General features: G+C 61.3%; 59 protein-coding genes and 1 tRNA gene (2 of these 60 running past the window's edge). 38 read left to right on the top strand and 22 right to left on the bottom strand.

Annotation, left to right across the window (positions count from 1 at the left end; genetic code table 11):
* Both IEY38_RS11160 and mptA read left to right on the top strand, forming a co-directional pair.
* A protein-coding gene (locus IEY38_RS11160; RefSeq protein ID WP_188977809.1) for a response regulator crosses the window boundary here: on the top strand, positions 1–275 show its final stretch. The gene continues 325 nt to the left of window position 1, outside the view; 275 of the gene's 600 nt are visible here — the last part of the coding sequence; the start codon falls outside the window, past its left edge; the stop codon is at positions 273–275.
* 96 nt (positions 276–371) lie between these two features.
* Positions 372–1301, top strand: coding sequence for a GTP cyclohydrolase MptA (mptA, locus tag IEY38_RS11165; protein WP_188977811.1), 930 nt, complete (start codon positions 372–374; stop codon positions 1299–1301).
* 176 nt (positions 1302–1477) lie between these two features.
* Here the strand turns inward: mptA and IEY38_RS11170 are convergent, their stop codons facing one another.
* Together IEY38_RS11170 and IEY38_RS11175 are read right to left on the bottom strand one after the other, a co-directional pair.
* Positions 1478–2284 carry a TrmB family transcriptional regulator gene (locus IEY38_RS11170; protein WP_005536018.1) on the bottom strand — a complete coding sequence of 269 codons (807 nt, stop codon included), beginning with the start codon at positions 2282–2284 and terminating at the stop codon, positions 1478–1480.
* 76 nt (positions 2285–2360) lie between these two features.
* Entirely contained in the window at positions 2361–3974 is a 1614-nt protein-coding gene (locus IEY38_RS11175; RefSeq protein ID WP_188977813.1) for a DUF255 domain-containing protein, read from the bottom strand.
* An 81-nt stretch (positions 3975–4055) separates the two neighbouring features.
* Between IEY38_RS11175 and IEY38_RS11180 the strand changes: the two genes are divergently transcribed.
* From IEY38_RS11180 to IEY38_RS11210, 7 genes are all read left to right on the top strand, one after another.
* The gene (locus tag IEY38_RS11180; protein WP_188977815.1) at positions 4056–5432 is read left to right on the top strand and encodes a cytochrome P450; all 1377 of its coding nucleotides are present in this window, start codon (positions 4056–4058) and stop codon (positions 5430–5432) included.
* A 73-nt stretch (positions 5433–5505) separates the two neighbouring features.
* Positions 5506–6063, top strand: a complete 558-nt coding sequence (locus IEY38_RS11185; protein WP_188977817.1) for an FxsA family protein — start codon at positions 5506–5508, stop codon at positions 6061–6063.
* An 81-nt stretch (positions 6064–6144) separates the two neighbouring features.
* A tRNA-Ile gene (locus tag IEY38_RS11190) sits at positions 6145–6218 on the top strand.
* 464 nt (positions 6219–6682) lie between these two features.
* On the top strand, positions 6683–7837 hold the full coding sequence (locus IEY38_RS11195; RefSeq protein ID WP_188977818.1) for a glycosyltransferase family 39 protein: 1155 nt from the start codon (positions 6683–6685) through the stop codon (positions 7835–7837).
* Positions 7838–7962: 125 nt separating this feature from the next.
* Positions 7963–8100, top strand: a complete 138-nt coding sequence (locus IEY38_RS11200; protein ID WP_188977820.1) for a hypothetical protein — start codon at positions 7963–7965, stop codon at positions 8098–8100.
* Between the two features lie 278 nt (positions 8101–8378).
* Positions 8379–9059: an IS6 family transposase gene (locus IEY38_RS11205; RefSeq protein WP_188977822.1), complete on the top strand. Its 681-nt coding sequence runs from the start codon at positions 8379–8381 to the stop codon at positions 9057–9059.
* Between the two features lie 404 nt (positions 9060–9463).
* Positions 9464–10321: a hypothetical protein gene (locus IEY38_RS11210; protein WP_188977824.1), complete on the top strand. Its 858-nt coding sequence runs from the start codon at positions 9464–9466 to the stop codon at positions 10319–10321.
* A 145-nt stretch (positions 10322–10466) separates the two neighbouring features.
* Here IEY38_RS11210 and IEY38_RS11215 read toward each other — a convergent pair whose 3' ends face one another.
* On the bottom strand, positions 10467–10895 hold the full coding sequence (locus IEY38_RS11215) for an arsenate-mycothiol transferase ArsC (RefSeq protein ID WP_188977826.1): 429 nt from the start codon (positions 10893–10895) through the stop codon (positions 10467–10469).
* A gap of 191 nt (positions 10896–11086) precedes the next feature.
* On the opposite strand from IEY38_RS11215, the gene IEY38_RS11220 reads away from it, so the two are divergent.
* Together IEY38_RS11220 and IEY38_RS11225 are read left to right on the top strand one after the other, a co-directional pair.
* Entirely contained in the window at positions 11087–11248 is a 162-nt protein-coding gene (locus IEY38_RS11220) for a DUF7560 family zinc ribbon protein (protein WP_188977828.1), read from the top strand.
* Positions 11249–11350: 102 nt separating this feature from the next.
* The gene (locus tag IEY38_RS11225) at positions 11351–12217 is read left to right on the top strand and encodes a DUF4013 domain-containing protein (RefSeq protein WP_188977830.1); all 867 of its coding nucleotides are present in this window, start codon (positions 11351–11353) and stop codon (positions 12215–12217) included.
* A gap of 42 nt (positions 12218–12259) precedes the next feature.
* On the opposite strand, the gene nreA is transcribed toward IEY38_RS11225, so the two are convergent.
* The gene (nreA, locus tag IEY38_RS11230; RefSeq protein ID WP_188977832.1) at positions 12260–13549 is read right to left on the bottom strand and encodes a DNA repair protein NreA; all 1290 of its coding nucleotides are present in this window, start codon (positions 13547–13549) and stop codon (positions 12260–12262) included.
* A gap of 100 nt (positions 13550–13649) precedes the next feature.
* Between nreA and IEY38_RS11235 the strand changes: the two genes are divergently transcribed.
* Genes IEY38_RS11235 through IEY38_RS11245 form a run of 3 tightly spaced genes read left to right on the top strand, consistent with a single transcriptional unit; the run spans position 13650 to position 15236 of the window.
* Entirely contained in the window at positions 13650–14045 is a 396-nt protein-coding gene (locus tag IEY38_RS11235; protein WP_188977834.1) for a hypothetical protein, read from the top strand.
* Between the two features lie 47 nt (positions 14046–14092).
* Positions 14093–14689 carry a ribonuclease HI gene (rnhA, locus tag IEY38_RS11240; RefSeq protein WP_188977836.1) on the top strand — a complete coding sequence of 199 codons (597 nt, stop codon included), beginning with the start codon at positions 14093–14095 and terminating at the stop codon, positions 14687–14689.
* Entirely contained in the window at positions 14682–15236 is a 555-nt protein-coding gene (locus IEY38_RS11245) for a DUF7108 family protein (RefSeq protein WP_188977838.1), read from the top strand. The genes rnhA and IEY38_RS11245 overlap by 8 nt, the downstream gene beginning before the upstream one ends.
* An 84-nt stretch (positions 15237–15320) precedes the next feature.
* Here the strand turns inward: IEY38_RS11245 and IEY38_RS11250 are convergent, their stop codons facing one another.
* Positions 15321–15680: a PadR family transcriptional regulator gene (locus tag IEY38_RS11250; RefSeq protein WP_188977840.1), complete on the bottom strand. Its 360-nt coding sequence runs from the start codon at positions 15678–15680 to the stop codon at positions 15321–15323.
* A gap of 297 nt (positions 15681–15977) precedes the next feature.
* Here IEY38_RS11250 and IEY38_RS11255 point away from each other — a divergent pair, with 297 nt between their 5' ends.
* The 3 genes from IEY38_RS11255 to IEY38_RS11260 all read left to right on the top strand — a co-directional run bounded on the left by IEY38_RS11255 (position 15978) and on the right by IEY38_RS11260 (position 18197).
* Entirely contained in the window at positions 15978–16511 is a 534-nt protein-coding gene (locus IEY38_RS11255) for an inorganic diphosphatase (RefSeq protein ID WP_007189117.1), read from the top strand.
* A gap of 130 nt (positions 16512–16641) precedes the next feature.
* Positions 16642–16767, top strand: a complete 126-nt coding sequence (locus IEY38_RS21655; RefSeq protein WP_268238767.1) for a hypothetical protein — start codon at positions 16642–16644, stop codon at positions 16765–16767.
* Positions 16768–16853: 86 nt separating this feature from the next.
* Positions 16854–18197 (top strand): alkaline phosphatase family protein, encoded by a 1344-nt coding sequence (locus IEY38_RS11260; protein WP_170098466.1) that lies wholly within the window; start codon positions 16854–16856, stop codon positions 18195–18197.
* A 47-nt stretch (positions 18198–18244) separates the two neighbouring features.
* Here the strand turns inward: IEY38_RS11260 and IEY38_RS11265 are convergent, their stop codons facing one another.
* Both IEY38_RS11265 and IEY38_RS11270 read right to left on the bottom strand, forming a co-directional pair.
* Entirely contained in the window at positions 18245–19318 is a 1074-nt protein-coding gene (locus tag IEY38_RS11265) for a tubulin/FtsZ family protein (RefSeq protein WP_188977842.1), read from the bottom strand.
* A gap of 127 nt (positions 19319–19445) precedes the next feature.
* Positions 19446–19715 (bottom strand): MarR family transcriptional regulator, encoded by a 270-nt coding sequence (locus IEY38_RS11270; RefSeq protein WP_188977844.1) that lies wholly within the window; start codon positions 19713–19715, stop codon positions 19446–19448.
* 141 nt (positions 19716–19856) lie between these two features.
* Between IEY38_RS11270 and IEY38_RS11275 the strand changes: the two genes are divergently transcribed.
* Complete coding sequence (locus IEY38_RS11275; protein WP_188977846.1) at positions 19857–20387, top strand: SRPBCC family protein; 531 nt, start codon at positions 19857–19859, stop codon at positions 20385–20387.
* Between the two features lie 15 nt (positions 20388–20402).
* Here IEY38_RS11275 and IEY38_RS11280 read toward each other — a convergent pair whose 3' ends face one another.
* Entirely contained in the window at positions 20403–21068 is a 666-nt protein-coding gene (locus IEY38_RS11280; RefSeq protein WP_188977848.1) for a halocyanin domain-containing protein, read from the bottom strand.
* Between the two features lie 127 nt (positions 21069–21195).
* On the opposite strand from IEY38_RS11280, the gene IEY38_RS11285 reads away from it, so the two are divergent.
* Entirely contained in the window at positions 21196–21945 is a 750-nt protein-coding gene (locus IEY38_RS11285) for a hypothetical protein (protein WP_188977850.1), read from the top strand.
* 213 nt (positions 21946–22158) lie between these two features.
* On the opposite strand, the gene IEY38_RS11290 is transcribed toward IEY38_RS11285, so the two are convergent.
* Positions 22159–22350 carry a DUF7333 family protein gene (locus IEY38_RS11290; protein WP_004593831.1) on the bottom strand — a complete coding sequence of 64 codons (192 nt, stop codon included), beginning with the start codon at positions 22348–22350 and terminating at the stop codon, positions 22159–22161.
* Positions 22351–22499: 149 nt separating this feature from the next.
* Positions 22500–23249 (bottom strand): hypothetical protein, encoded by a 750-nt coding sequence (locus tag IEY38_RS11295; protein ID WP_188978233.1) that lies wholly within the window; start codon positions 23247–23249, stop codon positions 22500–22502.
* Positions 23250–23327: 78 nt separating this feature from the next.
* Here IEY38_RS11295 and IEY38_RS11300 point away from each other — a divergent pair, with 78 nt between their 5' ends.
* Positions 23328–23633, top strand: coding sequence for a MazG-like family protein (locus IEY38_RS11300; RefSeq protein ID WP_188977852.1), 306 nt, complete (start codon positions 23328–23330; stop codon positions 23631–23633).
* Here IEY38_RS11300 and dnaJ read toward each other — a convergent pair whose 3' ends face one another.
* On the bottom strand, positions 23634–24788 hold the full coding sequence (dnaJ, locus tag IEY38_RS11305) for a molecular chaperone DnaJ (RefSeq protein ID WP_188977854.1): 1155 nt from the start codon (positions 24786–24788) through the stop codon (positions 23634–23636).
* 111 nt (positions 24789–24899) lie between these two features.
* Between dnaJ and IEY38_RS11310 the strand changes: the two genes are divergently transcribed.
* Positions 24900–25415, top strand: coding sequence for a hypothetical protein (locus tag IEY38_RS11310; protein WP_188977856.1), 516 nt, complete (start codon positions 24900–24902; stop codon positions 25413–25415).
* 84 nt (positions 25416–25499) lie between these two features.
* Here the strand turns inward: IEY38_RS11310 and IEY38_RS11315 are convergent, their stop codons facing one another.
* The gene (locus tag IEY38_RS11315) at positions 25500–25808 is read right to left on the bottom strand and encodes a HalOD1 output domain-containing protein (RefSeq protein WP_188977858.1); all 309 of its coding nucleotides are present in this window, start codon (positions 25806–25808) and stop codon (positions 25500–25502) included.
* Positions 25809–26423: 615 nt separating this feature from the next.
* Here IEY38_RS11315 and IEY38_RS11320 point away from each other — a divergent pair.
* Positions 26424–27233, top strand: coding sequence for a TrmB family transcriptional regulator (locus IEY38_RS11320; protein ID WP_188977860.1), 810 nt, complete (start codon positions 26424–26426; stop codon positions 27231–27233).
* Between the two features lie 285 nt (positions 27234–27518).
* Here IEY38_RS11320 and dnaK read toward each other — a convergent pair whose 3' ends face one another.
* The 7 genes from dnaK to IEY38_RS11355 all read right to left on the bottom strand — a co-directional run bounded on the left by dnaK (position 27519) and on the right by IEY38_RS11355 (position 34492).
* Positions 27519–29429 (bottom strand): molecular chaperone DnaK, encoded by a 1911-nt coding sequence (gene dnaK, locus IEY38_RS11325; RefSeq protein ID WP_188977862.1) that lies wholly within the window; start codon positions 29427–29429, stop codon positions 27519–27521.
* Between the two features lie 165 nt (positions 29430–29594).
* The gene (locus tag IEY38_RS11330; RefSeq protein WP_188977864.1) at positions 29595–30275 is read right to left on the bottom strand and encodes a nucleotide exchange factor GrpE; all 681 of its coding nucleotides are present in this window, start codon (positions 30273–30275) and stop codon (positions 29595–29597) included.
* A gap of 388 nt (positions 30276–30663) precedes the next feature.
* Positions 30664–31284, bottom strand: a complete 621-nt coding sequence (locus tag IEY38_RS11335; RefSeq protein ID WP_188977866.1) for a hypothetical protein — start codon at positions 31282–31284, stop codon at positions 30664–30666.
* A 60-nt stretch (positions 31285–31344) separates the two neighbouring features.
* Positions 31345–32235, bottom strand: coding sequence for an RNA-guided pseudouridylation complex pseudouridine synthase subunit Cbf5 (locus IEY38_RS11340; protein WP_188977867.1), 891 nt, complete (start codon positions 32233–32235; stop codon positions 31345–31347).
* A 4-nt stretch (positions 32236–32239) separates the two neighbouring features.
* Positions 32240–32818, bottom strand: a complete 579-nt coding sequence (gene cmk, locus IEY38_RS11345) for a (d)CMP kinase (RefSeq protein ID WP_004593818.1) — start codon at positions 32816–32818, stop codon at positions 32240–32242.
* Between the two features lie 45 nt (positions 32819–32863).
* Positions 32864–33754, bottom strand: a complete 891-nt coding sequence (locus tag IEY38_RS11350) for a DUF106 domain-containing protein (protein ID WP_188977868.1) — start codon at positions 33752–33754, stop codon at positions 32864–32866.
* A gap of 87 nt (positions 33755–33841) precedes the next feature.
* On the bottom strand, positions 33842–34492 hold the full coding sequence (locus tag IEY38_RS11355; protein ID WP_188977869.1) for an adenylate kinase: 651 nt from the start codon (positions 34490–34492) through the stop codon (positions 33842–33844).
* Between the two features lie 104 nt (positions 34493–34596).
* Between IEY38_RS11355 and IEY38_RS11360 the strand changes: the two genes are divergently transcribed.
* A complete protein-coding gene (locus tag IEY38_RS11360; protein ID WP_188977870.1) occupies positions 34597–35049 on the top strand; it encodes a peroxiredoxin in 453 nt (150 codons plus the stop codon).
* A 37-nt stretch (positions 35050–35086) separates the two neighbouring features.
* On the opposite strand, the gene IEY38_RS11365 is transcribed toward IEY38_RS11360, so the two are convergent.
* On the bottom strand, positions 35087–35962 hold the full coding sequence (locus IEY38_RS11365) for a homoserine kinase (protein WP_188977871.1): 876 nt from the start codon (positions 35960–35962) through the stop codon (positions 35087–35089).
* Between the two features lie 123 nt (positions 35963–36085).
* Between IEY38_RS11365 and IEY38_RS11370 the strand changes: the two genes are divergently transcribed.
* Positions 36086–38314 carry a sensor histidine kinase gene (locus IEY38_RS11370; protein WP_188977873.1) on the top strand — a complete coding sequence of 743 codons (2229 nt, stop codon included), beginning with the start codon at positions 36086–36088 and terminating at the stop codon, positions 38312–38314.
* Between the two features lie 11 nt (positions 38315–38325).
* Complete coding sequence (locus IEY38_RS11375; RefSeq protein ID WP_188977875.1) at positions 38326–39687, top strand: NAD(P)/FAD-dependent oxidoreductase; 1362 nt, start codon at positions 38326–38328, stop codon at positions 39685–39687.
* A gap of 63 nt (positions 39688–39750) precedes the next feature.
* On the opposite strand, the gene IEY38_RS11380 is transcribed toward IEY38_RS11375, so the two are convergent.
* On the bottom strand, positions 39751–40359 hold the full coding sequence (locus tag IEY38_RS11380) for a DUF6149 family protein (RefSeq protein WP_188977877.1): 609 nt from the start codon (positions 40357–40359) through the stop codon (positions 39751–39753).
* Positions 40360–40490: 131 nt separating this feature from the next.
* Here IEY38_RS11380 and IEY38_RS11385 point away from each other — a divergent pair, with 131 nt between their 5' ends.
* The 11 genes from IEY38_RS11385 (at position 40491) to IEY38_RS11435 (ending at position 53284) form a co-directional block, all read left to right on the top strand.
* Entirely contained in the window at positions 40491–41741 is a 1251-nt protein-coding gene (locus IEY38_RS11385; protein WP_188977879.1) for an NAD(P)/FAD-dependent oxidoreductase, read from the top strand.
* A 238-nt stretch (positions 41742–41979) separates the two neighbouring features.
* A complete protein-coding gene (locus IEY38_RS11390) occupies positions 41980–42396 on the top strand; it encodes a DUF7124 domain-containing protein (RefSeq protein ID WP_188977881.1) in 417 nt (138 codons plus the stop codon).
* Positions 42397–42472: 76 nt separating this feature from the next.
* Positions 42473–43321, top strand: coding sequence for a hypothetical protein (locus IEY38_RS11395; protein ID WP_170098438.1), 849 nt, complete (start codon positions 42473–42475; stop codon positions 43319–43321).
* An 89-nt stretch (positions 43322–43410) separates the two neighbouring features.
* A complete protein-coding gene (locus IEY38_RS11400) occupies positions 43411–44178 on the top strand; it encodes a DUF7847 domain-containing protein (RefSeq protein WP_188977883.1) in 768 nt (255 codons plus the stop codon).
* Between the two features lie 54 nt (positions 44179–44232).
* Complete coding sequence (locus tag IEY38_RS21245) at positions 44233–44766, top strand: DUF5815 family protein (protein ID WP_229775278.1); 534 nt, start codon at positions 44233–44235, stop codon at positions 44764–44766.
* 49 nt (positions 44767–44815) lie between these two features.
* Positions 44816–45325: a hypothetical protein gene (locus IEY38_RS11415; RefSeq protein WP_229775279.1), complete on the top strand. Its 510-nt coding sequence runs from the start codon at positions 44816–44818 to the stop codon at positions 45323–45325.
* The gene (locus IEY38_RS21250; RefSeq protein WP_229775280.1) at positions 45322–45594 is read left to right on the top strand and encodes a hypothetical protein; all 273 of its coding nucleotides are present in this window, start codon (positions 45322–45324) and stop codon (positions 45592–45594) included. The genes IEY38_RS11415 and IEY38_RS21250 overlap by 4 nt, the downstream gene beginning before the upstream one ends.
* 69 nt (positions 45595–45663) lie before the next feature.
* Positions 45664–45894, top strand: a complete 231-nt coding sequence (locus IEY38_RS11420) for a hypothetical protein (RefSeq protein WP_188977889.1) — start codon at positions 45664–45666, stop codon at positions 45892–45894.
* A 156-nt stretch (positions 45895–46050) separates the two neighbouring features.
* Positions 46051–49302, top strand: a complete 3252-nt coding sequence (carB, locus tag IEY38_RS11425; RefSeq protein WP_188977891.1) for a carbamoyl-phosphate synthase large subunit — start codon at positions 46051–46053, stop codon at positions 49300–49302.
* A 110-nt stretch (positions 49303–49412) separates the two neighbouring features.
* Positions 49413–52433, top strand: a complete 3021-nt coding sequence (locus IEY38_RS11430; RefSeq protein WP_188977893.1) for a PAS domain S-box protein — start codon at positions 49413–49415, stop codon at positions 52431–52433.
* A 224-nt stretch (positions 52434–52657) separates the two neighbouring features.
* Positions 52658–53284 (top strand): hypothetical protein, encoded by a 627-nt coding sequence (locus IEY38_RS11435; RefSeq protein ID WP_188977895.1) that lies wholly within the window; start codon positions 52658–52660, stop codon positions 53282–53284.
* Positions 53285–53636: 352 nt separating this feature from the next.
* Here IEY38_RS11435 and carA read toward each other — a convergent pair whose 3' ends face one another.
* Positions 53637–54683: a glutamine-hydrolyzing carbamoyl-phosphate synthase small subunit gene (gene carA, locus IEY38_RS11440; RefSeq protein ID WP_188977897.1), complete on the bottom strand. Its 1047-nt coding sequence runs from the start codon at positions 54681–54683 to the stop codon at positions 53637–53639.
* A 102-nt stretch (positions 54684–54785) separates the two neighbouring features.
* Between carA and IEY38_RS11445 the strand changes: the two genes are divergently transcribed.
* Both IEY38_RS11445 and IEY38_RS11450 read left to right on the top strand, forming a co-directional pair.
* Complete coding sequence (locus IEY38_RS11445; RefSeq protein WP_188977899.1) at positions 54786–55199, top strand: Lrp/AsnC family transcriptional regulator; 414 nt, start codon at positions 54786–54788, stop codon at positions 55197–55199.
* A 160-nt stretch (positions 55200–55359) separates the two neighbouring features.
* Positions 55360–55387, top strand: the beginning of a protein-coding gene (locus IEY38_RS11450) for a mechanosensitive ion channel family protein (RefSeq protein WP_188977901.1). The gene runs 848 nt beyond the window's last position; only the first 28 of its 876 coding nucleotides appear in the window; the start codon lies at positions 55360–55362; its stop codon lies off the right edge, out of view.

Raw genomic sequence — 55387 nt, forward strand, 5'->3', positions numbered from 1 at the left:
TCTTTCAGACGATCGAACAGTTGCTCCTGTACGCCGATTACGAGGAACGCCTGCGTGAGTGCTACTCGCTCACGGCGAAATACGCTGCACTGGAATCGTCGAAACCACAGACGGTTCTCGATGAGAGTGAGGAGTTTACTGCACTGGAGGCTGAACTCGCGGAGGTCCGGGCGGAGCTTGACGAACTCACGGATTCGTTCGACGCCGCGGACTTCGAGTTACTGTTCCGGAATTTCGAGACGGACAAATCAATGCCGGACAACACGCAGCTCTGACCCGGTTCGGAGCGGGTCGTCTCTGCGGTGGCGATGCTCACGGCGACTTCCCACCCTTTCGAAAGCACTAACCGATTCTCTTCCATAGGAAGGGCAATGAGTCAGCAACTCCCGGACGTGCAGGCGTCGAGTCCGGACGTAACGGTCGGTCTCAATCGCGTCGGTGTGACGGGCGTCGAGAAACTCGTCAAGCTGGGGCGGCGCGACCGCGACCCCATCGTACTCATGGCGGAGTTCGAAGTGTTCGTGGATCTGCCGTCCTGGCGAAAGGGGGCCGACATGTCCCGCAATATGGAGGTCATCGACGAGACGCTGGAAACCGCCGTGTCCGAGGAAGCCTATCGGGTCGAGGATGTCTGTGGCGATGCCGCCGAACTCCTGCTTGAGAAGCACGATTACACGACGAAGGCGGAAGTTCGGATGGAAGCAGAGTACGTCACCCATGAGTCCACGCCGGCGTCCGAAATGGCGACACAGTCGACCGCCGACATCATCGCCTCGGCGACGGCGACCGAAGACGGGACGAGCGAGGAAATCGGCGCTCGCGTCACTGGGATGACTGTCTGCCCGTGCTCACAGGGGATGTCAGCCTCCCGCGCCCGCGAGACGCTCCAGCAGCTCAACGTCGACGACGACGTCATCGAGGAGTTCCTCGAAACCAACCCACAGGCCGGCCACTCACAGCGGGGCCACGCCACGCTCACCGTCCAGAGCGATGGCGCGCCCGAGGTTGACTTGAACGAACTCATCGAGGTCGCCCGGGATTCGATGAGCGCCCGCATCTACAACCTCGCGAAGCGGCCCGACGAGGACCACATGACCTACGAGGCCCACAAGGACGCCAAGTTCGTCGAGGACTGCGTTCGCGGGCTCGCCGAGGGCGTCGTCGACACGTTCCCGGATCTGCCCGACGATGCCGTCGTGACGATGAAACAGTCCAACGACGAGTCCATCCACCAGCACAACGCCCACGCCGAACGCGTAGCGCAGTTGGGAGATTTGCGGCAGGAAGTCAGCGAGGACTGAGCGCAGCGAAATCCTCAGAACGTCGAAGGGGCGCGAAACGCTATGTGTCCCGGTTGGAAACGCCGAAGCCGTGAGCGTAGCGACCCGTGAAACCGCTGGTAGTTTTTGTGCGTAACGATTCACTGGAAGACGGACACCGTTTGCGGCCCGATTTCTCCCCGCCTCCAGCGTTCCAACTACGGCGGCCCGACCGGTTTCGCTTCGGCCCACTGCTCTTCGAACGCCTGGCTGATATCGGCAGTGAAATCGGAGTCTTTCATGTCGATGACGCCGAAGGTTTCCTCGCGGCCAAGCGGGTGCGGGACCTCGATACAGACTTCGACCCCATCGAGTAGCTCGAACGTAGTCCTGATGTTCGGACTGGCGCGGGCGCTGTAGTTATCGTAGTGGAAGAGGCGCTCGTAGTACTCGCGGTTGGCCTCCTCCGGGAGACTTTCGAACAGGTCCGGTCGGACAAGCAGGGACACCTCGACGCCCCGTTCCAGCGCCGCTTCGAGTTCATCCACGATTCGCTCGGTGCCGGAGAGAATGTCCACCTGACGAGCGGGTGCCGAGCCGACCATGATGATCTCGTCGTCGGCGGCAGCCAGCCGTTCGAGCAGCAGGTCAAGCGAGTTGTCGGGGCCGACGGCGGCCGTCCAGAACGGTTCCTCGACGGGATCTGCCGACTCTAGCTGTGAGGAGAGGTCGTCAACGATCTCCTCGTACTGGCCGACCTTCTCCTGAAGTTCGCGCTTCTTGTCTTCGAGTAACCGATCGAGGGCCGTGTCCGGCTCGACCGCGACGTATTTCTTTGGCCGGCTGGCGGTCTGGCTGCGGACCAGATTGTACGTTTCGAGGCTGTTTAGCACATCGTAGATGCGGCCCATCGGCACGTCGCTGGCCCGCGACAGCTCCTTTGCCGTTGTCGGTCCTGTTTCCAGGAGTGACCGGTATGCTCTGGCTTCATATTCGGAGAGTCCGAGATCTCTGAGACTGGACATACCCATACATCAGGGTACGTGTGCAAAAACTTGTCGGGGGTTTACCGTTTGTCCACGTTTGCGGCCGTTGTTCGTGTCAGCGCTCGCCAGTTAGCGAGGCTTCGAGGTCGCCCGGCGTCGTCCCCTCGGCGACGATCGCGTCCCCGTCGAGGAGCCGTGCTGTGCCGTCGCCGTCCGGCTCCGGAACAACGGTGGTCTCGTGGTCGGCCAGCCGTAGCGCCGCACGGTGGAGGTCCGTTCCGGCTTCGGTGCCAACCGTGAGCGTCTGTGGCTGCTGAAGACGGGCTGCGACGCCGGCGTAGCCGGCGACCTCGACGCCCATCCGTTCAGCTGCGCCAGCGAAGGACTCGACGGCCGAAAGTGCTGCGTTACGGTATCGATCCTCGCCAGTGAGTGCTGCGAGGTCGACCAGCGCGTCGGCCAGTTCCACCGTCGCGTCGAGCGGGTGGAGCGAGTGGTCACAGAGCCCAGCGCCGCTGGTGGGACCATCGCGGAACGCACCGCCGTCCTGCTGGCGGTTTTCGATTGTCCAGTCTGCGATAGCTTCGGCTGGCCCCGGCTCACCGAGGACCTGCCAGCTCGTCGTCAGGCCCTGGAGGAGCTGGGCCTGGTCCAACAGCAGCCCGGTGTCGCTGTCCGCGCCGTCGTAGTGGGCGACCTCGCCGCCGTCGACAAGCGATTCACAGACGGCGTCCCGCGCGCGACTGGCGTACTGCTGTGCGCGCTCGTCGTCGGTGTAGGCAGCGACCCACAGCAGGGCATCGATTGCGAGCCCGTTACGGTCGGCGAACACCGTCTCGTCGACGTTCGGAGACACTGTGCCTTCGCGCTCGGTCGGCTCTAGGCGGTAGTACTCGTCCGACCCGGCCTGGCTCGCGGCGAACGCGTCGCCGGCCCACAGCGTCGTTGTGAGGTAATCGACGGTCCGCTGTGCGGCGTCCCGGTACGCTTCAGTCCCGGTGTACCGGTAGCCGTGAGCGAACGCCCGGACCAGAGCGGCGTTCTCGTCCAGTAGCTTCTCTCTGCGGGGATTCCCCCAGCTACGCTCCGTCGAGTACCGGAAGAAGCCGCCATCGTAGGTGTCGAGCAGGTGTGTCCGGATCGCTTCCAGCGTCCGGGTGGCCTGGTCTCGCGCACGGACGAGAGCGAACTCCACGGTCCGCGGAAGCGGAAACTTCACGTCGGTTCCCCAGCCGCCGAACTCGTCGTCGAACGCGCCGAGCAGTTGCTCGATCATATGCTCCTCGATGCGTGATCGGAGGTCGCCAGCCGGCGGGGATTCGTCCTGTAGCTGCCGGGGAATCGAGCCCGCCGCTGCGCCCTGTGCGTCCCACGACTCCCGAACGGAGTCCAGAATACCGCGGAACCCGTCCGGCCCGAGGAACGTCGCGCCGGTGATGACCTCACCCTCAGGGGTGAGAAACACCGTCGACGGGAACCCGCCCATCGTGTACCGCTCTCGGACGCGTGGATTGCGATCAGCGTCGACGCGGACTGGGACGAACCCGTCGTTGATGTTCGCCGCGATGCGCGGTTCACCGAACGTGCCCCGGTCCATCGCCCGACATTCCGCGCTCCACGGAACCGTCAGCGCCAGCAGTACTGGCTTCCCCGACTCGGCGGCGTCGTCGAAGGGGGCTGTGCCCCACTCGCGCCACTCGACCTTCGTGTCGCGTGCGTATTCGTCCATACCGGGTGTGGGCGGTGGGCGTACAAAGGCCCTCTCACTCTCGGCGAAAGACCGATTGGGGGCGCGGTCCAAGCGTGGGCGATGGATACCCAGCAGGCGATTCGCGAAACCCGGGAACCGGTCACGCCGGGCGACCGGCCGCCCCGTCTCGGCCGCGTCCCGTTCATCGACAACACCGCCGCGATGTTGCGTGACCCGCTCGGGTTCTATGACCGCGCCGGTGCTCACGAGGCCGACGTGGTAGGGTACAGCGTCGCCGGGACGACGGGCTGTTTCGTCTGCCATCCCGATCTGGTCGAGCAGGTGCTGGTAACCGATGCCGACGCCTACGAGAAGGGACAACTTCTTCAGGACACCCTCGGTCAGTTCATCGGCGAGGGGCTGTTCCTGCTGGAGGGCGAGGAATGGCAGCGCCAGCGGACGGCGCTCCAGCCAGCGTTCTACCGGGAGCGAATCACTGCCTACGGCGACACGATGACCGAGTTCGCCGATCGGACGGCGGCGGGCTGGAGCGACGGCCAGCGTCTCGACGTACTCCCACATATGCAGTCGCTGACGCTGAACATTCTCGGCAAGACACTGTTAGACGTGGATATCGAGACCACTGCGGACGCGCTGGAACCGCTACTCGACGCGTTACGCAAGCGACTGGACCCGCGGTCGCTGTCGGCGTACCTCCCGCTGTGGGTCCCGACGGCGACGAACCGCGCTGTCAACAGCTCGCTGGCCGAGTTCCAGTCCACGCTCGACGACGTTATCGCTGCCCGCCAGCGTGAAGACGAGAACGCTCGCGAGGCGCGCGACGACGTACTTTCCCTGCTGCTCTCGCTCGATGACGAGACGATGGACCGCGAGCGACTGGGTCACCAGCTCCTTACTTTTCTCGTCGCCGGCCACGACACGACGGCGCTGACCCTCACGTATGCCTGGTTCCTGCTGGCGAACAACCCCGAGTGCCAGCAGCGCCTGCACGAGGAACTCGACGCGACGCTGGGGAACAGCCAGCCGACGCCTGAGGACCTGTTCGACCTGCCGTATCTCGATGCGGTGCTGAACGAAGTCCTGCGGCTGTATCCGCCCGCGTTCACGGTGTTTCGACAACCGACGGAGCCGGTGACTCTCGGCGGATACGAGCTCTCGACGGACGCCCAGCTCACCCTCCCGCAGTGGCTCGTCCACCGGGACAAACGCTGGTATGATGCGCCCGACGCGTTCCGCCCTGAACGGTGGGATGACGACCTCGAAGCGTCCCTCCCGGACTACGCCTACTACCCCTTTGGTGGCGGCCCGCGCCACTGCATCGGAATGCGTTTTGCCCGGATGGAGGCCAAACTCGCCCTGGCAACCATCGCCCAACAGTACGCCGTCGAAGCGGTCACCGAACCGCCGCTCTCGCTGGCGATGCAGATTACGCTGAGTCCCACAGAACCGATCGAAGTCCGACTGCGGGAGCGCTGACCCGCGCCCTCGGCGGTCGACAGCCCGGTCCCGCTCTCGAAAGGCGTTTGGGGGCGGGCCTGCAAGCAGTCGTATGCTCCGGGTCATCGGGCTATTGCTGCTCATCCCGCTGTTCGACATCGTGTTGCTGGTGACGGTCGCGATACCGTTCCTCGGCCCTTACGTGACGGTCGCCCTCGTCGTCCTGACGGCACTGATCGGCATGCTGCTGGTCCGTGCCGAAGGCCGTGCGACGCTTCGGAAGATCCAACAGCGGCTCGCCGTTGGTGAACTCCCGACCGACGAACTCATCGACGGTGGCCTCCTCATCGCCGCCGGCGCGTTCTTCCTCACTCCCGGCCTGGTGACGGACTTCGTCGGCCTCCTGCTCGCGGTGCCGTTCACCCGGTACCCCGTCCGCGCCGCCACGCGTCGCTGGGTCGTCCAGCCGTACGTCGACGCCAAGACCGGTGGCTTCGCCAGCGGTCAAGTGTATGTTGGCGGCTTCCCTGACGACGAAAACGGCCCAGCTGGCCCCGGTCCGACTGGCTCAGAGGGTGGCCCTAGTTCGGGCTCTGGTTCCGGTCCCGGCACCTCCTTCGACCCAGACGAAGCCACTGACGTCGACTTCGACGACAGCGACGAAAACTGAAGCCCTGACGCGGTTTCACATCCCCAACCGGCCGCGAAACGTTACCCTTTTCAATACCCCTCGGGTACAAACGAATGCGTTGGGCCAATAGCTCAATCAGGTTGAGCGCTCGGCTGATAACCGGGAGGTTCGCGGTTCAAATCCGCGTTGGCCCACTCCCTTTCCGGGCTGTCTCCAGCCCACTCGAATCTGTATTTACAGGCATGAGATACTTTTTCGCCAGTCTCAAAAAAGGGCTAATAAGGGTCGTTCTGAGTAATTTGTAAGGATCCTTGCGGACCCCGACGCAGTCCAGCGTTCAATATGACTCAAGCCCGCAAGCGACGGCCAGACCTCCTACCCTGCCCACCTCACCCACCAACTCCAGCAAGGACCGGCCTACTCCAATCGTGGGTCGCTTTGTAGCCACCCGTCATTGAGGCGTCAATCTCGCGAGCTGCCTCAACTCAACACTGTACGTTCCATGTGGCGACCGAATGACCGTCTTTTCTCTTTCTAATGGTTAGAAAAAGATAGTGATACTCGTAGGGCCCAGTCAATGAAACCGTGGCTGACTATTGAAAATAGCTTTAGTAGCATCTCGGCACTTTTTAAACCCGGGCTGAGAGAGTGGATGTTAATGAATATTGAGTCGCTTGAACGTTCTCTGTTGAACCGACGATCGTTACACAGAGATTGGTTGGTCATATTTATACTGGCTCTGACTGCAAGGCTTGCCGACTGGTTTCTTCGGGGGACACGGGTCGTGGGCGATGCGACTACAGCGCGCAGAATTTGTAACGAACTGTCAGTATCGACACTTATAACTACCAACCACAGGATTATATACTCCGGATTCCAGTTACCATACTGTGCTTTTTTGAGGATCCCTGGGACAAGTGTGGATCTGTGGATATTCCTGCAGATTCTACTGTCGGCGGCAAGCTGTATCTTAATATATGAAACGGGGAGGCTACTAGTCAGTAGAAATGCAGGTTTGATTGGTGGGCTGTTGTTCGCTGTTATATGGCAAGTGTTTAAATGGAACGTCAGGCCGCAATCCGAACCGCTCTTTGCGATTATTGGTGCTGTTGTGTTGTGGCGGCTAGCAGTATATGACCAGTATCCGACCCACCGAAATCAGGTATTGGCGCTGATACCGCTTCTCTGGCTAGCCATAACGCGCCCGAACGGGTTAGCGATAATTCTCGGATATTTGTTACTCGATACGATATTTGTATCCGACCGATGGAGGATTAACGTGTTTCCGTACCGGTACCTAAATCTATTCATTATTTTGTGTGTGGGTATTTTAGCGGTATTCCGACTGTTCGCCTTTGATGGTGTGTCGATGATGGAGCGGCTTGCAAAAGGACTGATCGTTACAGGTCATATCTATTACGAATACACGCCCACAGCAGCGAGTCGTCTGCCGGAGTTTCTGCTGCTCAATTCCCATCATATTGCTATAATAATAATATTGAGAGTTCTCTGGTTCTTTTCCCCAATTCTCCCAGCGTGGTCGGTACCACATATCATCATTGGACTGGCCACAGTGTTACCGGTGAACGTCGGAGGGATAATCGGTGGCTACAGAGCACTTATGCACGATAGTAACGTATTTAAATATTGGGGCGTGCCGGTTCTGATGGCGCTCCTGTTACGAACGATTGCATGGGTTCCCGGAGGACGCAACTGGTTCAGTATAAGCGCGGTGTGTTTATCACTGCTCACTGGGTACTTGCTTCACTCCAAGCTACCAAGCATATACTGTGCTGTGATGAACGGGGAGTAGAGCGCCCACGCGGCATACTGTTTTACTGAGTGTGTTCTGATTATAACACGACCTGAAAATTGATTGCGTTTTTGTCCACTAAAGTCATAATTTATTTACTAATGCCCGTGAATTTCTCCGATATCATGACAGAAGCAGACTTCGATACCAGACTGATGGCGAGGGCTGGAGACTATCTGCTTGACCGAAACGAGCCGGTGGTCCCAAAAGACAGCTTCGACCACCATCTCATCGGCTCCGTCAGTTCCCTCTCCGATAGCTGACTCCCTGCACTCTTTAGACTACACTCGCCGTAGCACCACTCCGTCCGTAGTAGGTCGCATACGCTCGCACAAGGTCGTCGGTCCGAAGCGCTTGTCACAGCGATCGCAGATATGACCCGATCGAACTCCGTTAAGCGCCTTAGCAGGATTCGACTGGCTCTCATCTCTCATCTCAGCGGCGGGATTCGGTTCCTCGAAGCCGCACGATAACACAGCCAGCAAAGCACTGTCTAGTTGAGCGAGTTTGAGAAGCGAGGAGGTCGTAGCGAGAAGTGCTCATGCAACTCGCAGACCTCCTCAGAGAAACGTTAGATGAGGACAATCAATACGTTTGGGAGAACGAGCGCACTCCGACACCCGTCCGGCGGTTTGGGGTGCGTCTCCATACTGCGGGGCTGTCGATCAGGGAGACGGTCGCTATCTCAGATCTGCTGGGTGTCGATCTCTCTCACGGGGCGGTCTGGAACTGGGTGCATACACTGTCTGAAGCACAGAGCGACCCGCCGACGCCCCAGCCGTCGCGGGTCGCGGTCGACGAGAAACAAATCACGGTTGACGGCGAAAAGAAGTGGTTGTACGCCGCTGTCGACACCGACTCAAAGCTACTACTTGAAGTCGACGTGTTCAGCCGCCGCGGGACTGACCCCGCGGCGGCGTCCCTGCACCGGCTCACTCAGAAACACGATGTCGCCGAAACAGAGTTTCTCGTCGATGCTGGCGGCTATCTGACTGCCCTTGCCCGCCGTGAATTGAGTGGTCGACTCGACTATCGGACTCGGAACCACATCGAAAAATGGTTCCTGACTATGACCATGCGAATTGACCGCTTTCGCTCCTCCTGGAGGGGCAGTCAATCAAGCGCGAAACAGTGGTTACGGCGCTTTAGGAACCATTATAATCACGAACGCCCGAGCCAAGCTCTTGACGGAAAAACGCCAGCTGAGGATATCCAGAACTAGACAGTGCCACTCTTTAGAAAGCTGAGGACCAGGCTCACTGGGCCGCTAAACACCATCTTCGGAACACCTCTTGACAGGAGATATCTGACTCTCCGTGTTGGACAGCGTGAAATGTGGCACTCAATACACACTTATTTGTCTTGTTTCAGTGTACCGCCCTACACAACCTGATTTCTATATCATATAGGCAATCACTTGTATTTTCAGAGAATCGAAACATTCGGTCGATGCTATAGGTAGATTTCGCCGGCCGTCTGGTTCGATTTGAGGACAGCAGGTCACGTCCGCGACCGTTGCTAGCTTCCTCACAGCTATACTTTGTTTATGCCATCGACGCTCGGACGCGAAGCAGTCAGGGAAACCGACCCGGAAAGCTTTCCTTCTGGTTGTCTGTCAGTAGTTGTATGCGACGACGCCAGTTCCTTGCAAGTGGAACAGCCCTCCTCTCGGTCGCTGTCGCCGGCTGTGGTCATCCCTCCGTCGTGCTGGACATGGACAACGCGACAGCGGCCGATATCGCCGACGAAGTTTCGATGTCGCCCGGCCCCGAGTCGACGGAGTACACGGTCGCTTCGGAGGCCATCGAAAACGGCTCTACGACGCGCCGAGGGCGACACGAGCTGTTCGACCAGATTGATACCGTCCGGATCGACGATGCCTTCTACGACGTTTCGGAGACGGCACTCGAGAGTAGCGACGTGACGGTGTACGAGGTACGGATCGATTTCGATCCGGATGATTCGACGGCTGAGATCGGCGAAATCGCCTACGAGGAGCTACCGGCGGTAGACCGCCAGCGCCTTGACCCGATCATTTCGGACGACGACCCGCCCAGCGGGGACGGGTACGACGTGGGTGTCGGGTACGGCACTGCCGAGGAAGTGGGGAACGGCTCGGTGTTCGTTCCCGAGCAGCAGTACGATATTATCGTCCACGACGGCGACCGCTACCGGGTGACGGTCAGCACACGAACGACGACGGAGACCGAATACCGATACGAGGCGACGGAAGTCGCGTCGGGTGTCAACTCGTTTGCTGACCAGATTCGAGACCAGTACTTGTTCACCCTCTCAGGCCTCTCCGAAGCCGAACGTGAAGTGGTTGAAGAAGCAATTGATGGCGGGTACTTTGAGGATAACGAAGCCTTCCAGTCCGTTACCGACCGCATCCGGGAGCACGAGGGAATCGAGGTCACGGACAGCTATGGGACGTGGCTTCTGGCCTACGAACAGGTCGAGTATCTCACGTACGTTGAGTGGTAGTCTGCTGTCAAGGGCTGAGGCTATTCGGCCGATGCGTCGGACCGCTCTAACTTCAGCGTCTGCAGCAGGTATCGGTTATAGTAGCTACTGAAATTCAATCTACACCAGATCGCACGAGAGCAGTGCGCTCAGTGCGTAAATCGTTTCAATTGGTACTGCTGTCGGTGAACTCGTCGAACAGGTCGGCGACACGCTTCTCGATCTCATCTCGGGTTTCCCGGACCTGTTCGATTGGCTGTCCGTGCGGGTCCTCTAGCGCCCAGTCGCGCACTGCGACATCGGCGTCGAGTTCGAGCGTCGAACACCCCATTGTCGCAACGACAGTACACTCGTTGAGTTCGTCGTCCGAAACCGCTTGTGGGGCCCGGTCAGAGAGGTCGATGCCGAGTTCATCCATCGCATCGACGACCCCCGGATGCACTTCGTCCGCGGGGTCTGTGCCGCCCGTCAGGATTTCGACCGCATCTTCAAGTCCGCGACGGGTACGCTCCCGCTCGGCAAACGCTGTGGACATCTGGCTTCGGCCCGCGTTCTGGACGCAGACGAACCCGAACTTCAGCGGCGTATCAGTCATCGTGTAAGCGTACCGAGCGAGTGGAATAATCCTTCCTAAGACAGCTATTGTGGGCTATATATCTGATATCCTCCATCGTACGGCAGTAGCGGTTGGCGAGCTGACCCGCGAGCGGGACGTTCCTACGTACGTATAGCCCCTCCACATTGAGGGGGCAGTTCCTTCGTCTATCCAAGTCCGTGCCTGAATACATGCCGGAGTACCGCTTCACATGCCCGAACTGTGGTGCGTGTGCAACGGTCGACGATGGCGTCCGGAAGCGCCTGTTGGTCGTTGGATGCCCGGTTTGTGCCGAAGAAGTCGACGACCCGGCGTTTGTCGAGGTTCCGCCACACAGCACCGATCGAACCTGAGCCACGCCGTTGCCTGTACTGAACTGGTCCAAGAACTGGGATGTCTGGCTCGTTTTCAATTATTACACAACTTATTTGAACCTATCTTAAGACTGACTGAACATGATAGAGGACGCACTTCGCTATCAGACCCAGGGCGATGACTGGGCCAAACGCGTCGCACTCGGTGGGGTTGTACTGTTTTTCGGCTTTTTGCTCGTTCCATTGTTCACGTTCCAGGGATATATGCTCGAAGTAATGCGCCGTGTCCTCAGGGGTGAGACTGACACGCCGCCAGCCTGGGACGAACTGGATCTGGTCGACATCACCGTTGACGGGGTCCGACATACGGTCGTCGTTATTGGATACGGTTTGCTGCTCACTCTCGCGCTTGCCATCCCGGGCCTGCTGGTGATCGGCGGTGGACTCGGCGGCTCGGAGGGGTTGCTGCTCGTCGGTTTTCTCGTCGCTGCTTTGCTCTACTTTATCGGAGTTCTTGCAATGGCAGTGATACTACCCGTTGCGACAGGGAACTTCGTTCGGGCTGACAGTATCGCTGCGGGCTTTGACCGTGATGTTCTCTCGTCTGTCGGGACAAGTCGAACAATGCTGATGGCCGTGGTGATGGCGTTTGCGGTCAACATCCTCGTCTCCGTTGGAGCGACCGTCTTGGGATTCACGATTATTGGCTACCTCGCCGTTCCGTTCCTCGCGTTCGTTGGCCAGTCCGCGATCATGTATATCTGGGGGCGTGGTTTCGCGGACGCATACGAGGAGGCGTACGGCGAACCGCCGCTCACACCCACCACTTCGACCGGCGGGACACACGGGTCCGGTCCATCCACGGCAGGGATCACCTCGGGTGTGAACGATCCGGGGAGTGATAGTTACGCCGACGATTCGGGCCGGAGCGACGACGCCGACGATAGCGGATTCGGCACCTCAGCCTGGGACGATACCGGTGACAGTGACAGCGGACGACGCCGATAACGGTTGCTGGACACAGGTCGTTTATCACAACGTGAAGCGGTGTTAGAAATCGCTTAACTGCGACTGGAGCCCGGCGACGAGCTCGGACTTGCGACGTAACTGCCCGAGAGTGACGGGGAGCTGGTCGGCGATAGCCGTCAGCGTCTCCCGGAAGGACTGGGCGGTCCCGGGTTCCCCGTCGAAGGCATTCCGGACGCCCTCACGCACCTGCCAGACGCCGACCGGTGCCCAGTAGTCGTCGGTGATTTCCCGTAGCACCAGACACTTCGCCTGTTTGTCGCGCTCCTGTAGGTGTTCGAGGACGCCGAGTCGTGCCGCGTAGTACGCTCCCGCAGTCTCCTCGACGTAGGCGGTCCGTCCCTCGTAGCCCTCGTGAGCGCTGGACATGTAGTAGCCCGTCTCCGGGCGCGGGTTCCAGACGCTCTGGGGCGCTTTCATCTCGACGAGTTCGAACTCCCAGCGACCGGGTGCGAGCACGACCCAGTAGCGGTTCCCCATGTACTCGTTGTACCACAGCTCCGGCTTGTCGATGGTGTCGGCGTTGCGCAGCGTACCACGGACGTACTGCCCGACCGTGTCGTCGACGGCAGTGATCGACCATCGCGTCGGCACCAGCGAGCGCTCGCTGGCCTGCCCGAGCGCGCCTGCCGAGAGGATGGTGTTGATGTCGTACACGTCGAACCCACGGCGGTACAGGTACGCCATCGCGCCCTCAGCACGCCAGTCGTCGTCCGACAGCGTCTTTTCCACGGGTCGGGGCACGTGTGGGTTCTCAGCTAAGTCGGCACCAGTCGCGTGGGCACGCGGCCCCGTCGGCGTCCCAACGTCGTCGAAACTCACATCCATCTCGGGAGTACCGTCGAGACCGACCTCCACGTCCACGGGATGATCCGCGATGGCGACTTCACGCTGGACGCCGACGAAGCCGTTCCAGACGTCATGGACTCCGCCACCGCCGCGCCCGCCACCGGCGCTGACGGAATCGACTGATGTCGTCTGGGTGGAGTTCACCATACCGGTCCGGCGCTGGAGCACGTCCTCGATACCCAGTCCCTCCTGGTACCAGTCGCCGCTGGTCGCGAACCCAGCAGCGGCGGCGTCGGTATCGACCGGAGAGAGCAGGCCTGTCGAGACGTTGGGATACCCCGACCGGCCGACGAATATCTCTGGGGCCGTCGATCCGAACAGCGAATCGCCCTGCACTGCTGCCTCGAACTGCTGCTCGACGTCTTCGAGGTGGTCGGTGATGGCGTAGGACTTCTCTGCCGCGAGACGCCGCCGCTGTGCGGCTTCATCCTCCTCGAACCCCTCGATGAACTCGTCGAGTTGCATCTGTCACGCCTTCGGTCCTCCCCGATAAGAACCTTTCCAGCGGCCCGTGGGAGAGCAACTCTTACAGGGTTGGATTGAGTAACAACAGGTGATATAAATCATGGTAAATACCACGAAATGGTTCCTGCTCGGCGCAACGCTGGTCAGCATGGTTGTCATATTCGTCTCGGCGATCATTCCGGTCGCGTACCAGCAGGCACTTGTCAACCTTCTCGTCGGGGAACTCGCAGCCCTCACGCTCGCCCACTCTACGTACCGCGTTTCGTCGGGCAAGCAGGTCAGCCCCGTTGCAGCGGTGGTCGCGATCCTGTCCGGTATTATCCTGTTTCTCTCGCCCATCTTCATCGAGCCTGTCGATCCGATCCTCTCAATAATGTTTGCCGCCGGAACCGTTGTCACCGTTGGCGGGCTGGTCGGCGTTCTAGGTCGGTTCCTTGGTGGTGAAGAGGGTCGACAGACCGGTGCCGAGCGAATCAGCAGGAACGCCGGGAACTGACAGGCCGACCACAACGTCTATACCGACGGGTCAGCCACCCTCGGACAATGCCGGTCATCGAATGCGACGAGACGACGGCCCGCGAGCGCCTAGCGGATGCGGGACTCGACATTGAAGCAGGAAACACCGATCACGAGCGCTGGCGTGTCGACTACGGCGGTGCGACGGCGGTCGCCTACGACGGAAAAGTCGTCGTGCAGGGCGAGGAGTCCGCACAACTTGAGGCCCTGTTACGCGGCAATGACGGCGGGCGAGTCCATGCGTATTTTGATGGCGCATCGCGTGGCAATCCAGGGCCGTCCTCGGTCGGCTACGTGCTGGTCGACGACAGCGGGATTGTCACGGAGGGTGGGGAGACGATCGGTACAGCGACAAACAACCAGGCGGAATACAGAGCGCTCATCCGTGCGATCGAAGTCGCACGCGATTACGGATTCGACGACGTCCATATCCGGGGTGACTCAGAGCTTATCGTCAAACAAGTCCGTGGTGAATGGGATACGAACGATCCGGAACTGCGCGAAAACCGCGTCCGCGTGCGTGAACTGCTGACTGGTTTTGACGACTGGCAGATCGAGCACGTTCCGCGAGAAATAAACGACCGTGCGGACGAACTAGCAAACGACGCACTCGACGATGACTGACCTGCCGACAGACGTGACCGAACGGGCCGAACGGCTGACCAGACTCGCTCGCGAGGCAGTCGACGATGCCGAGGCCGACGCCTACAGGACCGAACGCGATGAAATCCTCGCCGAGTACGACTACACCGCTCGCATCAGGAACGACGGGACGGGTGACGTACTCGTCTGCCATCCCGTCGAATGGGTCGATGATGGCGTCATCCGTCCCGAGCGGGTCGACGATATCGACCGTGGCGTCGAGATACGACTTTCGGGTCCCGGCGACCCGGACGAGTGGGAAGAGATCGACGCTGCAAACCGGGCTGTCGTCGAAGCTGTGACCGAAGCGCACGGTGAGATACACGGCGCCAACGCGGAGCTGCTCGCCGATTTCATGGGCAACCACTACGCGAAACCGATCTCGGAGGCGACACCGGACGAAATTCAGGAGTTTCGGGACGACTACGTCCGACGGAACGCGTGGCCAACTGCGGAACAACAGTCGGTCCTCGACCGGTCGATCCGTCTTACTATCGAAGAAGCCGGTGGCCGCGCTCCTGACCTGTAACTGTCCGGTACACCTGCTGGTAATCAGTGTCTGTTTCGCGTTAAGAATTGATTAACAGTAGTTCGCAGGTGCCCAGGTGCGAGTCTACTGCTGTGCCGCGATCAGATCACGGAGTTCGTTGGCTCGACCGTCGTCGGAGATGAACTTCCCGAACACCCATCCGAGCTGGTCAAGGACTGCGTCCTTGCCCGACTCTGTCAGGGAGTACTGGTTCGTTCGCTTGTCGAGTTCGCTCTTCTCGACGAGTCCCATCTCGACGAGGTCGTCAAGGTTCGGGTACAGGCGACCGTGGTTGACTTCGTCGTTGTAGTATTCTTCTAGTTCGCGCTTGATAGCGAGACCATACCGCGGCTCTTCAGCGAGTATTACCAGAATATTCTGCTGAAAAGCGGTAAGTTCTTTTGCGATGCCCGGACTGTCAGTAACTGTTTGTGCCTCTGACATAGTTGGGTAAATGTCAGCAAGCTATTTAACACTTGTTAACCCTGGCGCACAACGCCTGCTGTGGGGCATTAACCCCCACACAACTAGCAGGTACAATAATATCGAGAAAGTTACATTATGCGGCTTCAGTTGAATTGAGTTTCCGATTAATCTGCTTTCAGATTGTCGTTTACAGGTAGTAAGTGTAATGTAAGAATATATCTATAGTTAGATATTATTGGGTTATATAGCGCATAATACCGAATAGCTGCGGCTATTACGAAAGGATTTTTTGACGGCGTCGCGCAGTCGCCGGTGATGACGAACCTCTGGGAAGACCTGGAAACTGGACCGAACCCACCCGAAGAGATCTACGCTGTCGTCGAGTGCCTGAAAGGCGAGCGTAACAAGTACGAATACGAAAAGGACATCCCTGGTGTCGTCCTCGACCGTGTTCTCCACTCGAACGTTCACTACCCGTCTGACTACGGTTTCATTCCGCAGTCGTACTACGACGACGAGGACCCGTTCGACGTGCTCGTTCTCGTCGAAGACCAGACGTTCCCCGGCTGTGTCATCGAGGCCCGCCCCGTCGCCCTGATGAAGATGGACGACGACGGCGAGCAAGACGATAAGGTCATCGCAGTTCCGACCGAGGACCCGCGCTACGATCACATCGAGGACCTTGACGACATCCCGCAGCAGACCCTCGACGAGATTGACGAGTTCTTCTCGACCTACAAGAACCTCGAAGAGGGCAAAGAAGTCGAAACGCTGGGCTGGGAGGATAAAGAGGCTGCAAAGGACGCTATCGTCCACGCGCAGGAACTGTACGACGAAGAGTTCAACTGACGCTTCCGGTACCACTTTTTGCAGTTTCGTTCCACCGCCGCCGTATTTCCAGAAGTAATACCGGCAGGCGTCTCCGATTATGTATGAGCATGGGTAATTTTTTGCCCGTGTAACCACTATCGATACACGTATGACTACTGATGACACCGACGCGGCGCTGGACCACACGACTGTCGTTCCGCGAGTCGAGCGGCGGTCGACACCCGGAATCGCACACCTAACTGTGGTTCCGGAGAACGCGGACCAGCCGTCTTGACCTTGGGCTGTGTCGATGATATTGCCGCTTTCGATGACGCGACTCCGAAAAGAAGTTTCTTGTTCCTGACCTGACTAACGGGTTGTATGGGATTATTCGACCGATTGAAGGGCGACGATGCACCGCGTGTTGCCTTCTTCGGCATCGACGGCGTACCGTTCAGTCTCATTGACGAACACCCTGACGTGTTTCCGAACCTCACGGAGATGGCGTCGGACGGAAGCGCCGGCCCTATCGACAGTATCGTTCCTCCCGAGTCTAGCGCCTGCTGGCCGGCGCTGACGACCGGCGTTAACCCCGGACAAACGGGCGTCTACGGCTTCCAGGACCGCGAGGTCGGTTCGTACGACACCTACGTACCGATGGGGCGTGACGTGCAGGCGACGCGACTCTGGGATCGCGTCACTGACGATGGCCGCAATGCCACGGTGCTCAACGTACCGGTCACCTTCCCGCCACAGCGGAACGTCCAGCGGATGGTGTCGGGCTTTCTCTCGCCGGGCGTCGACAAGGCCGCCTATCCGGACGAACTCCGTGACCATCTTCAGGACAGCGACTACCGGATCGATGTCAACGCCAAACTCGGCCACGACGACGACAAGAGCGATTTCGTCGAGGACGCCCACAAGACGCTCGAAAAGCGTTACGAGGCGTTCAAGCACTACGTCGAACAGGACGATTGGGACCTGTTTTTCGGGGTGTTCATGACCACTGACCGGGTCAACCACTTCCTGTTCAAGGACTACGAGCGCGACGGCGAGAACCAGGAGGCGTTCTTCGAGTTCTACAAGCAGGTCGACGCCTATCTCGGCGACCTGCGGGACCGACTCCCCGACGACGTGACGATGGTCGTCGCCTCGGACCACGGCTTCACTTCCCTCGACTACGAGGTCCACTTCAACGAGTGGCTCCAGCAGGAGGGGTGGCTCGACTACGCGACCGACGACCACTCCGAACTCGGCGATATCAGCGAGGACACGAAAGCCTACTCGCTCATCCCCGGACGGTTCTACATCAATCTAGAGGGCCGAGAGCCGAACGGCAGCGTTCCCGAATCCGAGTACGAGTCCGTCCGTGCGGACCTCAAGGAGAAACTCGAATCGCTGGAAGGCCCCGACGGCAAGAAGGTCGCCGACAGTGTCGTGACCAAGGAAGACGCCTTCCGTGGCGACCACGACGACATCGCGCCGGATCTCACTGTCGTCCCGAACCACGGATTCGACCTGAAGGCTGGATTCAAAGGCTCGGAGGACGTGTTCGGTGTCGGGCCGCGAAACGGGATGCACAGCTTCGACAACGCGACGCTCCTGGTCGATGACCCGGACGTTCGCATCGAAGATGCCGACCTCTACGACATCGCACCGACGGTTCTCGACCTGCTTGACCACGACTTCGACCGCGCGAAGTTCGACGGTAGTAGTCTCGCCTGAGGCTGCCGTCCCAGTCGAGTGGTCCCGATATCTGCGCCGAAAACAGTTTAGAACAGTCCGTCCAGTTCGTCGCTTGTGAACTCGTCAGGGTCGGTCGTCCCGCCCTGTGAGTTCGCTGCTTCTGTGGCACGTTCCATGAATTCGTCGACCCGTTTGGACCGTTCGACGCCCGAAAGGACGATCAGCGACGCGACTTTGTCCGACCCGAGCGGGAAGTCCCCGCCCCGGACCTCCATACTCCCGGTCTGATCTTCCACCCAGCGGCGCGCTCGTTCGACACCTTTCCGCGAGAGACGTTCGGGGTCACCCGCGACGACGAGGAGAGCCGAGTCGGCTTTAACCGCGTTGGGCAGGCTCATGCTCGTAAGGAGGGCTTTCCGGGTGACGCTGGTGATGGTGTTGACGTTCTCGCTGGCGTCCTCGCTGGCCTCGGCGCTGGCGTAACCGATAGAGGCGATGCCGCCGCCCCTGAGCGTGTTGATGATCTCCGAGGAGTCGACGACGCTCTCGCCGACTCCCTCGACTGCCTCGCCGGAGGCGAACAGCAGGCCGACGCGCTGTGAGATGGCGTCGTTGACGCGCTCGAAGCCGGCGGCGACGCTGTCGCCGCTGCCCCGCCAGGCGTCGTTGTCGACGAGGAGGAGGGAGTCGGCCTCGCGGGCAGCGGTCTTGAGCGAGCGACCGGCATTGGCCTGATAGAGGCCACCTTCGTCTCGGCCGGGGAGAATACCGAGGACGTACACCGGCTTCTCGTAGATGCGCTTGAGTTCGCGGGCGAGCATCGGTGCGCCGCCCGAGCCGGTGCCGCCGCCGAGTCCGGCAACGACGACGATGGCCTCGGCCTCGGTCGTGATGCGACCGTCGAGTTCGTCAAGCACCTCGGTGGCGTTCTCTTGCATAATCTGTGCCCCGAGCTCGTTGTCACCGCCGACGCCGTGACCTTTCACCCGGTCCTGTCCAATGAGGGCTGTGTCGATATCGAGGTTCTGGAGGTCGGCCCGCGCCGTATTGACGGCGAGAGCACCCCGGACAGCGTCAAACCCCATGTCGTAATCGAATTGGGCGAGCGACTGGGTTACTTTCCCGCCAGCCTGCCCGACACCAATCAGGACGACTTTCATACCAGATGTCTTGTGAGGGTGACTAATCAACGTTGTCCTCACACTGTGAACGGACGACAAAGAGGATGAAACGGCCCTTGGTGTGGAATGCAGGACCTGGTTGCCAGATGTGAAGCGTGCTGGCTGGTTACTCCACCCGGAGCGTATAGATCCGCTTGCGCGCGTCGGCGAAGGAAAACCGGGAGTCGATGACGCCGACATCTTCGAGCCGGGAGAGGGCATATCGGACCGTCCGCGGTGGCAGCAGCGTCTCCTCGGCGAGTTGGCTCTGAGTGAGGGTGTCGTTGTACTCCAGGACTTTCGCGACGAGCTTCGCGCTCGGCGGGAGATCGCGGACGGCCTCCCATCCACTGTTCTCGCTGTCGGCATCAGCGGACTGGATATCGGATGCACTCATGGTACTACCACTGTATCCAATACAGAGTGATAATATTTACTGTTCGTAATTATGCTCTGTGGAAATCTTTCGGCAAAAAACGCGGCCGCGGACGGAGTCTATGCCCGAAAGTTTACCTTCGGTACATCCGGTGTCACAGACGTGGACGAAGTCGAGGTCAGCACGGTTGTGTATGTCCCACCCGAAGAGGTCTACGAGTTTCTGCTGGACTTTCCGGGCTACGCACGATATTCCGAATACCTCGACCGCGTGGTACAGGACGGCGACGGCTCGCCGGGGACGAACTACGACCTCGTGTTCTCGTGGTGGAAGCTCTCCTACACCGCTCGGTCGGAGGTGACTGACGTTTCGCCGCCGACGTGCATCGACTGGCGGATCGTCAAGGACATCGACGCCGAAGGGTACTGGGCAGTCGAACCTGACCCGGACGGCGTCCCAGCGGACGTGGAGACGGCGTCACGGGTGCGGTTTCACGTCGCGTTCGACCCCGGGTCGGCTTCCAGCAGTGCCGTCGACCTCCCCCGGCTCGTTTCGATGGACTGGGTTATCGAGAAAGTCAAACCGCTCATCCGCAAGGAGGCGACCAAAATCGTCGAACGTGTCGTCGAGGATCTCGAAGGGCAGGAACGGGATGTCGACCTGGAGATTCACGCTGGCCCGGATTCGGTGTAACGCGGCGACGGAGTGTTACTCGGGCGTCTCGTAGTCGCCGCCGTACCGGATGAAGAAGTACCCAAGTCCGAGCGTCGCCACCATCACGAACGAGGTTGCGACGCCGAGCGTCTTCGCGCTGTTTGGCACTTCCGGCGGGCCGGAGCTCCCGCCACCACCGCCGCCGGAGGACTTCGTCGGGTAGTCCGTCCCGACGACGATGGCTCCCTTCATCCCGAGGCTCTGGTGTGGCACGCAGACATAGGGGTAGATGCCGTCCTCCTCGAAGGTGTGCTCGTAGTTGACACCGGCGCTAGAGACGGCGCTCCCGGAGTCAAGCGGCCCCTCTCCGTCCGAGACGACGTTGTGGCCGCCGCCGTTGCCCGTCCATTCCCACTGGACGGTCGCGCCGTTGTCCACGTGAATCGCTGGCGGGCCGAAGCCGAACGATCCCCCGTTCGCATTCACGCCGACTTCTACTGTCGCGGTGTCTTGTCCGGTCGCATCGGCGACCGAGCCATCGAAGTTTCCAACCTGGTCGAGGAACCCGCCGAAATCCGGCGGCCCACCGCCGCCACCACCGTCGCCGCCTTCGGTACCTTCCTGTGCGGTCGCGGTGCCTGCTGCGGCCGACGCAGCCGTGGCCCCTGCCGCCGTCCGCAGGAAGCCCCGACGGGACACGTCCGCTCTACCGTCTGTCATACCTGACCGTTTGTGACTCCCCGTCCTGAATATGTCGGTTTCGGATCGGGCAGTACTCTTCACAGCGATATCACAACAGTCACGGCTGCCGTGAAACATTTAACGCCGGTAGAACGAAACCACCGGTATGTCTACCGGAAGCCACGGGGTCGTCGGCGGGGTCCGTATCGACCTCAATAGATTACACGAGACGTGGATGGAACTCGTGTATCCACGTCAGCGAAACGCCAACGACACCGTCCTCGGGACGTGGACGCCGGACTCTGCGACCGGGTTGGCTCTCTATCGACTCTGGTCTGCGCTCGGTGTCCCAGTCATTGCGCTGGTGTATCCGCTGGTCCTGTGTGGCGTCGTCCTGCGGTACCAGACACGTCGTATCGACGGCACCGCGACGCGGCTTGGCGTTGTCGGCGTCATTCTCCTCTCTGTGCTTGTCTGGGGCGGCTTAGCGGCGCTCGCCCGGTTCGAGCCCGGGAGCATCGACCTCGTGTCAGGTGGATTCACCGCTGTCGCTGTCGCCGGCGGCGTCGCGACGCTGTCAGCCGCGCTCGCCGTCACGTTCCGGCGCGTCGGCGGCCGCGGGACGACGGTCGCGCTGGCATACCCGTTCGCTATGACGGCCATCTTCCTGCCGCCGGTCGTCGCGGCGCTGTACTCGACGACGGTCGCCTCGGTCGTCATTCCCGCAAGCGACTCCCTGTCTCGGTGGTTCCTCTACGAAGTGCTGGCCGCTGTCGGTGTCGCGGAGTTCTTCATCGAGAACTTCGACCGGGAAGGCATCGCCTACGTTATTATCTGGCTTGGTATCTCTATCCCGCTTGGGTGGGTGCTCGGTCTGCTGGTGACGCTTGCGGACTTCGTCCGCCCGACTGAGTGACTGCAATTCGACGACTCCGGCTCCGGCGACAGAACTATTCTGAATCCGACGGGAGACTCACCGAACACGGTCAATTTGTCGTTTGATAGAACCCCCTCACACACAGCCGAACCAGCCCGACATACAGCCGTGCTGGTAACCGAGTGGAGTTGAAATAGGAGTGGTTTAGGGTAGTGATTCCGTGACCATCAGACCGTGTGGACCGAGAGATTGTTACGGACTGGCGCGGAACTCGCCGTGCTTCATCCCAAAGAAGAACGCGATGACCGAGAAGACGATCATCGAAGGCAGCACCATCATGAACACTGTCGAGCGACCCATCACACCCATAGACATGAATGCCACCGTCGCGACGGCGACAATTACAACGAGTGGGGCTACCGCGGTCTTGAAGTCAAAGTCCATACTTTCCCTCGTAGCCGGACAGATAAATTCTTTAAGAAAGCAACAGCGTCCATCAGCTGACTGACCAGCGATTCCGCTTTGCATCCGCACCAACACGGCGACTACCGCGTACCCGCTACGCACATTGGTGACGAACGTCTGCCGGATTGCTACGACGGTGTCGCGTCGTCCGGCCGAACAACGGTTTCTTCGGGCGCGTCACCCTCGGAAACGGCGATATCCGCAGCCTCATCGCCGCCGAATACAACCGTCGCACCGGTTCGCATCGGTGCAAGCAGTCCGGCGACGACCGCGCCCGCAGTTGTCATCGGTGCCCGGAGCGCGACGGTCGTCTCCGCGTCGATATCGTAGTCGGCGACGACACGGCCGCTCTCGGCCATGAGTTCGCCGTGCGTGTACGTTCTGTCGGCCGCCAGTACGTCGTCCTCGGGCGAAACTTCGCCCGGCGGCTGGAGCGGGTTCTCGCTCCACAGTTCCCGCTCGAACTGGGCGATGGTGGGGTCATCGACCGGGCCGCCATAGGCCAGCCCCTTCGTTCCCGGTCCCTGCGTGTAGCGGTCGAGCCACGCAGCCGGTGCGATAAGTGCCGTCGCGTCGACCGCATTCGGCGGGTCCATATCCACGACTGCGCCGTCAAGCGCCGCCGCGAGGAAGGCAAGCAGTGCGTCCGGCGCGTCCCGGAGGTAGCCCGGCCGATCTTCGTCGGTCGGCTCTTTGGGACCGACGACGAGGGCGACCCGCGTTCCGTGTCGGACGCCATAATGTCGCAGCAGATTCCCGCCTTTCCAGGCGTTCGTGGCGAAATCGGAGTAACTGTACGGCGCCGATCGCTCCGGGGAACGAAAGAGGACGCCGTCGCGGTCGCGGGCCTGCGCGACAAGGTCACCGAGTACCTGCATACGTCGTCGTTCGGACCCACCGATAAAAAACAGCGCGGCCACAAAGCCGATGTCGGTGGCCTCCTCCACGCTCTAGAAATGAAAAGACAGCAACAAGTAGCCGACGTGCTCAGGCACGACGACATCGACACACCGCCCGCCCACCGGCTGCTCGACGTGGTAGCTGAACTTGGCGATATCGCGGCCGAAGTCAACGAGACGACCGGCTATGGTACCGACTCGACGGCACTGTCGATACGGGAGGATGAACTCGGCGACGCTCTGTTTGCACTGCTTGCACTGTGTGAACGACTCGACGTCGACGCTGATACCGCGCTCGCAACGGCGCTTACAAAATACGAAGGACAGTCTGGCTCAGACGGGACGCCGGCGAGCGGCGACTGACTACAGCGAGTTCTTCAGTTTCTCGAAGAAGCCTTCCTCGACGTCGACTTCCTCGCCGCCGGCCTCCGCGAACTGCTCGAGAGCCTCTTTCTGTTCGGCGTTGAGGCTGTCGGGCGTGACGACCTGTACCTGAACGTAGAGATCACCCGTGCCGCGTCGGCGGAGTCGGGGCATGCCCTTCCCCTCTAAGCGGAACACCTCGCCGCTCTGGGTACCGCTTGGCACGTCGACCTCCACCTCGCCGTCCAGCGTCGGGACGGTGATGGTGTCGCCGAAGACGGCCTGTGGGAACGAGATGGCCTGCTGGTGTTGCAGGTCGTCGCCGTCGCGCTCGAAGTCCGGATGGTCGCGGACGCTCACCTCGATAAGTAGGTCGCCGTTCGGGCCGCCGTTTTCTCCAGGCGCGCCCTCGCGCTGCATCCGGAGCGTCTGCCCGCTGGCGATGCCGGCCGGAATCTCGACTTCGAGGCTCGCGTCGTTCTGGACGACGCCGTTGCCCCGACAGGTCGAACACGTCTCGTCGTACAGCGTCCCCTCGCCGTCACATCGGCGGCAGGTCGTCGTTTGCTGGACCCGCCCCATCGGCGTCTGCTGGACCTGCGTCGTCTGACCCTGCCCGTTACACTCCGGGCAGGTCTCCGAGTCGGCCCCCGGCGGATGCCCGGCCCCGTCACAGTCGTCGCAGGCTTCCGGTCGGGTGACGTCCAACTGCTTCGTCGCGCCGTTGTAGGCCTCTTCGAGGTCGATTTCCAGTCGCGTCTGGAGGTCCTGGCCCTGTCGCCGTCGGCTGCCGCCGCGCCCGCCGCGGCCACCACCGCCGAAGAACTGGTCGAAGATATCCTGCATATCGAAACCGCCAGCACCGCCGCCGAACGGGTCTCCACCCATGCCGCCGCGGCCGCCGCCACCGCCAGCGCCGCCGCGCTTCTCGGCCTGCTCGAAGCGCTCATGGCCCATCTGGTCGTACATCTGGCGCTTCTCCTCGTCGGTGAGGACCTCTTTGGCCTTCTTGGCCTGCTTGAACTTCTCTTCGGCGTCGGGGTCGTCGCTCACGTCCGGGTGGTATTCCCGGGCTTTCTCCCGATAGGCCTCCTTGATCTCGTCTTCGGAGGCGTCCCGAGAGACACCCAGTATCTCATAGAAATCCTGACTCATTCGTTGTACAAGGCTTAGACGATTGAGCTACTTCAAAAGAACGGGTTGCCGACCAGTCGTGTTCGACCCGTACCGGGGCGCTTATTTTCGTCCCGGGAGAGCCCTCCAGCAATGAGTCCCGAGTCGTCGCGCGGTCGAGGTCTCGTCACGGTCGAGCGAGTCGCAGTCTGGGGACTCGCGGCACTGGCCGTCGCCGGGTTGGTCGCACTCGTCGTCGGTCCGGGCGCTGACCTGCGGACGGCGTCGCCGTCGGTCACTATCGACGGCCAGCTCGACGCCGAGACGGGGTCGGTGACGCTTACTCACGCCGGTGGGGACCGGCTCATGGACACCAGTACGCGCGCGCTGGAGCTCGTCGTCACCGACGCGGACCGGAACCGCTCGACCACGCTGACGTGGGCCGAGGCGGACCAGTTGCCCGTCGGCCCCGGCGATACGGTCGTCGTTGACGACCCGCGCGTGGACTCTGACGGCGACGGGAACTACCTCGACGGCGACGTCTCAGTCGGCTTCTATCTCGACAGCGGCGACACCGTCGCGGTCCGCTGGACCGGCCGGCCACTCGGTGCGCCGGACGAGCGGACAACGACGCTCGACACAGTAACGCTTGGGAACGAGACTGGTTGACCGTTTCCTCTCACAGGTGTCCGCTAGAGCATCTTCGGGAAGCGTCTCCTCTCGTTGGCGGCGGTGCTCCTGTCCCGTTTGCAGTCACAAATGAACGGATCCGGTGCGGACATACACGTCCCCGGTTCCCGTTACGGTCACTGCGTATTCGCCCAGTTGAAACGAGAGCGAGACGGCACTGTCTGGCTCTGCCGAATGGACAAATAGTTGATCGAGCGCGTCCGGATCGAGCGTTTCAATGAGGGGCGATAGTTCTATCGCCTCTTGCTCAGCCGCAATCGCGACCGTTTGTACGACCGCCACTGACGGTGAGACCGCGTTCCAGTCGAACTCTGCGTGGAGCGTGTCCGGGCCGTCAGATATTCGGTCGGGCCGCCTGTCGGACCCACTCATTACTAGAAATATGTCTATCTATCATATTAATTCTACTGTCAATTCATCAGTCGGAATCGTGATGTATGAAATATCTATCTGATTATCGAGTAAACAGCGGTACTGAGTTTTCAACGTCGGATGTGAACTATCATTTATGACTGCAATCTTATATACTAGCTATCGGCTAAACTTGTGTTTCAATGTAGACTGTTTCCACGAGACGTACCGCTGCAGATGGCGAAATAATTGCTGTGGTGTATCTGGGACAATTGTTCTGGTGGACTCTCAGTCTAGACATACTGCTTGCGGACAGCGTGTACAGCTTTCGTGAAAGTGGCACGCAGCAGATGTGGTTGGGACACATAGGATGCCGCGTGCCAACTATCTCTACTCCGGACCGATGTATAACAGTTGTGTGATTAACTGAGTAAACAAGGTATGGGACCGAAGCACCGACACACAGATGAGCACTTGCGATAGCTGACATCCGGATCGCCATAATACGCTCCGGAACTGTACTGAGAACCGCTAACTCGGTCGAGAGACGACAATGTGGTAGTAACAACGTCTTTTACCTGTGAGCATCATCTTCCTACATATCCTCGGCTTCCACCGAGATGAAGGTTGGGACACATGACATCTGATGCAACACACGAAGAAGCGATAAGTTTACTCCAAGAGTTGGGCCTGAAAGAATACGAGGCGAAGTGTTTTGTGGGACTTTCTCGGATGTCCAGCGGCACGGCCAAAGGATTGAGCGAGGTAACTGAAGTCCCGAGAACGCGTGTCTACGACGCCGTCCGGATTCTCGAAGCGAAGGGGCTGGTCGAAGTCCAGCATTCGAGTCCCCAGCAGTTCCGAGCCGTCCCACTCTCCGAGGCCACCGAAACGCTCCGCGATCAGTACGAAGAGCGTGTCGAGCGACTCCAGTCCGCACTGCGCGAGATGGGACGCATCGAACCCGAAGACGACGAGGCCGAGTTACAGGAAGTCTGGTCGCTCTCCGGGTCCGATGCTATCGAGAACCGCGCTGCGGCGATCAGCGCGGACGCGACCGACGAAGTGGTTCTCGTCATTGGTTCCGAAGCGGTCCTCACCGACCCACTGATTGCGCAACTCAATTCTCTTGACGCGAACACCGACCTCATTGTCGGGACCGGGTCCGCCTCGATACGGGACCGCGTGGAACAGGAAATCCCCCGCGCCACCGCGTTCCTGTCGGAACTGGACTGGCTCCACAGTGAAATGACACCGGAGGAGGACGCTGCCGTCGGACGACTCCTCCTTGTCGACAGGTCGACAATGCTCGTTAGTTCAATCGACCCACAGACTGGCGACGAACAGGCCATCTTCGCGACCGGACTCAGGAACGGACTCATCGTCATCGCGCGCCGCCTCCTCTCGCAGGGCGTCGTCGAAATGACGCCACTCGAACAGGACTAGCGAACAACGGGGCTGAATCTTTGCCCTCCCTCTATCTCACTCGTCGTAGCTCTCGGACAGAAACGCAAGGAGCGGTCGGACCTTCCCGTACTCCGGGCCACGTGTTACCCGGTGGGTTTCCCGATTGCTGTTGACCGTCCGTCAGATCACGTCTGACGGGCTGATAAAAACGACTTATTCGTCGTCTTCGTCGAACTGAAAAATATCGCTTCGCTCGCTTTTTCAGACACCGATAGACTCACTACGTTCGTCTATCGAGCCGACCGACGACTCGGACTCGGCCTTTCAGTCCTCGTCCTCGTCGTCAACGTCTTCGAAGTCGGCGTCGACGTACTCCTCGCCCTGCTCGGCCGCGCCGCCCGCTGCGCCGCCCGGACCGGCAGCACCGCCGGGGCCGGCCCCGGCTGCGCCGCCCGGACCAGCGCCCGCGGCACCGCCTGCAGCCTGCTGAGCCTGGTCTTGGTACATCTGCTTCCCGATTTCCTGCAGTTCCTCGCTCAGGGTCTCGGTGACCTCTTCGTAGTCCTCTTTCGTGGCGTCCTCGTCTTCGAGGACTTCCTCGACATCCTCGATCTTCGCTTCGATGTCTGACTGGAGGTCTTCGTCGATTTCTTCCTCGTTTTCGTCGAGGAGCGTCTCGGCACGGCGGACGGACGCCTCGGCCTCGTTGCGCGCTTCGATGCGCTCGCGGCGCTGCTCGTCCTCTTCGGCGTGCTGTTCGGCCTCCTGTTGCATTTCCTCGATCTGGTCGTCGGAGAGGCCAGCACCGCCTTCGATAGTGATGTCCTCCTTGTTGCCCGAGCCCTTGTCTTCGGCTTCGACGTTGACGATGCCGTTTTCGTCGATGTTGAACGACACCTCGATCTGCGGCGTGCCTGCGGGGGCCGGCGGGATGCCCGACAGCGCGAACGCGCCGAGCAGTTCGTTCTCCTCGGCGATTTCACGCTCGCCCTGGAAGACGCGGATCTGGACCTGCGTCTGGTTGTCCTGAGCGGTCGTGAAGATCTTCGACTCCTCGGTCGGAATGGTCGTGTTCTTCTCAATGAGTCGCTCGAACAGGCCGCCCTTGACTTCGACACCCAGTGACAGCGGCGTCACGTCGAGCAGGACGATGTCGTCCACGTCACCGCTCAGGACGCCAGCCTGGATGGCTGCGCCCAGCGCGACGGCCTCGTCGGGGTTGACGTTCTTTTTCGGCTCCTGTCCGGTCATCTCCTCGACCTTGTCCTGCACCTGTGGCATCCGCGTCGAGCCGCCGACGAGGATGACCTCGTCGATGTCGCTCTTGGTGTAGTCGGCGTCGGCAAGCGCCTGCTCCGTCGGGCCGACCGTGCGCTCGATGAGGTCCTCGGTGAGGGACTCGAACTTCGCACGCGTGATCTTCTGTTCGAGGTCCAGCGGACCGTCGTCCGTGGTCGCGATGAACGGGAGGTTGATGCGGGTCTCCTTACGCGAGGAAAGCTCGATCTTGGCTTCCTCGGCGGCCTCGGTCAGGCGCTGGAGCGCCTGCCGGTCGTCGCGGAGGTCGATGCCGTGTTCGGCCTCGAACTCGTCGGCGAGGTAATCGATGATGGCGTGGTCCCAGTCGTCGCCACCGAGGTCGTTGTCCCCGTTGGTCGCGACGACTTCGTAGACGCCCCCACCGAGGTCGAGAATGGAGACGTCGAAGGTCCCGCCACCGAGGTCGTACACGAGGACGGTCTGGTCGGACTCGTCGTCGAGGCCGTAGGCCATCGCGGCCGCGGTCGGCTCGTTGACGATGCGCTCGACCTCGAAGCCGGCGATCTCGCCGGCGTCTTTGGTCGCCTGACGCTGTCGGTCGTTGAAGTACGCCGGGACCGTAATAACGGCCTTCTCGATCTCGTCGCCGAGGTACTCCTCAGCGTCGTGTTTGATCTTCTGGAGAATCATCGCCGAGACCTGTTCCGGCGTGTACTCCTCCCCATCCAGTTCGACCGTGTAGTCGTCTTCGCCCATGTGGCGCTTGATCGACTGGATGGTCTCGTCGGGGTTCTTTATCGCTTGGTTCTTCGCCGGTTTCCCGACGAGTCGCTCGCCGTCGTCGAACGCGACGACGGACGGTGTTGTCCGCTCGCCTTCGCCGTTGACAATGATTTCAGGGTCGCCACCTTCCATGACCGCGAACGCGCTGTTCGTGGTCCCAAGGTCGATACCCAGAATCTTGTTGCTCGCCATCTTACCCGCTCATAGCGGATTCGGCCGGTTAAAAGTTGCTAGATGTGCTGATGCGAAAAACGGACGAAGGGGCCTCCTCCGGGCGGTTTTATACTCGGCGGCCTTCTCTGACCGGTGATTATTTAATGTACCGCAATACGACCGCTGTACCGCCAGCGGTGGCCACTACTCCTCGCTGACAGTGACCTGTGCCTCACGCAGTACCTTGTCGGCCATCTCGTAGCCCGGCCGGTGGACATCGGCGATTGTCCCGTCCGGCTGGTCGCTGTCGACGCGGGCGAGCACCTGATGCTGCGTCGGGTCGACATCTCCGCCGGGTTCGGGATCGATAACCTCGACGTTCTCGGCGTCGAGCACGTCGTCTAACTGGCGAAGCGTGGATTCGACCCCTCCCCTGATATCAGTATCTTCGTCCTGGTCGAGTGCGCGCTCAAGGTTATCTCGAACGTCGAGCAGGCGCGTCACGAGGTCCTCGGTGGCACGCTTCTGTTCCTGTTCGCGACGCTTGTCCATCCGCTTCTTGTAGTTCTGGAACTCCGCTTGCTTGCGTTTGAGCTTCTCCTCTAGCTCTTCGATGGTTTCGTCCTGCTCGTCGACCTGCGATTCGAGGCTGTCGGCTCGCGTCCGCAACCCAGCGAGCTCCCGGGCGATGTCTTCGGGGTCCGACTCGGCGACCCGGTCGATCAGCTCGTCGTCGACATCGAACTCACCAATGTCGACCTCGTCCGTATCGACATCTTCGGGCGCGCCCTCGAGATCAGCGTCGACGTCGCCGTCCGCTTGCGCCTCGCTTGCGGTCGACTCCTCCGTCGCGGCCGTGTCGTCGGCTGCGTCCTGCTCGGTCATACCCAATAGAAGTCGTCACGTGGATAAAAGGATTCAGAAACGGCGTGGCAGTGATACTGTCCGGCGGAGTCGGCGTTACAGGATGAAGCTAACGACCATCAGGACGAGGAAGACGACGACAAGGATCTTCGCGACTCGCGTACTGAGCTCCGTCACATCATTCGGTTCGGCAACTTTAGAAATAACAGCAAAAAACAACAATGCTGGTTCGAGGAATCCACCACTAGACTGGAATGAGGCCACACCTGCAGTAGCCACTGAGAATCAATGCACACATGATCGCACGACAGCAGTACAACCGGTGTGTAAATCGTCCCGATTATTACTATGAGCGATCCCAATATTACCCGGCGTACCAGTCTCCCCAGATTTATTACTGACCTCCAAGTTAGGGGCCAACGCCAAACACATCCGGGTCGTATCGGAATCGAGTTCGATAGGTCGTCCATTCATCCATCTGCTCCAGGCGGTACTTCGCGAAAGCCGGGTTGCGAACCAGTTCTAACTCTACAAGCCGTTCCTGCACTGGGTCGAACATTGCTTCCCAGTCGAGGTCACGGAGTGACTCGCCGAGTTCTTCATCGGCTGGGGTAAATGTCACCCCATCATCTGTCTCTTCGATCGATCCATATTGGTACCGACTCCAAGCGCTGTACGTTCCGAATGGAACCGTCTCAGCTGGTGGTGGTGGTCGACGATACTGTACTTGGAACCGTTGGTGATCCTCATCGCCACCCCACAGTACTCCGCGAGTGAGAAGCTTGATACGTTTTTCTCTATCTATAGAGCTGTTATATGTCACCCGAGCGTGCTCGTATTCACTAGTTCGGAACTGGTCTGCGACATTATCGGTGTGATGGATTTTGATTTCGTACTGGTACGGGATTGCTGTCTGGACTGCGCGCTCAGCCACTGAAATCATCTCCGTGCCTCGACGCAACTCATCGTGTGGCCCTGTCTGACGCCACTGTGCCGGGTCAGTCTCGTCGGGGTCGATCCATCGGTCCACGTCAGTAATATGAAGAAAACAGTCTTAGTTTTTTCTACGGGGCGGATGGGTCCGCCGTTCTCACACCAACACGCGGTCGAGTTCGACGACGAGGCCGCTGTCTGTGTCTGGGTCGTCGACGAGCGTCCCCAGGCAGACCGCAGCGCCGTCGGGAGTGACGGAGACGACTTGGGAATCTATCTCAGGCGTCGCTCCACCCACTTCCGCCGGGCCGGTCTCGATGACACCCGGCGCATACACCGGCGCACCCTCGGCGACTTCGCGGGCGGCGCTGGGCGCAATCGTGACCCGCGGCAGGTGGACCAGCGCGCGTTCTGCGGGCTGGATAATCTCGCGTAGTTGTGTGTCGTCCCCCTCGTCGGCGAACGCGAGCGCGTCTACGAGGTCGTGCATCGTCCACAACGATCCGTCGTCGAAGGTTCTCGTCGCTGTCCGGCGGAGGTCTCCCATGTGCGCGCCGGTTCCCGCCGCCAGCCCGATATCGTGACACAGTTTCCGGATGTACGTACCCGAAGCGCACCGGACTCGCAGGAGCAGTCGGCGCTCGCCCTGTTCAAGGATAGTCAGTGAGTGAATTCGGCGGGAACGCAACTGGCGCTTGACTGCGCTCTTTCGCGGTGGCTTCTGGTAGATGTCGGTCTCGAACTCGGCGACGATATCCGCAATATCGGCCGGGGCCTGGTCATGGAGTTCCAGCACGGTGACGTACTCCTTGACGGCGCTATCGAACACCTGCGCCATCCGAGCGGCGTCACCGAGCAACACGGGCAGACAGCCAGTCACCTTCGGATCGAGCGTCCCGCCGTGAGCGACCCGGTCCTGGCCGGTGGCGTCCCGAATCCAGGCCGCGACCTGGTGGGCCGAGGGTCCCGGCGGCTTATCGAGGTTGACGACGCCGAAGGACCGAAGCGAATCGAGATCCCGTTCGTCGGGCGGGGCACGGAGTGTCATCGGCTCAGAACTCGTACCGGATGTTCTCGACAGGGGCCTTCCCCTCGTCGCCGTCTGGGCTGTACGACTCGACGGCGTGCAGGGTGACGCTCAGGACGCCTTGCGGGTCCCAGCGAGCGGTGTTGACCGACAGGTCGTAGATAGAGAGGTCGTCGAAGTCAATGTCGTAGTAGTCGCTGTAGCGCTGGGCCTCGCTTTCGCCACGCTCCCGGGTTTCGGTCTTGGCCTGTTCGAAGGGCTTGTTCTCCCGCGTCGCGATGCGGTCGGCGCGCACGTCCAGCGGCGCAGTCAGCCACAGTTTCATGTCGGCGTACTCGCCCGCCATCCAGCCGGCGAGCCGGGACTCCAGCACGAGGTCGTCGCGCTCGGCGGCGATGTCCCGGAGTCGGCGGTCCAGATCGCGGTCTATCTGATCGTCTTCCTCGGCGGCCTTGTTCAGTTCCAGCGGCGTCATTCCGCGTTCTTCGGCCAGCGAACGGAAGATGTCCCCGCCGCTGACGTGCTCATAGCTCAGGGCGTCGGCCAGACTCTTGGCAAGTGTGCTCTTGCCGCTACCGGCCGGGCCGGAGACGGTAATCAACATAGAAATGTTCGGGAGGCCCCGATAGAAAGGGCTGTCTCTTCGCGCCTAGCTGGTCGGCGTCGTCTCGACGTTGAGCGCTTTCCGGATGATCTGGGTGAACGACAGCGAGCAGAGGAAGTACCAGACGATCCACGCCTGGACCGGGCCGGCGACGCTGTTGCTCCACGCTTCGACCTCGCCGAAGATGGGGAGCGTAATCACCGGGCTCGCATCGACGCCGGCTCCGAAGACAATCCAGTAGAGCCAGAGGAACAGCGGGATGTTGACCAGCATGATCCACACCATCGGGCGGAACTGCTGTTTGAACATCCCCATCTGATCGGTCATCAGCTCCATCTGCTCCTCTTCGAGCCGGTCCAGCGCCTCCTGGTCGTCGCGCTCCTTCGCGGCTTTGCGGCGCTCTTTCAGGTCTTCCATCTTCTCCTGATGGTCACCCATCCCCGACATGTCCATGAGGTTGTCCTGCAGAATTGTCGAGGTGGTCCCGGTGATGATTGCAAGCACCAGGATAACGACGTAGAACGGCAGCATGTCGTTGAGCGGCCCGAGGACGATATTGATGACGTCGCCCGCGACAACGTCCCGGACGGAGGTCATCGAATAGCCGGCAAACAGGCCGAGCGTCCCGAGGCCGGCGAGCTTGTCCCACTTCGACCAGCCGCCGCCCTCGTCATCGTCGCTCGGTGCTGCGTCGGACTCTTCGAGCGCCTCGCGGACGCCTTCGGGGTCGTCGATAACGAAGCCATCGCCATCGGCATCGATGAGCAGGCCGGACTCGATGAGCCGGCCCCACTCGCCGCTCGTGAGGTCGTCGCTCACGTCGCTCCAGGTGACGGCCCCATTCTCTTCGGCTGCAGCGAGCACCGTCGTGAGTGCGTCAGTCATTGCCTCGCCGTCTTCGGCGAGTCGTTCTACCTTCGGCGCGGTACGTGCCATTGTGTGTGTTTGAGGTGCGACGGCATATCAACGTTTTACTCTGACTGTCTCGACGGTGTCGGTCTCGAACGGTCGTTCCGTCGCGTTTCAGGCCGTGTGTGCGTCGACAGCGTCCTGAATCTCGCTCCAGACTTCGTCGGGTGTCTGCTCGCCATCGACGGCGACGAAGCCGTCGTGGTCCTCGTAGTGATCGATGACTGGCGCGGTGTTGTCGTCGAACACGTCCAGTCGGTTGCGGACGGACTCCTCGTTGTCGTCGTCACGCTGGATGAGTTCGCCGCCACATTCGTCACAGACACCGTCTTCTTCGGGCTGATTGAACTCGACGTGGTAGTTCGTGCCACAGTCGTCACAGACCCGACGGCCCGTGAGTCGGTCGACCAGCTCCTCGCGGGACACGTCCAGCGAGAGGATCACGTCGAGGTCGGTCATTCCTTCCAGCTCCTCGGCCTGGTCGAGGTTACGCGGATAGCCGTCGAGCACGAACCCGTCGGCCTGCGAGAGGGCTTCGTCGACGATAGCGTTGACCACCGCGTCGGGCACGAGGTCGCCTGCCTCCATGTATTCGCGAGGCGTGTCGTACTCGGTGTCCATGTCGCTGATGTCCATGTCCTTGTTCGCCCGGAGCGCGTCACCTGTCGTGACGTGTTCGACGCCGTACTCCTCGGCGAGGTTGGCGCTCTGGGTTCCTTTGCCGGCTCCCGGCGGCCCGAGAATCAGGATTCGCGGATTCGACATAGGCAGGGTTTCCAAGGGGTCCGTTAAATGGTTGTCCAAATCATGCTGGCGGGTCACGCTGCCGCCACCCAAAGGTGTGTAGGCGTTCCGGGCGAACACGGGATATGCTCGAACCCGGCGCGCCAGCACCCGAGATCAGCGCACAGAACCAGTTCGGTGAGACCGTCTCGCCCGACTTCGATGAGCCGACCGTAGTGTACTTCTATCCCGAAGATTTCACCGGCGGCTGTACCATCGAGGCCCGGGACTTCCAGGAACACCTCCCGCAGTTCCGCGAGGGTGGCGTCACCGTCTACGGCGTCTCGATGGACGACGTGGCGACCCACGACGAATTCGCCGAGGAAGAAGGCCTGCTGTACGACCTGCTGGCTGACTCCGACGGGACTGTCGCCGAGGCGTTCGGCCTCGACACCAGCGGCGGCCGGACGGACCGCCGGACGTTCGTGCTGGCCGACGGCGAGGTCAAGTCCGTCTACGATCCGGACCTCTCGAACCCCGAGGGCCACGCCGAGGCAGTGCTCCGGGACGTTCGAAACGAGTACGTGCAGGGCGGATAGACAGCCACAGCACGTCCTGTGGTACTGATTGTCAGTTCTAGAACACTTCCGCACCGCGGCCGATACGCGTCTGGTAGACGCGGGCGTCGACCCCACGCTCGCCGAAGGCGTCCAGCATCGTACTCGCGATCTTTCGGCGGTCTTCCTCTGCACACGCGGCGATGACGGTCGGGCCGGCTCCGGAGATAGTGACGCCGGTGGCACCGGCCGCCAGGGCAGCCTCGCGAACCTGTTCGTAGCCGTCGATGAGCTTCGCGCGGGCCGGCGTCACCACGGTGTCGTGCATCCCCTGACCGACGAGCTCGGGGTCGTCGCGGTGCATCCCGGTCGTCAGCGCTGCGGCGTTCCCGACCGTCTCTACCATCTGGTCGACGCGGGCGGTCTCCGGGACGACGTTCCGAGCGTCCCGCGTCGAAACCACGATATCGGGCAAACACGCGACGAGGGGGATATCGGCGTCGACCTGCGTGACGCCTTTCTCGGTCGCGATGGTGAACCCGCCCATGATCGAGGGGGCGACGTTGTCATCGTGGGCGTCCCCGGAGACGACGGCCTCGCCCTTGGCGGCGATGGGGACCAGTTCCTCGCGGGAGTAGCCGCGGTCGTACAGCTCGTTCAGTCCGACGGCCGCTGCGGCGGCGCTGGCGGCAGAGGAGCCCAGGCCCGATGCGGGACGGACGCCCTTGTCAATCTGAATGTGGGCCGGCGCATCGAGTGCCTCGGCAACCGCGCCGACGGTGTTCTTGTTGGGGTCCTCCGGGATGTACTGGCTGCCAGCGCCAGTCACTTCGATGGTGACCCGGTCGGCCTTCTTCAGGCGGACGACGTCGGCCGGACGCTCCAGTGCGACACCGAACACGTCGAAGCCGCTCCCGAGGTTCGCACTGGTAGCCGGCGCCCGGACTGTCAGCATGCCTGCGAATTTCAGCAGTGTAGGCAAAAAGGTAGCGAACCGACACTGTGGCCGTTTCGCAGTACTGAGAACGCGGCCCAAAGGCATAATACGGGGAAACCTGACGTTGGAATAGGTATCGTTATGGATGTCGACATCGCCACGGTCGCCATCCTCGGGAACGCGGGTGGGGCGCTCATTGGTTTTACAGTTGCGGTTATTGCTGGTCGAAACCGAGACGTTCTAGGTCATCGCCAGTACGGCTGGCTTGCGCTGGCTGGCGGATGCTGGTGTGCCATCTCCATTGTGAAAGTCATGGCCGCTAGTCCAGAAGTGGCAGAGACGGCTTACCTGATAGCGCGAACCGTATCGTCGCAGATAATCGCCATTTGGATTATTTTTGTGCTTGTCTACACCGATCGCCGCTCGTGGCTCCGCCCCTCCCGCCTCATTCCGGTACTCATTATGGCGAACGCAGACGTGCTGCTGCTGTTGCTTGGTCAGGGCCGCTTCGGTCAGGCGACGGTTGTCCCCATCACTCAGAACGGCGTGACGTTGCTCGCTATTCAGCGCGGGGCTGCCTTCGCGGCTACTCTGACAATTTCTTATATGCCGGCGCTGCTCGGGTACGGGTTTCTCATTGAATTTCTGTCCCGGTCAGAAAACATCTACCGGCGTCAGACTGCGATAATCGGCGCTGGAGGTGCTTTGCCGATGATTGTCGCCCTGCTGTACGACTTCGGATACACGTCCCATCCTGGTATCGATTTCACCCCGGTCGTGTTCGTAATTAGTATGCTGTTCGTCGGGTGGGCGCTATTCAGGGACACATCTCTGTCTGTGACGACGCTGTCTGGTGATACCCTCGTCGATAATCTCCCCGACCCGGTCATCGCCCTTGACGACGACTGTGTCATTATCGATTACAACGCCGCCGCGGCCAGCGCGCTGGATCATCCGGACCCTGACGGAGAACCACTCGATGACCTTGCCCCGGAGCTCGCTGGCCACATTGAGCGCGGCGAGGTGTTCTCGTTCGGGGATTCGTTCACCTACTATAACCCACAGACGACGAGTCTCACCGACCAGTCCGGGACGGAACGCGGTCGCCTTGTCGTGCTCAGGGACGTGACCGGGCAGCAACGCCGGCAGGACCGACTCGAAGCGCTACAGGCCGCGACCCAGCAGTTTATCGAGGCAGAGACCGCCGAGGAAGTCTCGGAGATGGCCGTCGAGTTCGCGACGGCCGTTCTCGATCGGAATGCGGCGGGCGTGTTCCTTGAAGCCGATACCGTTCTTGAGCCGACCGTCATCAGCGAGTCGCTCGAACAGAATGTCGACGAAGAGTTGCTGTACGGCTCGCCGACGGACGAGCCCGAAAGCAAACTCTGGAAGACGTACGAAACCGGTGAGATACAGGCTGTCTCGCTCGACCAAGACGGACTCGACCCGCTGGACAACGCGCTGATGCTGCCGCTTGGCTCCCACGGCGTGATGGCGATCACGTCACACGATAGCACCCTCGCCACGGAGGACAGGCGGTACGCCGCGATTCTCGCACAGACGACGCAAGTAGCCCTTGACCAGGTCGAGCGCGAGCGGGAACTCCGCCAGAGCCGCAGTTCTGTCCAGCGACGCCGCGAGCAGATCGAGTTCTTCAACGGCGTCCTCAGACACTCGCTGCACAACGCGATGGTCGTCATCCGTGGCCGCGCGGAACACATCAGAGACAGCGTGCCGCGGTCGAAACAGCGGCATCTCGACAGCATCAGCGACTGGTGCGGGAAGCTCACGGACATGAGCGAGACGATACGCGACATCAACAACACGGTGACGGCGAGCGAAGCCGAGCGGCTAGACACCGTCGACCTCAACGCGACGCTCCGTCGCTCGATTGAGTCCCTCCGTGTCGAGTACGATTCGGTATCGGTCTCTTGTGAACTAAATGGCGACTACCGCGTGCAGGCGAACGAACTGCTCGAAGAAGTCCTCTTGAGCATCTTCCGGAACGCGGTCGACCACAACGACGCCGACACCCCGCGAGTGATTGTAACGGTCCAGCAGGCCAGCGACTGGCTGCAGGTCCGTATCGCCGACAACGGTCCCGGAATGAGCGACGAACTGAAGACGACGGTGTTCGAACGCGGGCTCTCGCCCGACCAGACCGCCGGCGGCTTCGGGCTCTACTTCGTCTCGGTCATGATGGACCTGTACGGCGGAACGCTCTGGTTCGAAGACAATCACCCGACGGGGACCGTCGCCATCCTCGAATTCCAGCAGGCGGTGACGGGCGACGAGGCGGAAGACGACCCCGGGCCCGACGACACCGAGACGGCGGCGACCGAAGCGCAAACTAAATCCCACAACCGCTGATAGGTCGGGGTATGATTGGCGTCGTCGGTGGCGGTATCGCCGGCCTCTCGGCAGCGTACCGGCTCCAGCAACGTGGTCACGAGGTACGTGTCTTCGAGGCGAGCGAGGACTTGGGCGGTCTGGCAGCGACCTACGAGACGGCCGGGGACCCCATCGAAAAGTTCTATCACCACCTCTCGAAATCCGAGGAGACAATCGTGGAACTCGCCGAGGAACTGGGCCTCGGTGACGCGGTCGAGTGGCACATCGGGGAGAACGCCTACTACGTCGACGGCGTCGTCCACCCCATGGACAAGCCCTGGGAAATCCTCTCGTATCCGCACCTCTCGCTGTACGACACGTTCCGGCTGGGCATGCTCGTCCTCGATATCGACGTTCGCGGCGGCATCCCTTCCTTCGACACCTACGAGCGACTGGAGGACTTCGAGGACGTGCCCATCGAGGAGTTCGTCGTCGAGCACACCACGCGGGGCGTCTACGAGAACTTCTTCGAGCCGCTGCTGGATGCGAAGTTCGGCGACCGGAAAGACGACGTGAGCGCGGCGTGGCTGCTCGGCCGTGTCAAGTTCCGCGGCGAGCGGGACATCCTGAACGGCGAGATCCTGGGCTACTTCGACGGCGGATTCGGCCGGTTACTCGACGCGCTGGTCGACGCCGTCGGCCGCGACAACATCGCCACGGGAACGCGCGTGTCTGGGATCGATACGAGCGGCGGAACCGTCTCGTCGCTGACGGCCACCGACGGAACTGAGACGACGGTTCACGACGTTGACAGCGTCGTCGTCGCGACGATGCCGAACGTGCTGGAAGCCCTGACCGGCTATACCTGCGACATAGACTTCCAGGGGACGGTGTGTTCGGTCATTAGCATGGACGAACCCCTGCTGGATACGTACTGGCTGAACATCGCCGACGACGCCCCCTTCGGCGCGCTCATCGAGCACACGAACTTCGTCTCAGCGGAGCGGTACGGTGGCGAGCATCTGCTGTACGTCGCTCGCTATATTCAGGACGAATCCGAGGCCATCTGGCAGCAGAACGACGACGAGGTCGCCGAGACGTGGTTGGATGGCATCGAATCCCTCTTTCCCGAGTTCGACCGCGACGCCGTCAACTGGATTCGGACGGGGCGCAATCCACGGACTGCGCCGGTCTACGAACGCGGGTATCTCGACATGGTCATCCCGTACGACCTGGGTGACGATGTTGCGGACGGCCTCTACTACGCCGGGATGGCTTCGCGCGCCCAGTACCCGGAGCGGTCGCTCAACGGTGGCATCGTCGCGGGCTTCGAGTGCGCCGACCGAATCGCACGCGACCCGTCGGCGGCGACGAAAACCGACGATTCGCCGCTTTCGGAAGCCCAACGCTGAGCGCTTTTCTGCCCTCAAACCCGTTTTCTCTCGGAAAGTCCAATTCGATGTGTACCGCCCGAGTCAGTCGCCAGCCGCGCTTTCCACGTCGTCCTCGTCGACGACCGGCGCGTCAGTCGGGCTCACGTCGTCCGGTTCCTCGCGGCCGCCGCCGACGATCATCTCGCCGTCCTCGGTTTCGACGTAGACGTCGCCGGCGAAGCCACCGACAGCGTGAGGATGTTCCGGCTCGTCCAGCCGCTCCGGCGTCGACGGCGCGTCGGCAATGCCGCCGGCCGAGCGGAACGTCCCGAGCGGGTCGTCGATGGTGATGTCGTACGCGTCGAAGAAATCCGCGTACCGCTCGTAGTGGGCTTCGAGTTCGTCGGCCGGGAACTCCATCATCTCCGTCCAGCCGTGGTTGTAGAAGTCGAAGTTTGCCTGAATATGGGTGATCTCCCGTGCCTCGGCCTCCGAGTAGTCTGCCTGAAGCGCGGCCACGTAGGTGTCCATCGTGGCGTCGAAGAAATCATCGAGATGGTCGCGCCGCTCCTCCCGGTGAGCCTCGTCAGCCTTCCCGAGGAAGATCTTGGTGTGGAGTTTCACCAGCCCGTAGTTGGCCACCGACCGGATTCCGGGTGTGGTCAGCGCCTTCTTGCTCGCCCAGTGGCGCGGGTTCTGGTAGATTTTCATTCTACTCCCGGGTATGGGCCCCAGCGCCTTCAAATCCCCGACTATCGGTGTCCTCAGCTGTGTTCACCTCGCTATCGGAAACGATACGCAGATAGCAATCCACATTAAGCCCGATTTCGTATCGGCCGTACATGAGCACGTCGCACGTAATCATCGGTGACGGCATCGCGGGTGCGTCCGCAGCCGAGACAATCCGGGAAGCGGATCCGGACGCGTCGGTCACAGTCCTGACCGACGAGGGGGAGGCACTGTACAACCGGATCCTCATCAAGGAGTTCGCCAAGGGGAAGCTGCCGGAAGCGCCGATCTCGATCCACGAGCCGGAGTGGTACGACGAGCGCGACATCGACCTCCAGCTGAACACCCACGTGACGGACATCGACCCCGACGCTCACGAGATCCAGACCCACGAGGGGGACACCTACGAGTACGACAAGCTGCTGGTGGCCACGGGTGGGACCCCGGCACAGCTCCCGGTCGAGAACAGCGACGCCGACGGCGTCCACCACTTCTGGACGTTCCAGGACGCGCGTGGCATCCGCGAGCACGCCGACGAGGCCGATCAGGGCATCATCGTCGGGGCGGGACTGCTCGGCATCGACCTCGCGGCGGTCTGTGCCGCACAGGAAATCGACGCGAAGTACCTGATGCGTGGCAACCGCTGGTGGCGCTACGCGCTCTCGGAGGATGGGGCGGAGATCATCCACGAGGCCCTCGAAGAGAACGGCGTCGAACCCGTCTTCGAGTCCGGCGTCGACCACTTCGAGGTCGACGACGAGGGTAAAGTCACCGGTGCAGTCGACCCCGACGGCAACCACTACGACGGCGAGTGGGCGGGTGTCGCCATCGGCCTTGACTTCAACACGGAGTTCCTCAACGGGACCGGACTCGAACTCGACGACGGCGTCGTCGTCGACGAGTACATGCAGACCAACGTCGAGGACATCTACGCAGCGGGCGACCTCACCCAGTTTTACGACACCATCCTCGACTCCCAGGCACAGAACGGCGCGTGGGGCTCGGCCAAGGAGCAGGGCTCGGTCGCCGGGACGAATATGGTCGCGGACGCCGAGGAAAAGGAGTTCCGCTGGGTCTCCTCGTACTCCATCACGCACTTCGACTTCCCGTTCCTCTCCTTCGGTCACCCGACCCGTGGCGACGACGAGGCCGAACGGAAGTACTCCGACAGCGAGTGGCGGCGTCTCGCCTTCGAGGACGGACAGCTCATCGGCGGCGTGCTGATCGGCGACCTCTCACAGCAGTCGACGTTCAAGAAGCTCATCCGCCAGGAGCGCCAGGTCGCAGACAAGAAGGAACTGCTACTGGAGAAGGAAGTGGACCTCGAAGAAGTGAAGGCACAGACGCCCGCGCCGGCCGAATAAGGCCAGCCGACACCGATATTTTACGCGCTGCGGACGCAGCGACGCGTATGCGTAACGCCCTTTCCTGCGTCCTTGCCCGATTCTCCCGTCATAGTGGCCAGTCGGGTGAGAGTGAGGCAGACGAACAGGCGATGACGGCGGCGGCTTCGCCGGCTCGCCGAGCAAGACCAGTATCGCCAGCGGTGACTGTCAGCGGGAGAACGACGCCCTTTTTTCGCCCTAAAGCGGAGAGGCGCGTATGGATGGCGGCAGCGGCGATATGACACTCGCGTTCGACCTCGACGCCCTCAAGCAACTGGCCTACCCGGACAGCGTGTTCAACGACGCGCGCCAGTGGTCCGAGTACGTCGGCGTCATCTCCGAACAGCCCACCTACGTCGTGACCAACTTCACCCGGAAACACCGGATCAGACAGGACTTCTTCTCTGGGCCGCGCGGCCGCGAGGAGAGCCTCGAAAACGTCAAAGAGCAGTTCGACACTGACCGGCACGTCTTCGTCGGCGCTGACGACGAGGACGCCGATCTGGCCGAGACGGCGGGCTGGGAGTACCTCCCCGTCACGCAGGCTTCGGAGGCGGCCGACTGGGACCTCGGTGAACCGGAGACACCGGACGCGACAACCGACGAGGACGAGCAGCGCGACGACTGGCCGTAAGCCACGCAACCCGTTGTCGGCGGCGGGAATCTACGCTTCGACTAGTTTTATATTTTCCCGGAGAGCGACTGAAGATATGGCCCTCCATATCGGCGACGCGTTACGGCGCGGTATCGACGACATAACCGGCGAAAACGGCCTTCTGGTCATGGGTGTTTTTCTCCTGTACAACCTCGGAAACACCGTCGCAAGTTCGTCGGTAATGGAAGTGTTGTTCGACGAGTTGATGGCACAGGGCAACCCCAGTGGCGCAGGTGGCCCTGCTGGGGCGGGCAGCCCGGGATTCTCGATGGCGGACTTCGTTGGGCCGTTCAGCCTTGATCTGGCGGCTCCAGTCGCTGTGGTGTTGCTGCTGGTGTTCCTCGTGCTCGGACAGCTCGTCAAGTTCTGGGGTATCCGGCTGTTCGCAGACCAGAGCGAAATCAGGAGCGACAACGCGTCGGAGCGTGCCGTGATGGCGGTTGTCCTCGGTGGCGGCATCGCGATCGTGACGTTCGCAATCTCGATGAGTTCGACGTTTTTCCAACTCAACGGACAGGCGTTGCTAAGTCTCGCTGCGTCGCTCGGTAGCGTTCTCGCCTCTCTGGTCGTCGGCCTTGCACTCGTGTACCTGCTGCAGGCGATTGCCCTGTTCGACGGCGGCTACGTCCAGACAATCAAACACTGTGTCGCACGCTTCATGGACGCTCCGGCACAGATAATCGTCCTGCTGTTCATCTTGGCGCTTCTCGGTATCATTCCGGGCATTCCCTCGACGGCGTCCGTCATCTCGGTGTTCCTTCCCGGCTCGTTTGACCTGCCGTCCCAGTCGGTTCTGCAGGTCGCGTCGATGGTGTTGAACGCGCCAGTGCAGACGTTCAGCCTTGCCGTGATTACGGACGCCTACATTCAGGTACGGGCGGAGCAGGACGAGGACGACTTCTGAGAACTGGGCCTGATTGCCCACTGATCACCGTCTTCAACGCCTTCAAATATTCATTCAGTTTTATATTTCCCCAGTCAGGCGTGTTGTGTATGGCCCTCCAAATCGGCCGTGCCTTCGAAGACGGTATCGACGAGTTTCTCAGTGAACGCGGTGCGGTGTTTGCTGGCGCATTCATTGCACTCGGATTGGCCAACGGTGTCATCTGGGCATCGCTGTCCCAAGGTCTGCTTGACATTTTCTTGGAAACGCTGCCACCCAGTGCACAGGCCAATCAGGCGGCGATGAGCAGTAATACGGCGTTAGCCCTCGATATACCGGTTGCTGTGGCCGCCGTCAGTGCGCTCGCGCTGTTTATCATCAGCGAGGCGCTGAACATCGTCACGATCCGTGCCTTTGCCAGTGATGCCAATGACCCGATTCCCGACAATGTCGGTCGACGGCTGGGCAAGACCGTTGCGATCGGGATCGCCGCTGGTATTCTCACTGGCATCGCAGTAGTCGTTGGACTCGTTTTCATCATCATTCCTGGACTGGTCCTGGCCCTTCTGTTCTTCTTCGTCCGGCAGGAGATCGCACTGAACGACAGCGGGGTTATCGAGTCCATCAGCAACAGCATCAGTCTCGTCACCGACAACCTCCTCGCCACGTTTGTTATCGCTATCGTGCTCGCGGTGATCGAACTCGTTCTCGGAGGTGCCTTCAGCTTCCTCCCGGTCTCGTTGCCGCCAATGGTTTTGACGACGGTCTCGACGATCCTCTCTGGCGTCGTCGGCGTGTTCTCGATTGCTGTGACGACTGTCGCATACCTTCAGGCGACTGAGTCTGACCACGAGACGGAGTCCATCGGCGGGCTCTAAACCGCTGTAGTTCGTATCGCGGCCTTTAACCACGCGAGCGACCAATCACGGGTAATGGCTGAACCGCGCGTGCCCGGCGGGCGCGAGTCCGAACTCGAACTGGCCTGTGGCGAACTCGTCGACACGCATGATCTCCATCTGGGTATGCGGGAGTTCGCGTGTGATTGCGGCAACACGCACGCCGTCGTGCTTGATCCGCACCCGCTGGCACGATTCGTGCCGGAGTTTCTCACTGAGGTACTCCACGCGACTATCGAGACTAACGACGACTACGATGAGTTCACCACTGTTCACTTGATGGGCGTCGTGATGGAGGAGTTCCCGGAGAAGGTCGTCGCCGCCGACACCAGCGAGGACGGCTCAGTCGGCTTCTCACTTGCATGGGTGAGCGACTTCGACTCCCGCCGCCTTCACGAAGTTGTCGTCGAACTGCTCGTGGAACTGATGGAACATGCGATCAGCCACGCCGAGGACGACGACGTGATGGCGGAGTTCGAGGAGCAGATGCTTCAGTTCGATGTCGACGCGTTCGTCGAGCAGTACCGCGACGAGCGGGACTTCGACGGCAGATCTGACACCGCGATCTGAGGCCCACTGCGTCCTGAGTACTTAGTGGCGCGGGCTCGCATACTCACGCATGGCGGGTCGCGTCGCGGTCCTGCTTGCGCTCTTACTTTTTGCGGGCTGTGGAGCCTTCGGTGGAGCGGAGCGACAGACGGTGACGCCAGTTCCGGTCCCCGAACAGTCACAGGACGGCCGGGCCGCCCCCGCTGTGACCGGGGACACTGTCGATGCTAGACGACTCGCAGCGGCCCACCAGCGTGCGACGCGGAACCGCCCGTACGTGCTTGGTATGCGGCTGTCGCTGGAATGGGGCACGCAGATCGTCTCGCTCGTCGTCGAAGACAGATATCACTACCAGTTTCGGACCGAAATTGTCGACCAGAACTACACCAAACGGGTGTATACCAACGGGAACCGACGCTATGTCTACGACGAGCGAGCTGAGGGGGCCTGGACCGCAACGAGGCGGCCAACCCCGGTCGCGGGGTACTCGACCCCGACCCCGCTCGACTCATCGAAGCCTACCTCGCGACGAACGTCAGCGTCGAGCACCCGAGGGACGACTGTGACGCCTGTCGCGTGACGCTCACGGCGACGGAGCCGCCGTCGGCGTTCAAACCGGCCAACAATTACAGCGTGCAGGCGACTGTCCGACCGGACGGCCTCGTCCAGTCGCTCACCGTCTCGTACTGGGACCGCTCCAGAAAAGCTCCGGTCAGCTACGAAATACGGTACTCCGCAATCGGTGACACAACCGTTTCCCGACCGGCGTGGGTCCAACAGCGCTGGGGGAACGCGACAGACAGCGACCCCGAACTGTCCGACAGCCAGCGACACGCCGCCGTCGGCTGATTCCCCGAAATATGCCGTCTGACTGTTGTCTGACGGTGTTATATGATGGTAGCGGTGTTGTAACTGTGTATGGCTATGCGTGAGGGAGAGTTCGAGCGCATCCTGACAGTGCTCGAAGAAGCCGACGCCGACGGCACACTGACGGCCCGCGAGATCTGTGACCTGCTCGAAGAACACGACGAGGCGTTCGGGAGCGCCCACCGTGTTGCGACAGTCCTCGGTCGTCGTGCCCAGTCCGGCGAGGTCGAAGTCATTCAGGGTCAGCCCTACCGCTACCGCGTTCCCGATAGCGACAACTGACCGCTCTCAGCACCGATGCCGCCGGAATTCTTCCTTACGCCGCCTCTATGAGATAGCCAACCGTGTGACACTCAGTCGTTACGATATTCGAAATTAGGCTTCGAGCTTCGCATTGTTTCGCCGGGCTTATTACGATGTGTAGACTCCGCTCGTACAATGACAGCGGACGAGGACCGTACAATCCTGCTCATCGGCAGTGGCCCGATCAAAATCGGACAGGCGGCCGAGTTCGATTACTCCGGCGCACAGGCGTGTCGTGCCCTTCAGGAAGAGGGTGCCCGCGTCGTGCTCGTGAACTCGAACCCGGCGACGATTATGACTGACCCGGAGATGGCGGACAAGGTGTATCTCGAACCGATTAACACCGAAGCCATCTCTGAGATCATCCGGAAGGAAAACCCCGACGGCGTTATCGCCGGCTTGGGCGGCCAGACCGGACTGAACGTCACGGCCGAACTCGCCGAGGAGGGCGTCCTCGACGAGTACGACGTGGACGTGATGGGGACACCACTGGACACCATCTACGCGACTGAGGACCGCGACCTGTTCAAACAGCGGATGGAGGACATCGGCGAACCGGTGCCGCGCTCGACGACTATCACGCTCGACGAGGGCGAGTCGGTCACCGACTTAGACGAGGCGTCGCTCGTGGACCGCGTCGAAGCGGCCGTCGACGAGGTCGGCGGGCTCCCCGTCATCGCACGCACGACGTACACGCTGGGTGGCTCCGGCTCCGGCGTCGTCGACGAGATGGACGAACTCATCGAACGCGTCCGCAAGGGCCTGCGCCTCTCGCGCAACAACGAGGTCCTCATCACCGAGTCCATCTCCGGCTGGGTCGAACTCGAATACGAGGTGATGCGCGACGCCGACGACTCCTGTATCATCATCTGCAACATGGAGAACATCGACCCGATGGGCATCCACACCGGGGAGTCGACCGTCGTCACGCCGTCACAGGTCATCCCCGACGAGGGCCATCAGGAGATGCGCGACTCAGCGCTGAAGGTCATCCGTGATCTCGGCATTCAGGGCGGTTGTAACATCCAGTTCGCCTGGCACGACGACGGCACGCCCGGCGGCGAGTACCGCGTCGTCGAGGTGAACCCGCGCGTCTCCCGTTCCTCGGCGCTGGCCTCTAAGGCGACCGGCTACCCGATTGCTCGGGTCACCGCGAAGGTCGCGCTCGGCAAGCGCCTCCACGAAATCGACAACGAAATCACGGGCGAGACGACTGCTGCCTTCGAGCCGGCCATCGACTACGTCGTGACGAAAGTGCCGCGCTGGCCCATCGACAAGTTTCGCGACACGGAGTTCGAGCTCTCGACCGCGATGAAATCCACCGGCGAGGCGATGTCCATCGGCCGGACCTTCCCCGAGAGCCTGCTGAAAGCGCTTCGTTCCTCAGAGTACAACCCGGCCACTGACTTCAACGAGATCGACGACGCGGAACTCGAAACGGAGTACCTCGAAAAGCCGACGCCCGACCGTCCGTACGCGATGTTCGAGGCGTTCTGCCGCGGCTACACCGTCGAGGAAGTCGTCGAAATCACCGATATCAAGGCGTGGTACGTCGAGCGGTTCAAAGAGGTCGCCGACGCCGCCGACGCTGCCCGCGAGGGCGACTACGAGACTGCCGCACAGGCCGGCTTCACCGATCAGGAGATAACGGCGCTGGCCGGCGGCGAGTTCAACGATACGCACGTCTCCTGGCTCCCGGCTGACCTCGATGGAGACGGCGGCGGCGAGCCGGAAGTCGAGGCAGCGACCGACGGTAGCGGTGTGCAGATCGAGGACATCGAGACCGACACGACCGACCGCGACTTCAAGCTCGTCGACACCTGTGCCGGCGAGTTCGAGGCGACGACGCCGTACTACTACTCGACGCGGGACCCGCTGTCGGGCATCGACCGCGACGAACTCCAGATCGACCCGGACCTCGAAAGCGTCGTCGTCGTCGGCGGCGGCCCCATCCGTATCGGGCAGGGGGTGGAGTTCGATTACTGTTCAGTCCACGCAGTCCGCGCGCTGGAGGAACTGGGTATCGACGCCCACGTCGTCAACAACAACCCCGAGACGGTGTCGACTGACTACGACACCTCCGACGGGCTGTTCTTCGAACCGGTCACCGCCGAGGAAGTCGCCGACGTGATCGAAGCAACCGACGCCGACGGCGTGATGGTCCAGTTCGGCGGTCAGACCTCCGTCGACATCGGCCACCCGCTCGAACAGGAACTCGAACGCCGCGACCTCGACTGTGAGATCATGGGGACCTCCGTCGACGCGATGGACCTCGCCGAGGACCGCGACCGGTTCAACAAGCTGATGGACGAACTCGGCATCTCACAGGCCGAAGGCGGCTCCGCGACCTCCAAGGAGGAGGCCCTCGACCTGGCCCACGACATCGGCTACCCCGTTCTCGTGCGTCCGAGCTACGTGCTCGGCGGCCGCGCGATGGACGTGGTGTACAACGACGAGGACCTCGAAACGTACATCGAGGAAGCCGTCCGCGTCAGCCCGGATAAGCCGATTCTGGTCGACGAGTTCCTCGCCGACGCCGTCGAACTAGACGTCGACGCTGTGGCCGACGAGGACGACGTCCTCATCGGCGGCGTGATGGAACACGTCGAGACGGCGGGCATCCACTCGGGCGACTCCGCCTGTATGATTCCGCCGCGCTCTCAGGAGATCAAGGACGTGATGCCACGTATCCGCGAGGTCGTCGAGGACATCGCCGACGCGCTTGACACCGTCGGTCTGCTAAACGTCCAGCTCGCTGTTCGTGACGGCGAGGTGTTCGTCCTCGAAGCGAATCCGCGCTCGTCCCGTACTGTCCCCTTCATCTCAAAGACGGCCGGCGTCCCGATCGCGAAGATCGCCGCCAAGGTGATGTCCGGCGCGACGCTCTCGGAACTCGACGTGCAGGAGCAGATTCCCGAGCAAGTCTCTGTCAAGGAGGTCGTCCTGCCGTTCGACCGCCTGCCTGGTTCGGACCCGCGTCTCGGCCCCGAGATGAAATCTACCGGCGAGGTCATGGGGACCGCCGGCTCCTTCGGCAAGGCCTACCAGAAGGCCCAGATGGCCGTCGGAAAGGCAATCCCGCTTGAAGGGACGGCCATCGTCGATCTGCCGATCCTCGGCTTTGAGGAGCACTTCGACGTACGAGACTTCGATGACTACGACGACACCGACGCCATCATCGACGCTATCCAGAGCGGTGAGGTCGACCTTGTCCTCTCCCGCGACCGCGACGTGCTGGAAGCCTGTGTCGAGGAGACCGTGACGTACTTCTCGACCCACGAGAGCGCCGAGGCGGCGCTGGAAGCGATCAACTCCGCTGACCAGCCGCTCGCCGTCCAGGCCATCGACGAACGGCCAAAGACCCAGCGCGAGTGGGGCGCTGAGTAACGCGATCGGTCGTTCTCGGGATTCGGTCAGGCACCGCGGCGGCACTGATTCCTGTCACTCGAACAGATAGGCACAAATACTTATTCGTTGGACACGTTCACATACACTTCATGGCCGATGTCGTGCGTGTCCTACACGTCGAAGACGACCCCGAGTTTGCGTCGATGACGGCAGCGTTTCTCAGTCGTACTGACGACCGGTTCGACGTGGTCTCGGCAACGTCGGCGGACGAGGGACTGACTCGGCTCAGTAAGGAACCGATCGACTGTGTCGTCTCCGATTTCGATATGCCCAAGCAAGACGGCATCGAGTTTCTGCAGTCCGTCCGGGCTGTCGATGAAGACCTCCCGTTCATTCTCTTTACTGGGAAAGGCTCTGAGGAAGTGGCCAGTGAGGCGATTTCGGCCGGTGTGACGGACTACCTCCAGAAGCAGCAAGGTACTGACCAGTACACGATTCTGGCCAACCGCATCGCCAACGCGGTCGAGCAGTACCGGTCACAGCGGGCACTGGATGCGAGCCGGAAGCGGCTCTCGCTGTTTATCGATAAGTCACCGCTCGGCGTCATCGAGTGGGACGAGAGCTTCGAGGTGGTTCAGGTCAACGAGAAAGGCGAGGAGATTCTGCGGCGCGGGGACGCGGACCTCGTCGGCGAGGAGTTCGAGACCCTCGTCCCGGACTCGGCGCTGGATGCGGTCGAAGAGACGATCACGGCCCTGAAGGAAGGCAGTGGGGGCTACTACACAGTACTCGACATCGAAACCGGCGATGGCGAGCAAATCGTCTGTGAGTGGCACAACCGCATCATCCGAGAAGACGGGGAGACCGTCGCGATCTTCTCGCAGTTTCAGGAGATAACGGAGCGACGGCAGCGACAGCAGCGTATCGAGGCGCTACACGACACCACCCGGAAGTTGATGCACGCTGAGTCACGCGAGGCTGTCGCCGAACTGGTCGTCGAAACCGCACGCGACCTGCTCGGATTGCCGCTCAGCGCTGTCTTTCTCGCCGACGAGTCGGCCGACAGTCTCAGACCGACTGCAGTGACCGATCAGGCACGGGAGATCATCGACGACCACCCCACGTTTAGCGAGGGTGACAGCCTCGTCTGGGAGGTGTTCGAATCCGGCGAACAGCGCGTCTTCGACGATGTCTCAACGAATCCTGGCCGCTACAACCCCGATACCGACATCAGCAGCGAGATTCTGATCCCACTGGGCGATCACGGCGTGCTAATCGCCGCGTCGACCGATACCGATGCGTTCGAGGACGCATCGATCTCACTGATGCGGACCCTCGCTGCCAACACTGAGGAGGCGCTTTCCAGACTTGATCGACAGCAGGAGCTCAGAACGCTCACGGAACGCCACGAACTCGCGCTCGAGGGTGCCGAACTCGGCGTCTGGGACTGGAACGTCAAGACGGACGAAGTCACCTTCGACGAGCGCTGGGCCGATATGCTCGGCTACTCGCTCGACGAACTCGACCCGTCGGTCGACACCTGGGACGAACTGATCCACCCCGAAGACCGCGATCGGACCTACGAGGCACTGGACGCCCATTTCGATGGCGAGACGGAGATCTACGAATGTGACCACCGGCTCAAGACGGCCGCCGGCGACTACCGCTGGATTCGCGACATCGGCAAGGTGTTCGAACGCGACGAGCACGGCGACCCGGTCCGTGCGGTGGGGATCCATCAGGACGTGACCGACCACAAAGAACGGAAACAGGCCCTCGAAGACACGAGCCGCAAACTGCAGGTCATTCTCGACACAGCGCCGACGTACATCCTGATGAAAGATACTGACAGCCGCTTTCTCTTCATCAACAGCGCGGCCCGTGACCTCTACGGGATCGACGCTGACGAGTCCGTCGTCGGGACAAGTGATTACGATATTCTCCCGGACCACATCGCGGAGCAGACCCACGCCGACGATCAGCGAGCCCTCGAACAGAAAGAGACCGTCGAAGTCGAGACGGTGATTCCCGTCGATGGGACGGAGCGGACACATCTGACGCGGAAGACGCCGATACTCGACGAGGATGGCGAGCCGTATGCCCTCTGCGTCGTTGCGACCGACATCACCGAACAGAAACGGCGCGAGCGGGAGTTGGCCCGCCTCACCGACGAGTACGAGGCGGTGTTCGAGAACACGAACGACGCCATCGCGCTCGTCGACATCGAGGGGTCGGCAGACGATCCGACGTTCCGCTACGTCCGGACGAACGAGGCATACGAACGACAGAGCGGGTTCGACACTGAGTCACTGACCGGTCAGACCCCAGTCGAAGCTGCTGGCCCGGACAGCGGTCGTCGAATCGCCGACCACTACGACCGGTGTGTCTCGGCCGGTGAAACCATCACGTTCGAGGAGCGGGACCTCCACCCGACTGGTGTCTGGGAGACGCAGGTGACACCGATCTTCGCTGACGGAGAGATCGATAGACTCGTTGCTATTTCTCGGGATATCTCCGACCGCATCGAGTACCGAGAAGAACTGGAGCGGCAGAACGACCGGCTCGCAGAGTTCGCGAGCATCGTTAGCCACGACCTCCGGAACCCGCTTAGCGTCCTCGAAGGCTCACTCGCCCTCGCCAGAGACACCGGAAATGACGAGCAGTTCGACCGTTGTTACCGTGCAATCGACCGCATGAAGGAACTCATCGAGGATCTGCTGACTCTCGCACGTGAGGGGGACACGGTATCCGAAACGGAACCGCTCGACCTCGAATCGACTGTGCAGTCCTGCTGGCACGCCGTCGAGACGTCTGATGCCACCCTCGAAGTCACTGCCGAGAGCACGATCTACGCCGACGAGAGCCGCGTTCGCCAACTCCTCGAAAACCTCATCAACAACGCTGTGACACACGGCGGCCCGGCTGTCACTGTCGAGATCGGCAATATCAACGATTCGGGTTTTTATGTCGCCGATGATGGCGGCGGCATCCCGGCTGAACAACACGAAACCGTATTTGAGAGCGGCTACACCACTACCGATGGTGGCACCGGCTTTGGTCTCGCTATCGTCAAGGAGATAGCGGCGGCACATGACTGGTCGGTGTCCGTGACTGAGAGCGACGACGGCGGCGCACGATTCGAGTTCAGGGGCGTCAGACAGGAATTATAGGGCGTCTGTGCCGTAACGGCTGTTCTCCATACACCAGTCCATCAAGTATTACATATCTGAACTGCTGAGCAGATATGGTGGCCATAGGTAGTACCTGTTCAGCTATTGGTAACCATCTGTCCTATCCTGGGTCAATAATGGCACGTTCGTAACACTCATTCCCAGGGCTGTGACACTAGCTGTATGGATCGCGTTGCAATCGCTGTCGCCGCTCCGGGAAGCCGATGATAGAGGACGTCACCAAGCGGGCGGAGACAGTTGCGGAGATGGCGCCCGGTGATTCGGTAACGGTAGGTGTCCTCGCTGGATACAAGAGCCGCTTCTCCGAGTCACCACCGCTGAACAACCCACCGCTGACGTACCTCGACGGCGCGGAAGCCCCGGCGTATCTTCTGACCAACGGGAAGCGCGGCATCGGGCGCGGGACGAAACGCAAGACCGACTCACCGGTCGGGGACCGACGGACGGTCATTCTGGTCACCGGCCGCCGGACGCTCTGCCTCATCGGGAAAGACGAGGACGACGAGGTCATCGAAATCCCACACGAGGCAGTTGCCGACGTTACCACCAAGTCCGGGTTCCGTGCGCACCGCCTCGCGCTCCGCACCCCGCGGAAAATGTACCACTGCTGGGTGCATCGCAAGACCGACAAGACAACCCTCAACGAGGCCGCAGAGTTCATCGAGAACCACCAGCAGGACAGTCCGGACGCGATCGACGGCGACGACACCGCCAACCGGGTGATGTATCGCGGCCGTCCCGTCGCACCGCAGGACAGCACGACCGAAACCGGAGACAGCGACCAGACCACATACTACCGCGGACAACCAATCGACGACGACAGCGACTGACAGACGTGGTTCATGCGTGTGCAAACCGCATTATTGCTCGCGAGTCACTCCGTTCCCCGTTGTCGGGCGGCGATACCGCCCGACTGCCTGCGGGACCGAAGGTCCCGCTCCGCTCGCAATTCGAGGGCCACTCCCCGTAAGCGCGCCCCTCGCTCTCCTCACGGTTCGTTACCACTCACCGTTCGGATATCCGGAGACCCCTCGCTACGCTCGGGCTCTCCCTGCTCACGGCTTCGCCGTTCACCTTCCGCGGTTCTCACCCGCTTCGCTCGCTTCGAACCGCGCTACTGCTCGCGGGTCGTTCCTCCCCGCTCGCAATTTCGAGGGCCGCTCCCGTCAGTCGCGCCCCTCGCTACTCCCCCGCCATCCCTAGCACATCATCAAAGAAGCCGAGCGAATCGTGCGGGCCGGGGTTGGCCTCGGGGTGGTACTGGCGCGTGATGATGTTCAGGTCGTCGTTTTCCAGCCCTTCCGGCGTGTCATCGTTGACGTTGACCTGGGTCACGTCGAGCTTGTCGCCGGGGTCGGCGACGGTGTAGCCGTGGTTCTGTGTCGTCATCACGACTTGATTGGAGCGCAGGTCACGGACCGGCTGGTTCACGCCACGGTGGCCGAACTCCATCTTCTCAGTTTCGCCGCCGAGCGCATTGGCGACGACCTGCTGGCCGAGACAGATGCCTGCGAGCGGCACGTCGCCGACGTAGGTTTCGACGAGTTCGCCGGCCTGTTCGAAGTTCTCTGGGTCGCCGGGACCGTTCGAGATGAACAGCAGATCCGGGTCGACCGCGGCCACGTCGTCCTCGCTGGTGTCGTAGGGGAACACGTGGACCTCGGCGTCGCGTTCGACGAGCGACTCGGTGATGGAGCCCTTCGCACCGCAGTCGACCAGCGCGACCGTCGCACCGTCGCCGCCTTCGTTGTGGACCTCCACGTCGTCGACGGAGACCTGCGCGCCGATGTCGGTGTGGTCGGACATGTGCTTACACTCGTGGAGTTCGTCGAGCGCGTCCTGCTCGGTCACGTCCGGCCCGGCGGCGATCCCGCATTTCATCGCGCCCTCGTCGCGGATCTCGGTGACGATGTCGCGCGTATCGAGGTGGTCGACGGCCGGGATACCCTCTGATTCGAGCCACTCGGCCACGTCGTCGGTCATCTCGCGAGCCACTGCCGCACGCGGGTGGACGCGGTCCGACTCGAAGCGCTCCTCTCGGACGCCGTAGTTCCCGATGAGCGGATAGGAGAACGTCAGGACCTGTTCCTCGTAGGATGGGTCAGTGAGACTCTCCTCGTACCCGGTGTACGCCGTTGTAAAGACCAGTTCGCCGCGGGCCGTCCCCGGAGCACGAGCGCGCGCCTCGATGACGCGGTCGCCTTCGATTGCCACGTATGCGTCAGCCATTACGAGATGCGTATACTATAGTGGGGCATAAGGGTTGCTTTCGAAGACGAGTTTCGAATTTCGTAATCCTCAAGTTACGACCGGTGATACTGTCACATCTCGATGGACGACCTCGACAGAGAGATACTCTCGATACTCCGCCGGGACGCCCGAACCCCGTATACGGAAATCGCGGACCGGGTCGGCACGTCGGAAGGGACCGTGCGAAACCGCGTCGAACGACTGGTCGAGGACGGCGTTATCGAACGCTTCACTGTCGCGACGCGGACTGGCAACGTGAAAGCGATGATCGAGGTCAGCGTCGATGTCAACGTCGATACGGCCGAGGTTTCGGACCGTATCGCCGATTGGCAGGAGGTCGATTTCGTGTGGCAAGTCTCCGGCGAGGAGGATATCGTCGTCGTCGTTGACGCCGCCGACACCGACGCGGTCAACGGACTCATCACGAAGGCGCGTGAGCTGGAGGAGGTTGTGGGCACGAAGACGAGGCTCATTCTGAACGAACGAGTTGGGTGACGCACGGCACTGCCGCGCGAGCCAACTCGGTGAATTGGAATTCGCCGAGTGGGGGTGATTTTAAATGAGCGCGTCGGGTGATGGGTATGGCGGAGCCGTAGTCGCTACCAGCTCGGATATGACACCTTGATTTCATACCTATTGGGCTACGAGAGACGATATGCAGTTCCCGGCGGGTCTGGATATCG

The sequence above is a fragment of the Haloarcula sebkhae genome (assembly GCF_014647415.1).
GTDB classification, from domain to species: domain Archaea; phylum Halobacteriota; class Halobacteria; order Halobacteriales; family Haloarculaceae; genus Haloarcula; species Haloarcula sebkhae.

Excerpts from the sequence above, each read along its gene's own strand:
- IEY38_RS11315 (WP_188977858.1), bottom strand. The coding sequence starts at position 25,808 with ATGAGTGGGTCCGACAGGCGGCCCGACCGAATATCTGACGGCCCGGAC.
- IEY38_RS11180 (WP_188977815.1), top strand. The coding sequence starts at position 4,056 with ATGGATACCCAGCAGGCGATTCGCGAAACCCGGGAACCGGTCACGCCG.
- IEY38_RS11395 (WP_170098438.1), top strand. The coding sequence starts at position 42,473 with ATGGCCCTCCATATCGGCGACGCGTTACGGCGCGGTATCGACGACATA.
- IEY38_RS11170 (WP_005536018.1), bottom strand. The coding sequence starts at position 2,284 with ATGTCCAGTCTCAGAGATCTCGGACTCTCCGAATATGAAGCCAGAGCA.
- dnaJ (WP_188977854.1), bottom strand. The coding sequence starts at position 24,788 with ATGAGTCAGGATTTCTATGAGATACTGGGTGTCTCTCGGGACGCCTCC.
- IEY38_RS11360 (WP_188977870.1), top strand. The coding sequence starts at position 34,597 with ATGCTCGAACCCGGCGCGCCAGCACCCGAGATCAGCGCACAGAACCAG.
- IEY38_RS11295 (WP_188978233.1), bottom strand. The coding sequence starts at position 23,249 with ATGCAGGTACTCGGTGACCTTGTCGCGCAGGCCCGCGACCGCGACGGC.
- IEY38_RS11215 (WP_188977826.1), bottom strand. The coding sequence starts at position 10,895 with ATGACTGATACGCCGCTGAAGTTCGGGTTCGTCTGCGTCCAGAACGCG.
- IEY38_RS11390 (WP_188977881.1), top strand. The coding sequence starts at position 41,980 with ATGGATGGCGGCAGCGGCGATATGACACTCGCGTTCGACCTCGACGCC.
- IEY38_RS11370 (WP_188977873.1), top strand. The coding sequence starts at position 36,086 with ATGGATGTCGACATCGCCACGGTCGCCATCCTCGGGAACGCGGGTGGG.
- IEY38_RS11195 (WP_188977818.1), top strand. The coding sequence starts at position 6,683 with ATGAATATTGAGTCGCTTGAACGTTCTCTGTTGAACCGACGATCGTTA.
- mptA (WP_188977811.1), top strand. The coding sequence starts at position 372 with ATGAGTCAGCAACTCCCGGACGTGCAGGCGTCGAGTCCGGACGTAACG.
- IEY38_RS11430 (WP_188977893.1), top strand. The coding sequence starts at position 49,413 with ATGGCCGATGTCGTGCGTGTCCTACACGTCGAAGACGACCCCGAGTTT.
- IEY38_RS21245 (WP_229775278.1), top strand. The coding sequence starts at position 44,233 with ATGGCTGAACCGCGCGTGCCCGGCGGGCGCGAGTCCGAACTCGAACTG.
- IEY38_RS11400 (WP_188977883.1), top strand. The coding sequence starts at position 43,411 with ATGGCCCTCCAAATCGGCCGTGCCTTCGAAGACGGTATCGACGAGTTT.
- IEY38_RS11255 (WP_007189117.1), top strand. The coding sequence starts at position 15,978 with ATGACGAACCTCTGGGAAGACCTGGAAACTGGACCGAACCCACCCGAA.
- IEY38_RS11290 (WP_004593831.1), bottom strand. The coding sequence starts at position 22,350 with ATGGACTTTGACTTCAAGACCGCGGTAGCCCCACTCGTTGTAATTGTC.
- carA (WP_188977897.1), bottom strand. The coding sequence starts at position 54,683 with ATGGCTGACGCATACGTGGCAATCGAAGGCGACCGCGTCATCGAGGCG.
- rnhA (WP_188977836.1), top strand. The coding sequence starts at position 14,093 with ATGCCGGTCATCGAATGCGACGAGACGACGGCCCGCGAGCGCCTAGCG.
- IEY38_RS11245 (WP_188977838.1), top strand. The coding sequence starts at position 14,682 with ATGACTGACCTGCCGACAGACGTGACCGAACGGGCCGAACGGCTGACC.
- cmk (WP_004593818.1), bottom strand. The coding sequence starts at position 32,818 with ATGTTGATTACCGTCTCCGGCCCGGCCGGTAGCGGCAAGAGCACACTT.
- IEY38_RS11220 (WP_188977828.1), top strand. The coding sequence starts at position 11,087 with ATGCCGGAGTACCGCTTCACATGCCCGAACTGTGGTGCGTGTGCAACG.
- IEY38_RS11350 (WP_188977868.1), bottom strand. The coding sequence starts at position 33,754 with ATGGCACGTACCGCGCCGAAGGTAGAACGACTCGCCGAAGACGGCGAG.
- IEY38_RS11250 (WP_188977840.1), bottom strand. The coding sequence starts at position 15,680 with ATGTCAGAGGCACAAACAGTTACTGACAGTCCGGGCATCGCAAAAGAA.
- IEY38_RS11320 (WP_188977860.1), top strand. The coding sequence starts at position 26,424 with ATGACATCTGATGCAACACACGAAGAAGCGATAAGTTTACTCCAAGAG.
- IEY38_RS11375 (WP_188977875.1), top strand. The coding sequence starts at position 38,326 with ATGATTGGCGTCGTCGGTGGCGGTATCGCCGGCCTCTCGGCAGCGTAC.
- IEY38_RS11210 (WP_188977824.1), top strand. The coding sequence starts at position 9,464 with ATGCGACGACGCCAGTTCCTTGCAAGTGGAACAGCCCTCCTCTCGGTC.
- IEY38_RS11270 (WP_188977844.1), bottom strand. The coding sequence starts at position 19,715 with ATGAGTGCATCCGATATCCAGTCCGCTGATGCCGACAGCGAGAACAGT.
- IEY38_RS11355 (WP_188977869.1), bottom strand. The coding sequence starts at position 34,492 with ATGTCGAATCCGCGAATCCTGATTCTCGGGCCGCCGGGAGCCGGCAAA.
- IEY38_RS11415 (WP_229775279.1), top strand. The coding sequence starts at position 44,816 with ATGGCGGGTCGCGTCGCGGTCCTGCTTGCGCTCTTACTTTTTGCGGGC.
- IEY38_RS11445 (WP_188977899.1), top strand. The coding sequence starts at position 54,786 with ATGGACGACCTCGACAGAGAGATACTCTCGATACTCCGCCGGGACGCC.
- nreA (WP_188977832.1), bottom strand. The coding sequence starts at position 13,549 with ATGCAACTCGACGAGTTCATCGAGGGGTTCGAGGAGGATGAAGCCGCA.
- IEY38_RS11380 (WP_188977877.1), bottom strand. The coding sequence starts at position 40,359 with ATGAAAATCTACCAGAACCCGCGCCACTGGGCGAGCAAGAAGGCGCTG.
- IEY38_RS11235 (WP_188977834.1), top strand. The coding sequence starts at position 13,650 with ATGGTAAATACCACGAAATGGTTCCTGCTCGGCGCAACGCTGGTCAGC.
- IEY38_RS11200 (WP_188977820.1), top strand. The coding sequence starts at position 7,963 with ATGACAGAAGCAGACTTCGATACCAGACTGATGGCGAGGGCTGGAGAC.
- IEY38_RS11365 (WP_188977871.1), bottom strand. The coding sequence starts at position 35,962 with ATGCTGACAGTCCGGGCGCCGGCTACCAGTGCGAACCTCGGGAGCGGC.
- dnaK (WP_188977862.1), bottom strand. The coding sequence starts at position 29,429 with ATGGCGAGCAACAAGATTCTGGGTATCGACCTTGGGACCACGAACAGC.
- IEY38_RS11385 (WP_188977879.1), top strand. The coding sequence starts at position 40,491 with ATGAGCACGTCGCACGTAATCATCGGTGACGGCATCGCGGGTGCGTCC.
- IEY38_RS11175 (WP_188977813.1), bottom strand. The coding sequence starts at position 3,974 with ATGGACGAATACGCACGCGACACGAAGGTCGAGTGGCGCGAGTGGGGC.
- IEY38_RS11300 (WP_188977852.1), top strand. The coding sequence starts at position 23,328 with ATGAAAAGACAGCAACAAGTAGCCGACGTGCTCAGGCACGACGACATC.
- IEY38_RS11435 (WP_188977895.1), top strand. The coding sequence starts at position 52,658 with ATGATAGAGGACGTCACCAAGCGGGCGGAGACAGTTGCGGAGATGGCG.
- IEY38_RS11205 (WP_188977822.1), top strand. The coding sequence starts at position 8,379 with ATGCAACTCGCAGACCTCCTCAGAGAAACGTTAGATGAGGACAATCAA.
- IEY38_RS11330 (WP_188977864.1), bottom strand. The coding sequence starts at position 30,275 with ATGACCGAGCAGGACGCAGCCGACGACACGGCCGCGACGGAGGAGTCG.
- IEY38_RS11310 (WP_188977856.1), top strand. The coding sequence starts at position 24,900 with ATGAGTCCCGAGTCGTCGCGCGGTCGAGGTCTCGTCACGGTCGAGCGA.
- IEY38_RS11280 (WP_188977848.1), bottom strand. The coding sequence starts at position 21,068 with ATGACAGACGGTAGAGCGGACGTGTCCCGTCGGGGCTTCCTGCGGACG.
- IEY38_RS11340 (WP_188977867.1), bottom strand. The coding sequence starts at position 32,235 with ATGACACTCCGTGCCCCGCCCGACGAACGGGATCTCGATTCGCTTCGG.
- IEY38_RS21655 (WP_268238767.1), top strand. The coding sequence starts at position 16,642 with ATGACTACTGATGACACCGACGCGGCGCTGGACCACACGACTGTCGTT.
- IEY38_RS11420 (WP_188977889.1), top strand. The coding sequence starts at position 45,664 with ATGGCTATGCGTGAGGGAGAGTTCGAGCGCATCCTGACAGTGCTCGAA.
- IEY38_RS11260 (WP_170098466.1), top strand. The coding sequence starts at position 16,854 with ATGGGATTATTCGACCGATTGAAGGGCGACGATGCACCGCGTGTTGCC.
- IEY38_RS11225 (WP_188977830.1), top strand. The coding sequence starts at position 11,351 with ATGATAGAGGACGCACTTCGCTATCAGACCCAGGGCGATGACTGGGCC.
- carB (WP_188977891.1), top strand. The coding sequence starts at position 46,051 with ATGACAGCGGACGAGGACCGTACAATCCTGCTCATCGGCAGTGGCCCG.
- IEY38_RS11285 (WP_188977850.1), top strand. The coding sequence starts at position 21,196 with ATGTCTACCGGAAGCCACGGGGTCGTCGGCGGGGTCCGTATCGACCTC.
- IEY38_RS11185 (WP_188977817.1), top strand. The coding sequence starts at position 5,506 with ATGCTCCGGGTCATCGGGCTATTGCTGCTCATCCCGCTGTTCGACATC.
- IEY38_RS11265 (WP_188977842.1), bottom strand. The coding sequence starts at position 19,318 with ATGAAAGTCGTCCTGATTGGTGTCGGGCAGGCTGGCGGGAAAGTAACC.